The organism is Croceifilum oryzae, assembly GCF_030814315.1.
GTDB classification, from domain to species: domain Bacteria; phylum Bacillota; class Bacilli; order Thermoactinomycetales; family Thermoactinomycetaceae; genus Baia; species Baia oryzae.
In genome coordinates this window covers 1-57,671 of the sequence record NZ_JAUSUV010000013.1, presented here as the reverse complement: position 1 = coordinate 57,671, position 57,671 = coordinate 1, and the positions used below count along the sequence as shown (strand labels likewise).

Genomic DNA, 57,671 nt, shown 5'->3' with positions numbered 1-57,671 from the left:
GCTTAGTCATGGAGACCGTTCATTATCCTGACGAAGTTCGTGATGTAAGCATGGTTCCAGGCGTTCCAGATGCGATGGAGTTACCCGAAAAAGAGTTGCAGATGGCAAGGCAGCTGATTGAGAACCTAACGACTGATTTCAAACCTGAACAATATCACGACGAATATCGTCAAGCAATGCAAAATGCAATTGAGCAAAAAATTACAGGTCAAGAAGTAGTAGAAGCCCCTGCACGTCGTCCTGAAAAAGTAATCGATCTAATGGAAGCTCTACGAGCCAGTCTCGAAGCTACCTCTAATAAAGTAAAGGAAACACCCACAGAACCTTCTAAAAAGAAAATGACCAAGAAAAAAACAGATGCTCCCTCAAAAAAACCTACAAAAAAAATACAGAAAAACCAAGAAGCTTAATTTGCCAAAAAGCCCCAAAAGATGAATGGGGTTTTTTTATATATTAATTTAATTATTCTTTTTACAAAGAAATTTCTTATTGATCCAACTCACCATATTTTACTATTCTTAACTACTTGACGACTATATTATGATTCCTATACCATGACATTTAAATAGATTCAAATATATAAAATCATTGTTTCAATCCGTTTCGCCATTTTTATTTGAAATATTTATTAGCAATTACCATTTTCTGATTTATTTTATTCTTTCCTATATCTGGAATGCTGCTATAGGAAGTGAAGAGATAGGACGGTGACCAGCTAGGAGATAGTATTCCAAATCATATTTTGAAATAAAGGGGGCCTTCGGTTGTCTACAAGGGATATTTTAATTTCTACATATGGATTAACCAAAAAATTTGATTCTTTTACCGCAGTGAATGGGGTCGATTTAGATATTTATGAGGGTGAAGTCCTAGGATTGCTTGGACCCAATGGGGCAGGCAAAACTACGCTGATCTCCATGCTGACCACGATTTTGCCACCTGACGGGGGTTCAGCCACCGTATGCGGATATGATTTGACGAAAGAGAGTTCGAAGGTAAAGCAGATGGTAAGCCTTGTTCCCCAAGATCTTGCCCTTTATCTCACGCTCACAGCAGAAGAAAACCTCTCATTTTTCGCCAATTTATACGGTTTGAAAGGGAGAGAGAAGAGGTCTCGAATCAAAGAAGTATTAAAAATTGCTCAATTAGAAGATTGGGCTAATCGAAAAGTAGGGGCTTATTCTGGTGGGATGAAAAGGCGCTTAAATTTAGCAGTAGGCTTATTAAATCGCCCAAAAGTGTTGTTTTTAGATGAACCGACTGTAGGGGTAGACCCGCAATCACGGAATCACATATTCGATTCGATTCAGTACCTAGTAGAAGAGTTTCAGATGACAGTCATTTATACCACTCACTACATGGAGGAAGCTCAAGAGCTTTGTGATCGTGTGGCAATTTATGACAAAGGAAAGATATTGGATTTAGAGGAAACAGACACTTTGCTTCAAAAATACGGAGAAAAGCAATTGGTACTCGATTTTAAGTCGATTCCCGATTGGTTAGTTCAGCATATCTCCTCGTTGCCTTATGTTGATTCTCATCATGTGATCGATAACAAACTGACCATTCATTCTTCGAATCTGCTAGGAGTTACCGAAAATGTTTTGAGCTGGATTCGAACAAACCAGATACCAGTTGAATCTTTTAATGTTCATGAGTCTGATCTAGAGAGTGTATTTCTAAAGTTAACGGGCAAAAAACTACGTGATTAGAGAGCGGAGGGATTCACTTGAGTATGTGGCATATTGCAAAAAAGGACTTGCAAATATTGTTTCGTGATATTCCAGGACTGATTTACTTGTTTTTAACCCCTATCCTTGTGATTGCAGTTGCTAGTTTTGCTTTAGGGGGGGTATTTGGCAGTTCACCTACTAAAAAGTTTGAGATTCCAGTTGTCGTTGAAGACAGTGGACAAGCAGCTAAGGATATGGTGGAGGCATTAAAGAAAGTAGAAGCGTTAGATTTGAAGTTTATGTATGAAGAAAATGGAAAAGAACAGCAGATGACAAGGGATAAAGCCGATGAACTAGTCAGAGATAAGAAGGCTGCGATCATTATTCCAAAAGGATTTTCAGAAGCTGTAACTGGAGGAAAGGAAGCTACGATTCAGATTATCCAGAATCCAACGGATCAAGTGATTCCTGGAGTGATTAAAAATGTGGTATCCGAATATATATCTAAGCTTTCGACTGCGATCGTTGCAAATCAAGTTGGAACTCAAGCTGTACAAAGTTTCGCCAGTACGGTGGGTCAACAGCATAATCTGAAACTAGATCCCACACCAGAAATTTCAAAAATACAAGAGTATATTAAGCAATATACAGCGAAACCCCCTATCAAATATGAGACAAAAAATTTAGAAAGCAAGGGCTCTGCACCCACTACATTTGACTATAACGTACCTGGGTATGCCGTTATGTTCGTCTTATTAGGGGCTACTTCTGCCGCTTCAGTGTTGCTTGAAGAACGTGAGAATGGAACATTGCGCAAATTAAAAACATTACCAATTTCGAGTCATTCCATACTACTAGGGAAAATGCTGTCTAGCTTTATTACGGCAAGTATCCAATGTCTTGTGTTATTTGCAGTTGGCTATCTTGGATTCGGTATGAATCTGGGAGGAAGTATACTTGGGTTACTATTGATGATTGTAAGTACGGCATTTGCAGCAACAGGGTTATCGATGTTGTTAGCCGCATTCTGTAAAACACGCTCTCAAGCAAGTGGTGTTTCGATTTTGTTGGTTCTTGCGATGTCTGCCCTAGGTGGATCTTGGTGGCCACTCTATATCGAACCAGTTTGGATGCAAAAAATTGCTCACATTACCTTGACAGCTTGGTCTACGGGCGGTTTTAGTGATCTGTTGGTCTACGGCAAAGGATTAGTCGACATCCTTCTTCCAGCAGGTGTGTTACTCGGCATGGGGTTACTATTCCTCACCATTGCAATTCGACGTTTTCGTTTTGAGTAATCAGCAGGAGGTGGATGATGAGTCTCGCATTTCTATTTCCGGGCCAAGGTTCCCAACATGTGGGCATGGGCAAGGATTTCTATCGAAGGCATGAAGCTATTTTCTCGGATCTTTTTCATGAGGCAAATGATGTACTGGGATTTGATTTACAAAAGGTATGCTTTCAAGGTCCGTCTGAGGATTTAACAGCGACGGAAATGGCACAGCCTGCGATTTTAACCGTTAGTGTGGGAGTGTATCGTCTACTGGAGCAAGAAGGGCTTACTCCACTTGCCATGGCAGGACATAGCGTGGGGCAATTTTCAGCATTGGTAGCGTCTGGCGCTCTCACATTTGCAGATGCACTGCAAATGGTTCGCAAGCGTGGTGAGTGTATGGCATCTGTTAGGCAGTCGGGTAGCATGGTAGCGATTGTGACTTCGAAAAACGAATTGATGACTGAGGCACTTACTTGGATCGAAGAGCAAGAGATTGATATCGCCGCTTATAATGCGCCGAATCAAATTGTATTGTCTGGTGCTGTGGAGCAAATGAATGAGGCTTACACGGTGCTGGACGAGATTGAAGGGATTAAGGCAAAAAGGCTGTCTGTGAGCCAAGCGTTTCATTCGCGGTTAATGGCAGAGATGGAGCCGGAATTTATGGAGTTTATCACTCGGTTTTCCTTCCGGGCTCCTCGTGTCCCCATCGTCCTGAATTGTACTGCGAAGGAATCACAAGATGTGGATTCGATTTTAGAAGATGTCCGTGCACAGTGTACAAGCCCTGTTAGATGGACACAAACGATTCAGCGATTGGCAGAGATGAAGATTGAGCGATTTGTAGAAGTGGGATCGAGTAAAACGCTAACGGGATTGATGCGTTCGTTTGCAGAGGGGTATCAAGTATATTCGACCGAATCGCCGATGGCGTTAGCGAAGACATGGAAAAGAATGAGATAGGAGGGTGTGTTTCATGTTTGAAGGTACAGAAGTCGCATTGGTTACAGGTGGATCAAGAGGAATCGGAAAGGCGGTTGCGATTGATCTAGCAGCAAATGGAGTCACGGTTGTGCTTACGTTTTCAAGCAATCCACGAGGGGCAGAGCAGACGATCACCGAGATTCAAGAAGCAGGCGGGACAGCGCATGCGATACAAGTAGATATTTCGCAGGAGAAAGAAGTGAAGTCTCTATTTAAGGAGGTGAAAACGAGATTTGGTAGACTCGATATCCTAGTCAATAATGCAGGTATTACCAAAGATGGTTTTGTCGCTGTGATGAGCGAGGCGAAATGGGATGATGTGATTCGCGTAAATCTGGGTGGAGCTTTCCTATGTTCGCGAGAGGCGGTTAAGATCATGATGAAGCAGAAGTCTGGTGCCATTATCAATGTTTCTTCTACGAGCGGGGTAGCTGGTTCCAAAGGACAGACCAACTATGCAGCCTCTAAAGGTGGCATCATCTCTTTTACGAAAAGCTTAGCGATGGAAGTTGCGGAACATAACATCCGAGCGAATGTGGTTGCCCCAGGTTTTATTTCGACCGATATGACAAAGGGGATGGATCAAGCAATTCTATCGAAGATGATGGATTTGGTCCCACTAAAACGCATGGGGAAACCAGAAGAAGTGGCCCATTTAGTTACCTTTTTAAGCTCTCATAATGCCTCCTATATAACTGGAAAAGTGTTTACGATTGATGGTGGACTGATCAACGGATAAGAAAATAAATCATAACATAACACATGGAGAGAGGGACAACATTGCTTACATATCAAGAGACAAAAGAAAAAGCGGAAAAAAGACGCGAATTAACAGAACGAATTAAGGTCATCATTGTGGAACGGTTAAATCTCGACATGGACCCTAATTTAATCACAGATGACCAACCTCTTTTTGGTCGAGGGCTGGGGTTAGATTCGATCGATGCCTTGGAGCTATTTGTTGTCATTGAAGATGAATTTGGTGTAACGATTTATGATGATAATATGGAAGTATTTGGTTCTGTAAATAAATTAGCGGATTATATCTTAGAAAACATCGAGGAGTGAAAACAGCGATGACAGTGATGAATGCGGATGAAATTCGTAAATTACTGCCCCACCGCTGGCCTTTTCTCCTATTGGATCGCGTGATTGAGTTGAAACCGGGTGTAAGTGGTGTGGGGATCAAAAATGTGACGATTAGCGAGCCTTTTTTCGAGGGGCATTTCCCAAACGAGTCCATTATGCCAGGGGTGTTGATTGTAGAAGCACTTGCACAGATGACAGCAGTAGTCTATTGCACGGGTGCGCTTCAGACCATGCGTGAAGCTGAGCAAGAGGCAGCCGCAACGGCAGAGGCACAAGCAGTGGAGTCGACTGAAGAGGTGGATATCTCTTCTCGTGTTGGATACTTGGTTGCGATCCGAGACATGAAGTTTATGAAGCCAGTGGCACCAGGAGATCAGCTTCTTCTAAAAGTGAAGATAGGAAGATCGCTTGGGATTTTGTCAAAAGTAAATGTAGCTGCCTATGTTGGCAAGGAATGTGTAGTGGAAGGAACTCTAAGTGTATCTCAACGACCTTAACTTCGAGTTCATAAACATGGGGAGTGAGAGTGTTGGATCAAGATCAAGGGTGGGTTAAGATCCGGGATTGTAAACGGGAAGATGCTGAGCAGATTGCCTCTTTTTATAATCGCTTTGGTTATGGAACGGGACCTTCTGGATATCCGCTGAAGACGGACGATATTTTGCGACTGATGGATGAGCGAGAGATTGTCTCGTACTTGCTGGCGGAGTACGAAGGAAGCATCATTGGAACGATGTTGTTTAGCACATTATCAGGTCAGAAGATGCCTGATCCTAGAGCGGTATGGTCTGGCTACTTTATTATCCACCCTGAATTTCGGAATGGAGGAATACCAGGAAGATTTTTCTCGGAAACGATTTCGAGATTGACTGAAAAGGGGTACTGGTACATTGACACAGAGGTGGACCCAACGAATCGACTGGCAATGGCTTTATATAAGCGAGTGGGGATGTATAAAACGAGCCGATCTCATCTAGATTACGATGGCTATATTGATTTACGTTGTTATCTTCCCTATATACTCCAATACGTATTAAACGGCTATCAGTCGATGTTGCCAGAAGGAATCATGGAAAACGTGGGTTGGAAAAACTTAATTACTTCTGTTACACGTTCGAATGAGACGGATTCAGTGGTCAACCACGGGGTCGAGATGGTTCCTTACACGATTCAGTATGGAGAAATGGGTGTCACGTGTTGGATCGATATCCGGAGTCAAAAGGTAACAAGAATGGAGAGTCCGCAATTTCGTTTTGATAGCTACATTGTAGAAGGACAAACGTTAACGATTGGACAAAACATTCGAATCCGTTTCGAGTTTGAAAATCGGCAGGATTCCAATATCCTCGTTCAATTTCAGACTCACTTAGGAAATCAAGAAGTAGAGTATCAAAATGGGCAGAAGATCCAACTATTGGATGCGGGCGAATCGATTGAATGGGAAGAAACGATTACTCTACTCAGCCCCTTGCAAGGCGAGCTAAAGACGAGAGTCCAATTCGGTGAAGTTCAATTTGATTTCCATAGTGGTGTAGAAGTTCGCTCTAGAGTTGAGCTAAGTATGCCACCAAAGTCGTTGTTACGAGGAGAGAGTACCACCACTTATCTCCGCTTGAAAAGTCTTGTACCGGAACCCATTCGTGTTCATTTACAAGTGAAAGTGTCTGACGACAAACGATTACAAGCCATTTTGCCGGAAAAGGATACTTGGTTGATTGAATCCGAGGAAATCGTTGATATCCCCCTTTGGTTGCAAGGAACTCAGGCTGGGGTAGGGGAGCTGATTTGCGAGGTTTATTCAGAACAGAATAAGTGTATCCATACGGGGCATTTTCAAATTCCTGTTCATTCCAAGGATGGCATAGTTCGATATAAGAGAGATGGAAGGATCATATTAGAAAACCCTTCTATTTCGGTCCAAGTGGATTCGGATACAGGTGGCATATATGTATACGATCAAATCTCAGGCAAACAAGTGATTCAAGAGGCGTGGCCCGATCTCGGTTTCCCCTATACGAGCGCAGTAAAGCGTATGGCAAGTCGATCTCTGCAATTTAATGATGAATCGGAATCTACGATTGTGGTGAAGGAGATGAGGGGCAATGGGGCGACGTTGACTCGGAAAATCTCGATCTGTTCGGTTCGGATGGTCAAGATTGAAGATAGTACCAACTCTACTGACTCTATCAAGATTCACCCATGGTGTATGCTACGGGATGCTGTTATCCATATCCCATGTAAGGAAGGAATCCGAAAAGATACAGTGATCTATGAAGACTTCCCTTTTTTGATTCATGATTTTGAGTATGCACATGATCTACAATTACCGTCTGATCCCGAGGCGTACTCGATGTCGTGGAGCGCTTTTGAAAATAGCGAAGTAACGGTAGGGATGGTATGGAAAGGACAAGTTGAGTCTTTACTATATGGATTACGTTGGATGCCAGCGATTGTGTTTGCTAGCGGCGCTAGTGGGAAGAAGATGTTCCCATTCATTAGTAAGAAAAAGAAGTTAAAAAATATAAGAGAATCATATAAATCAAGCGAGCCTAGGGCTGTTCACTATTATGTTGTAGCCCGGAGTGGCGTAGAAGATATCAAACGGCATTGGCAGACGTTAGTGGACAGAGGGAAGTTTTCAGATCCTTTCACCCAACAGACAGAGTTCAGCTTGCCAATCAGACATACAGCTTCTATGGAAATGGGAGAAGTAAGTGTAGAAGAGCGCAATGAAGCTTCCAAGTTACTATATTTGATTGACAATCAAACCATCCAATTGAAACTAGCTCCTGAACATCAAGGTGCGATTACGAGTTTAAAGGTTCAGGGTAGGGAGCTACTTTTGCAAATGCAAGGCTCTGAGAGAAGAGGAGGACGTGATGGTCCGGCGCCACGCTCCGGCATTCTTCTGAAGCCGTTTGAGCAGCCGATTGATTTGGAAACCAATGCGCTTCTGGATGATCATCCGCCTATTTCGTTTCAAGCGAATCCCATTTCGGTCACAGAGAAGGATGGAATCACCTGGAAAGGGATTCGTTGTAGCAGTGAACATGTATCACTTGACTATTTACTCGTACCCAATGTCCCGTTGATCCGGTTGGACTTCCATGCTTCAAATCGTTCGAGAGCGTTTCAGGAGTCGTACTTTGCGATCCAATCACTTTGGAATGGATTTCAGGAAAAACGACGTGCGAAGACGATTCACTATTGGAATGCACTCGGCCATCAAGTTCTGACCGAAAAAGGAATCCGGCGAAAAGTATACGGGGAGCCACGAATGGTATTGGAGCTGGGGAGTGACCTGTTTGTAGCGTGTTGGATGCCTTCGTACCTAGGGCAGTTAGCGGCTTACGAGCTTCCGAAGAAAGGGTTTCAAGTGTCATTGATCCATCCAGTCAAAGTAGGAAGTGGGGAACAGAAACGATATTCTACCTACTTCGCCATCGGACATTCTGTAGAAGAGGTTTGTAACTATTTTAGAATGGGGGGCTAGTCGATGAATGTATTATTTATTGCACCCAGCTTATTTAGTATAGGAGAACTACACAATGCGATCTATTTAGCCAGACAACTAGAAAAACAAGATGTTCGAACCCACTTCTTAACTAGTCCGAACCATATCGATTATGTACGACAAGCGGGGATGTCAGCTACTGCATTACGAAAAGCTACGATGCAGACGGCTCCCGTACAAGCGTTGGTAGAGGAGTTTCAGCCAGATGCGATTGTGATTGCTGACTACCATAATCTTGATCTTGAATCTCCGCTCATCGATCTCGATTATGTGACTCAATTGGACATTCCTTGTGCCACAATCGATTCGCTTTCCTGGGCACCTAATTCGAGAATCTTACGAAATCGGTTGTTTGATGGAACGATCAATAAACGTCCGAATGCCAATATCAAAGGGGAAGTTCATCTGCGCGAAGTTCCCGAACAGATGAAGGTGATTCGGACATGTCCCATCAATGCCCCAAAAGATGTGGGAGAGCGAATCAAGGCAGTGACGTTATATAAGGAACCATTTTATATTACCGAAGATGTGAAACAGCAGATGAGACAGCGCTTTGGTTGTGATGATGACTCGGACAAATTAGTAATGGTGTCAAAGGCGGCATGGGCTAGCTTGCTGGTTAAGATGCGAATGTTAGAAAGCAAGCTACACATGCAGGCATCGTATAGCTATGAATACTTTATTCAAGAGCTAATTGGTCAATATTTGGGTGCTCGTTCGCTTCCGTCTAAAGTAGTGGTTGTGGGAATTGCGTCAGAGAAAGGCTTTCTCGAACGAGATCCACATTCGAAGCTGTCTTTTGTTTCATTACCATTTATGAATTTAGACGAATATGAAGATCTCCTGTTTTCTTGTGATTTATTTATTACAGATAACATCACCTCCTGCTCTATGGCGAAGGCATTGTTTGGATATGTACCTGTGCTCAGCCTGATTAATACGGAAGTGGTAAGCAGTCCAGAACGCGCTGTACCGTCTCTTCCACAATTGAGTAGTGAGCCGATTAAGGAGATTCTGGAGCGGTGGAATCGAGTATTACCACAAGGATTGTATCCATTTCTCACGTTTCCAAATGGCTGGATGGAGGAACTGGCTCCTTTGCTAGCAGAAAATCCATTTTTCGATGCAATTGATATCGCTGAGATGTTTTGTGTGGATCAAACAGGCGAGAAGATATGGAATATGCTCTACGATGGACAAACGAAGCAACATATTTTGGACAAGCAAGAACGATATATAGAGAAAATCATTCAGTTACCTGGTGCGATGGAAATGCTCTGTTTTATTATGGAACAAAAAGTAGAGACCTCATGGGGGAGATAAAATGAAAACAACACTGTTAACCCAAAACATTATGAACGATCATGCTTATCGAGTGGCAGATGGTTATGCCGTTGTTTCGGCCTATACCGATGTAAATGAGGAATACCGTGCACTTCGCAGTGGGGTTGGACTGATTGATTTGTCTGCTGTTGGAAAAATCAAGGTGACCGGAGAGCAGCACGTAGAGTTTATCAATGAATTAGTTACCAAAGAGATTGAGTTCCTTGATATAGAAAAGTCTTTATATACACTACTCCTTGACGATAATGGACAAGTGATCGACCTTGTTAATTTATACAAGCAAGAAGATGCAATTCTGATTGAAACGTCTGTAACAAAGCGCTCTCAGGTATTGGCGTGGTTAAACGAGCGCAAAGTGGACGAAGTAGAGATTGAAGATCTTAGTGAGATGTTAGCTATGATCGGACTTGAGGGACCTTATGCTTGGAAAGTGGGTCAACGCTTAATCGACTTTGAAATCTCCTCACTCCCGTTCCAAGCGTTTGTAGAAATTGATTGGAATGGACATCATGTATTTTTTGCCCGGACAGGTGTTACCGGAGAGTATGGATATAAAGTAATCGTCCGGATGGATGTTGCTCAACAGATGTGGGAAAGTTTACTCGGCTACGCTGATGAAGATGTGAAAGTGCAAGCAGTGGGGATGGATGCTCTCGAAATCGCGATGATGGAAGTGCGCCAGCCAAATATGGCGATTGAAGGGAATGACTTAACCTTATATGAAGCTTGTCTAGAGTGGTTGGTCAGCTTTGATAAAGAGGATTTTACAGGTTTTGATGCGATCAATTCGATGAGAGAACAAGGGGTAAAACAAAGGATTGTCGGCTTTGTTACCAATCAAGATCACGTACTCGATGCAGACGATGCGATTGTAGTCGAGGACACGAATGTCGGGAAAGTGTTGCAAATTTGCTATAGCCCAACTCTCGACCAAAAACTAGGACTTGCTGTGATTCAGGAAGAGTTTGCGGTTTCTGGGATTGATCTAGAAGGATTAAACCAGAACGGAGAACGGGTGCTGATTCAAACACAATCGTCCCCGTATACATTCCCGAAATCATGGTCAATCAAAATCATCTAAGGTGGTGAGTGGACATGTCAATCCAAAAAGCCCGCATCGCCGTAACAGGCGTAGGGATCATCTGTGCAAATGGCAATGATGTAGAAGAGTTTTGGGAGCATGTGGTTGCTGGTAAAAGTGGAATTAAACCGGTCACTTCCTTAGACTTGTCCCAAATCAATACGAAATTTGGAGGCGAAGTGAGTCATTTCAGACCGGAAGATCACTTTACCGACGAAGAACTAAAACAGATGGATCGAGCGGGACAGTTTGCGGTTTTAGCTGCCCGCGAGGCAGTTCAATTTGCCAAAATGAATCTATCTAAATTAGATCCCTATCGGGTTGGTATCGTTTTAGGAACCTCACTGGGTGGGATGCGTAGTGGAGAAATTTTTCACAAGCAATGGATTGAAAATGGATTAGATCAAACCGATGTAAGTCTGCTCTATAAATACCCTGTTCACACTCCGTGCGACAACATCGCCCATGCACTTGGCATCAAAGGACCGAAAAGTGTCATTTCCAATGCATGTGCAGCCGGAACTAATTCGATTGGGTATGCAACAGATATTATTCGCACAGGGAAAGCAGATGTGATGATTGCCGGGGGAGTGGATCCTCTAACATTCCTGTCGTTTAGTGGTTTTAATAGCTTACAAGCTTTGTCTAGTGAACCATGTGCACCTTATAGCCAAAGTCATGGTTTAAATATCGGGGAAGGAGCGGGAATCCTCATTTTAGAGAGAATGGAAGACGCTTGTGCACGGGGTGCTACGATTTTAGCTGAAGTTCTCGATTATGATCTCTCAGCTGATTCCTACCATCAGACGGCACCCGATCCGGGCGGCGCAGGTGCGATTCGCTCGATGAAAGGGGCATTGAACAAGGCTGGATTGACCGAACAGGATCTCTCTTATATCAATGGTCATGGAACAGGTACACCGACCAATGATGCTTCTGAGCCAAAGGCGCTACGGAGTATTATCAAAGAACAAGCCGTTCCCATCTCATCCACCAAATCCATGTTGGGTCATACACTAGGAGCTGCTGGGGCAGTCGAAGCCGTTACTTCTGTCTTAGCGATTCATCGTTCTTTTGTCCCTCCTACCGTCAACTTTGATGAAGAGAGCCAAAAATTTGATTTGGACTTTGTTCCCAATCAAGGACGCACAACAGAGCTAAATACTGTTCTCTCTAACTCATTTGCATTTGGTGGGAATAATGCAACCGCCCTTTTTGGCAAGCATGATGATCAAAAACCAACTCCAGCCCCTACTCCTCGGAAGAAAGTTTTGCTAACAGGTGTAGGTGTGTTAGCTGGTAATGTGGCCAACATGGAACAGTTTGATCAACTGGTAAAAGGTGAAGCGAGCGGAATTTCGGAAGTGAGCCGATTTGATACGAAGCCTTACGGCCAGTCAGAAGCTGGACAAATTCCTGATATTCCTTATAAAAAGATGATCAATCCAAGCATGTTACGAAGAATGGACGCACTAAGTAAGCAAGCAGTTGCGGTCACGAAAATGGCATTGGATGATGCCAAGTTCAAGATTACCCGTGATAATAGCGAGAAAGTAGGCGTGATTTTCGCGACGGGTACAGGTCCGACTGAGACGGTAGAGTCCTTTAACCGTGTAGTCATTCAAGAAGGAGCTAAGATGGCGAATGCTCAGCTCTTCCCGAATACGGTGATGAATGCTGCTGCAGGTCATATTGGATTGCATTTTAAAATTAAGGGTCCTACTTCCACGATTACGGCGGGTGGAGTCTCAGCGATTAGCGCTCTATATTATGCTTACTCCCTAATCCAACTAGGTGGATGTGATACGGTCATTGTCGTGACATCCGATGAGTTTAATGAGCCGTTACTTGCGGGTCATGGCCGGATTCCTAACTTCTTGAGCAAAACCAAGTCAAGACCATTTGCGAGTGATCGAGATGGAGTCGTGCTTGGAGAGGGAAGCGTGGCAATGATCGTGGAGAGTGAAGAAGCGGCAAAGGCTCGTAATGCGCGGATTCTCGCTGAATGTAAAGGGTTTGGCATGACATCCGATCATCATAAAATTGCAGGTTTAAATCCGGAGGGAACTGAGTGGACAAAGTCATTTGAGCTGGCTCTATCGGATGCTGGTTTAGCTACAGAAGATATCGGTTATATCTCTGCCGCAGCGAATGGTCATCATGTTTTTGATCCGATTGAAGCAAAAGCGATTCATCAAGTGTTCCAGGATAGAGTCCCTGTTAGTGCCCCGGGTTCCATCTTTGGAGAAACACATGGTACAGCAGGTTCAATTGGCTTGTTAACCGCTCTATCTGCGCTGGATGGTACGATTCCTTTTATACGGAATTTAGAAAATCCGATGTCAGATGTAAGTCTTGATTATGTAATCGGAGAGCCGCGTAAGGTGCAGACCGATCATGCGTTGATTAGTTCGTATGCGTATGGAGGGAATTATCATTCGTTGGTGTTGGGTCGTTATGAGTAGAGGGATGAGCTTGTCTCTTTAATGGATATGTTCACGAAGAACGACCGGGATAGGTCTTGATAATCAGCTGTTTATTAGGCCTATTGGGTGATCAGAGCTGGGAGAGTCTGTCCGACCACTGCTCAAATACCGATCCAGCAGGGAAGTGGAAGAGGGGCAATGTGTCTCATCACATAGCGATGTTAGTGAGCCTGCTTAGCGCAGCTATTCGAAGCTAGGGTGTTTTGTGGCAAATGTTTGAGCGTACTTTGCGAGTTTTTGCCACTTGCCCGAAGCGAAGAATGACGGAGCGGACTTGCTTTTTCACATCCTCGCAGGCTCACTATTTGAGCTGTGATCAGATACATGCCCCGGACCAGCTTCCATAACAGGCTCATCAACAGGCCCACTTTTCTCCTATGAGTTAATTAGCTGATACTGACGTCACTTGATCTAACACTATTCCTTAAACAAATGAGGTGTATATCATGAAAGGTGTGATTCTAGCAGGTGGAACCGGTTCACGGCTATATCCATTAACGAAAGTAACAAATAAGCATCTACTTCCCGTTGGAGAATACCCTATGATTTATCATCCGATCTATAAGTTACGTCAAGCTGGAATTCGAGATATATTGATCGTGACAGGTAGAGAGCATATGGGAGACGTGGTTAACCTCTTGGGAAGTGGAGTCGAGTTTGGAGTTTCGTTTACCTATAAGGTTCAGGATCAAGCAGGTGGGATTGCTCAGGCACTGGGGCTAGCGGAAGATTTTGTTGGCGATGATTTGGTGACGGTTCTTCTGGGGGATAACGTATTTTTAGATGATATCTCATCCTGTGTTCAAACGTTTCAGGATCAGGTCCAAGGTGCTAAAATTATGATTAAACGAGTAGATGACCCTAAGCGCTTTGGTGTACCAGAGATCGAAGGAGATCAAATTATATCCATTCAAGAGAAACCCGCCCATCCAAAAAGTTCCTACGCAGTAACTGGGATTTATCTATATGACCACCATGTCTTTGAGATTATCAAAACACTTCAACCATCAAAGCGTGGAGAACTTGAAATAACCGATGTAAATAATGCTTATATTAGCAGAAAACAACTAACCTACGACATACTAGATGGATGGTGGACGGATGCGGGAACCCTTCCCTCTCTAGCAGTTGCAAATAAGCTATCTAGCGAGATAGCTTATGATGATATAGAAGTGAAATAATGAATTTATTCAGCTGATTCGGTAGGATTTTCTCCATTCCAATAGCGAAGATAGGTTGTTTCATCTGTTGCTTCTTTTTTGATAACTTTCCCGTTTGCATCCTGTGTAATCTCATATTCCTGATAGGCTTCGACTTGATAGTCGCCTTTGTCTTGACGGCTTTGTAGTTCCGATGTGTATTCATTTTTTACTCCATTTTGAGTGGGGTATGCAGTAGCAGGGACTGACGGTGTATTTGGTATCCAGAGAAACATGGCGACTAGCATCAGATTAATTGCGATTGTGGTTACTAAGCAGGATTGCATGATGGTGGGGAGCCATTTCTTGTCCATAGTATCCTCCTTGTTTAGTCAGCAGTCAGTGGTCAGTTACTAGCTTTTACCTTCTATTTATGAGACAACTATCTTTTTAGAACTAACGAAAGAGGTTCCTCTATTTTTGTTGCTATTACGCAAACAAAAATAGAGGAACCTCTTATTATTTTCTATTATTAAGAGTGTAGTTTGAGATATTTTTTCAAGTAATTTGCTACACCATCATGATCATTGTGATCGGTAACATCATCTGCAACCTTTTTTAAGGCTTCGATAGCATTTCCCATGGCGACTCCCTTACCGACGTACTGGAGCATTTCCATATCGTTATCTTCGTCACCGAAAGCGATAATCCGCTCTGTAGGGATATCGTAATAACGAGCGATTCGTTCTACGCCAACGGCTTTGTCAACACCTTGTCGTAGGACTTCCATCACTTGAAAAGGTTCGTTCCATCTACGATGATGTACGATATGACTGTGACGATCGGTAAAGGTTTTTTGAATTTCATCCCAGTTATGATGGTCATGGAATTGTATGAGCATGCTAGTTGGATGGTCTTTTAGTAATTGAAGCAGATCACCTGTATGAATTTGCTTTGCATTTAAAGCGAAGAATTTATGATTTGGATCTTCGTTTCCTGCGATGGTGGAGTAGATATGATCTTCAATTTCTACGAGAATATTTGGCATATCGAGAGAGTAACAGGTCTCGATAATATGATGAGCTTGTTCTAATGGAATCGTAATATGATGTTTTTCAAAGGATGCATCATGTGGATGATGACTAAGTGCACCATTATAGTTTACGATTGGTGAGCGCAAGCCCAGCTCCTGATAATACTGGCTGCTCATCCGATAAGGGCGTCCTGTTGCAATGGCAACTTCATGTCCTTCTCTCATAGCTTGGTGTAGGACTTGTTTCGTGGTTTGGGATATTTTTTTATCTTTTGTTAGTAATGTTCCATCTAAATCTAGCACGATTAAATGTTTATTAGACATAAATAAAGCCTCCGTTTCACCATTCTTTCGACAATAAAAATATTATACACCATGCATAAAGCGAACGTGTGAAGATTACTTTATTTCTATTTTTAGGAATAGTAGGTTGATTATTAAGCTATCATTGAAGAAATGCGGAATTTCAGGTACAATAACTTAGTTGTAGATTGTTTTTTATCTAAGTAATTCAGGATGAAGAGTACTAATTTCATTTTAAATATAGATGAGTATATAGAAAATAAACGAGAATGTAGAGGTGGGAGCATGAGTAAAATGAAAAAAGACTTCTCTCAATACTTTCAAGCCCCTGACTTAAGAGAAGCGAAAAAGCGTGGGAAAGAAGAAGTACAAGTTTTGCAGTTTGAGACACTACCAGATGAGATGAAACAGATCGGTGTAGGTCATAAATATTTGATTCAAACGTTTGGCTGTCAAATGAACGTTCATGACAGCGAGACAATGGCAGGGATTTTTGAGATGATGGGGTATTTACCGACTACAGATGAACGTGATGCAGATATCATCTTGCTCAATACATGTGCCATTCGTGAAAATGCCGAGGATAAAGTGTTTGGAGAGTTAGGCCGGCTCAAACATCTCAAACTTGAGAAGCCTAATCTAATTCTAGGTGTATGTGGATGTATGTCCCAAGAAGAATCCGTCGTAAATCGCATCCTAAAAAGTTATCAAAATGTGGATTTGGTATTTGGAACTCATAACATTCACCGCCTACCTCATTTGGTGCACAATGCGCTCATGAGTAAGGAGATGGTAATCGAAGTTTGGTCAAAAGAGGGAGATGTAGTAGAGAATATGCCGAAAGTACGTGCAGATGGATTGCGTGCTTGGGTAAATATCATGTACGGTTGTGATAAATTCTGTACCTATTGTATCGTTCCTTACACTCGCGGAAAAGAGCGTAGTCGCCGCCCTGAAGATGTATTAGGCGAGATCCGAGAGTTAGCTCGTAAAGGCTATCAAGAAGTAACATTGCTCGGTCAAAATGTAAATGCCTATGGAAAAGATCTCGAGGATCTGAACTATCTCTTCGGCGATTTAATGGACGATGTACGTAAGATTGGCATTCCGCGAATTCGCTTTACGACGAGCCATCCACGCGACTTTGATGACCACTTAGTAGAAGTACTTGGCAAAGGTGGTAACTTGGTAGAACATATTCATCTTCCTGTTCAATCAGGCAGTAGTGAGGTCCTGAAATTAATGGCCCGCAAATATGATCGGGAACGTTATCTAGACTTAGTGCGTAAAATCAAAGAGGCAGTGCCAAATGTGGTTCTGACAACGGATATCATTGTCGGTTTCCCAGGTGAAACAGATGAGCAATTTGAAGAGACCATTTCGTTAGTCAAAGAAGTGGAATTTGATTCCGCCTTTACCTTTATCTACTCCCCTCGTGAAGGGACTCCAGCGGCTAAGATGCAGGACGATATCCCGATGGAAGTGAAAAAGGCACGACTTCAAAGACTAAATCAAACCTTAAATGAAATCGGTCGTCGTAAAAACGAAGAGTTACGTGGTCAAGTGGTAGAAGTATTAGTCGAGGGCGAAAGTAAGAAAAATGCAGATGTTCTCTCCGGCCGGACTCGTACGAATAAACTAGTAAACTTTGCTGGACCTAAAAGTTTAATTGGTAAGATGGTCATGGTTCGCATTGAAGACCCTAAGACTTGGTCGTTAACAGGTGTTTGGTTGGAAGATCAACCACAACAGAAAGCTCCGGTTGCTTAGATGGGATGGCAGGTGAAGGATGTAATGGAACATCCCGTGCTCGCGTTTGCAAAAAAACTTTCTGAACAAGTAGGTGCATCAGCGGAAGTTGAACGCTTCCGCCAAGCTGAGAAACAGGTTCAGGATAGTCCAAGGGTTAACCAGTTAATTGATGAAATTAAGAAGAAACAAAAAGAATTGGTTCACGCCAAACATTATCAAAAAAGCGAGTATGTTCGTCTGCTGGAAAAAGAATTGGAACAGCTCCAGTACGAATTTGATCACCTTCCGATTGTGAAGGAATACCAGCAATACCAAGTGGAGATAAACGATCTTCTGCAAACCATTCAACGTGTCGTTGCAGAAACGGTATCAGCAAAAATTCATGTTGAAGTTGGCGGAGAAGTCGCTAGAGGCTGTGGTTCCGGCGGCTCGTGTGGCTGCAAAAGCCGTTCAAAATGAAAAAACTTTGAGATCTGTTAACACCCTCATGCACCCTAGGCGTGCGCCCTGCATATACTCAAGTGAACGACCGTTTGAGGAGGGAATAAGGTGGCAAATACAGATCGATCAGTTGAATACCGTCAAATCATGTCGAGAGCGATTTGTGGGAAAGGACGGAAGTTTTGTCAAGTGAAACACTCCATCCACCCACCTGACCACATTCACCACATATTGGGAGCGTGGTTGATTAATCACAATTATGAAAGCTCTAAAGTAGGTGAAGCGGTCGAGGTACGTGGTACGTATGATGTGAATATTTGGTACTCCACCAAAGGAAATACCAAAACAGATGTAATGACAGAAACTGTACACTATGCAGAAAAGATTCCACTTACGTACTATGATCGCTACACACGCGAAGGGACTGTGAATGTAAGTACCCTTTGCACACAGACTCCCAATTGTGTAGCAGCAAAGCTTTCTCCCCATAAAGATTCCATTTCCATCAAAGTGGAAAAAGAGTTTGTTGTGGAGCTGATAGGGGAAACAAAAGTCACAGTAGCCGTCTTCCCACATGAGCTTGGTGATTGGGATGATAAAGACAAAGAAGACTTCATAAGCGAGATGGCTGAAGAAGACGAAGACGACACCTTTGATGACTTAGATCCAGACTTAGTCTTTGATGATTTGGAAGACTGATCCATAATAAAGCTGCTGGCAAGCGCTGCCAGTAGCTTTATTTTTATTAACTAATTAAGTGATTAATAGAATAATTTTTTCTATTAAAATATGACTATTACTTCTGAATATGGCATAATTAATTTTTAAATAACATAATTCAGGGAGTGTTGATATGCGAATTTCCTTTGATTATACAAAAAGGGACTATCTTCAATTTCCAAGATATCATTACCTGCATACATCTTCTGGGCTTCTTAACTTTGGTATAATGCTTACAGTTCCAATGATTCTCAGTTATTCAGCCTTACATTCAAATCAGAGTTTTTGGGAGATGGTGCTTCCTTTTTGTATAGTGACATTCTTTTACCTAGAAATATTTATTTTTAGAGGGCTTCGGCAAGCCACAAAGATGGGTTTTTTTGGATCTAGTTACGTGCAATTCACGGAAGAGGGTTTAGAAACATTATCTCCTTCATCAGGCTCGACTTTTTCTTGGGATCTCATTCATCGAATTGTAGATAGACCGCAAGTTTATTTAATTTATGTACAAAAGACGTGCGCGGTTATTGTCCCTAAGAGGGCTTTCTCTTCAGAAGTAGATCATCAGAAATGGAGAGAGCAGATTGTTTTGTTGAGTAAAAAGGAAATTCAATAAAAATAACCAAGACAGACTCCAGCCTGAATGGATTTGAATACCATGCAGGGGAGTCTGTTTTTTGTTCAGAGTGGAGATCAGAATAAGTGTCTTGGAGTACGCACTCGTGCTAACGCATTTGCATATAAATAACCAATGGATTTAGTGTTTACCGTATAAAAGGCATAAAAGGTAGCCATGGGTGGTGCGTAGAAAGGGGAAAGGTTATGGGAGCCGTTACCCTACCATTAGATGCAAAGGAATCTGAACAAGAAGAACTGCAAGGTCTTCGCGAACAACTTGTCAGTGTTGATCACAGGTTTGCGCCTTCCATCCTTTTGGAGACGACCGACGATCAGATCCATATATCTGGGGCGATACGTACGTCTTCAACGTTCTACACATTAAACAACGAAAAACAAGTAGAGAAACTAAAAAGTGCAAAACAACATAATGACATTCTTCAATTACATGGGATTCAGGTGGTAGGCAGTAGCCGGCAGTTTCTTCGTGAATATGTGTTTAGTATTTTTCAGACGAAAGTACTTAGTGTGTATCGATCTAAAGAGACGAGTGTTTGGTTAAGTCAGTCCAAGAAAAAGCAAAAAGTGAAGAAAAAAACATATGTAAGGGTTACAGATCCAGATAATGATCGGGAAATCAGACGAGTGCAGAAGATAGCAGTGAGGGCTTTATATGCAACGGGATTGGATTATGGCATGGTAACATGCGGAGTGGGTACTAGTAAAAAGATATCGATTGTTCAGGTTGATCCGAGTCCTAAGCTAAATGAAGATCTAGAGAGACTCTTTATTAAAGCTGTATCTGATTATCGCAAAAGGCTTAGGAAGTCGAGCACTTCAGTGAAAACGATTATGCTAGGTGCTGATCCTGAATTTATTATGGTTACTCCGAAAGGAAGTTTGATTGTCGCATCAAAATATTTTCCGATTCAAGGGAAAATAGGGTGTGATGCGGCATGGTTAGGAGATAATCGAAGTCATAAACCGATAGTGGAGCTCAGGCCAGATCCTACGACAGATCCTCTGCGATTAAGTGTTCGTGTCTATCAGTGTTTGTTACATGCTGCGAAGAAGGTACAGCATGTGCAGTGTAAGTGGTTAGCAGGAGCTCTCCCTTACCCGAAATACCCGATAGGTGGTCATGTTCACTTTAGTGGGATTGAGCCTAGTTTCCAATTGCTTCGGGCTTTAGATAATTACTTGGCTTTGCCGCTAGTAGTATGCGAAGATCCTAGAGGGAAAGACCGACGTCCTAAATATGGATTCCTCGGAGATTATCGCATGCAGGAACATGGTGGCTTTGAATATCGCACCCCGCCTAGTTGGTTAATAACCCCTACTCTGACTAAAGGTGTGCTGGTTTTGTCAAAAATAATTGCCGGTAATTTCGAACAGTTGATGTACAATCCGTTAAGTGATGCCGGTATTCAAAAGGCTTACTATGATGGAAATAAAGCAGTGCTAAAAGAATGGATTCCAGATCTATGGCAAGATATTAAGCGTTTAGATGATTATGAAGCATATCAAAATGTGGTTGATGAGTTTTTTTCATTCATCCAGCAAGGAAAGACGTGGGATGAGTCATTGGACCTACGGAAAGCTTGGAGACTCCCTCCGTATCATGCAAAGAAAAGGTAACATAAGGCATTGAAGGGAACCTATGGTACGTTATAGTTGTTCCCTTTTTCTATGCATGTTACAATAAGTAAGATATAGAATTGATAGAATAATAGCCGGAGGAAGAGAAATTTGGCTAAATATACTCCGATGATTGAACAATACCTTAAGATTAAGGCCCAAGCCCCCGATGCCTTTTTATTTTTTCGCTTAGGGGATTTCTATGAGTTATTTTTTGAAGATGCTCAATTAGCTGCAGAAGAACTAGAGATTACATTGACAGGGCGCGGTGGAGGAACAGAAGAGCGAATTCCGATGTGCGGAGTTCCGTATCATTCTGCTAGTACCTATATCGAACGCCTAATTGAAAAAGGTTATAAAGTCGCTATTTGTGAACAGGTAGAAGATCCATCTTCTGCAAAAGGGGTCGTTCGGAGAGAGATTATCCGTTTCGTCACCCCAGGAACTGTGATGGAAGAATCGATGCTGACGGATCAAGAAAATAACTTTCTTGTAACGGTTGTGCAGAGTCATTCTCTATATGGTTTATCGGCTGTGGACTTATCAACTGGTGAGATTCATCTTACTGAATTACAAGATTTGTCTTCGCTATTAGATGAAATCTTGTCATATCAGCCAAAAGAATTATTAGTTGAAGATGCTTTATTAGATCGAGAAGATATAGGGACGATGTTGCAAAAGCGATATCGTGTCATGGTTACACCGTTTTCTGTGGAAGAGTCGCAATTTGAGGATCTTCTGAAGAAGGTGGAGAGCCAGTTTCCTACTTTTCATCAAGAATGCTCAACTGTTGGCTTGAAAAAAGGATTAGTTACTCTATATGCTTATCTACAAAATACGCAGAAACGTTCCTTAGGCCATCTGCAAAGGCTTCATCGATACGATGCTAAGCAGTATATGATGTTGGATGAAGTGGCTCGTCGTAATTTGGAATTGACGATTACGATGGGAGAAGGGAAGAAGCGTGGTTCCCTCTTAGGATTATTAGATCAATCGGTTACGGCTATGGGAAGCAGGCTATTAAAAAAATGGTTGGACAAGCCGCTACTTCGGTTAGAAGAGATTCAGAACCGACAAGATGTCGTAGCTGCCTATCTGGAACATTTATTATTATTAGATGATGTTCGGGTTCAGTTAAAGAATGTATACGACTTGGAACGTTTAGCCGCCCGGATTTCATACGGATCTGCTACGGCTCGTGATTTGGTGGCGCTCCATCGTTCGTTGGCTGCGATCCCTGATTTAAAAGATTTGTTACGTCAGTTGCCGTCAAAACGGATTCACTCCCTTCTAGTAGAGATAGATGAGTGCGTAGATTTACAGACATACATATCAAAGGCGATTGTGGCAGAACCCCCTCTCTCTGTAAAAGAAGGAGGCATCATTCAGACCGGATATCACGAACAGCTGGATCAGTATCGCGATGTTCAAAAGAATGGAAAGCAGTGGATTGCTACTTTAGAGCAACAAGAGCGTAATCGAACAGGGATTAAGTCTCTCAAGATTGGTTATAACCGTATATTTGGTTACTATATCGAGATTTCTCGCTCGAATTTACGAAATCTTCCAGAAGGATTATATGAACGAAAACAAACTCTGGCCAACGCGGAACGGTTTATTACTCCTGAGCTAAAACAGAAAGAACAATTGATCCTCGACGCGTCTGAGAAGTCGATGGACTTGGAGTATGAGTTGTTTTGTGGGGTAAGAAATCATCTAGCTACACATGTAGGACGACTTCAGAAGCTGGCAGAGCAGGTGGCTGAATTAGATGTACTACATGCATTTGCGAAGGTTTCTGCTGAAGGACAGTATGTGCGTCCAGAGGTGCATGAAGGAGATGAAATGGTAGTCGTTGCAGGGCGACATCCAGTGGTTGAAGCACTTGCACGCGATGATCAGGAGTTTATCGCCAATGATGTAGAACTGAATCATCAATCTCGCGAATTGTATCTCATTACGGGACCGAATATGGCTGGGAAATCGACCTACATGAGACAAGTGGCTCTGATTACGATTTTAAGTCAGATTGGATGCTTTGTTCCCGCTCAGTCTGCACGGATTCCGTTAACAGACCGGATCTTTACGCGAATCGGAGCCGCAGATGATTTAGTAGGTGGGCGAAGTACATTTATGGTGGAGATGGCCGAGACGTGTCAAGCACTTCGAGAAGCGACATCCCGTAGTTTGATTCTACTAGATGAAGTAGGAAGAGGGACATCCACCTATGATGGCTTAGCTCTTGCGCATGCCATTGTCGAATATATTCATGATCATGTGGGAGCGAAGACTCTATTCTCCACTCACTATCATGAGCTAACACAACTAGACCAAAAGCTGGAACGTCTTGTAAATGTACATGCAAAATGTATTGAGAAAGACGGAAAAGTCGTGTTCCTACATCGCATTGTCTCAGGTGGAGCGGATCGAAGCTATGGAATTCACGTTGCTGAGTTAGCTGGACTGCCTACTACCGTAATCCAGCGTGCAAAAGTGATCTTAGAGCGACTTGAGGTTGGTAGTACGGAATCCGCTGTTGCTTGTGCCGTTTCAGCTCAAGCTAATGGTCCACATCTCTCAGAAGTTCATGAGGAACCAATGGTATATCAAACAGACGATCCAGATGGACAGCTAAGTTTGTTTGATTTTGGTGGAGCTAAAAAATCACAAGAGCAGGAAGTTGTTCATGAAGCGGAACGAGAAGTAGTAGATACTGAAAAACGATCAGAGCCTAGACTGTCTGTTGGTCGCTCTGTAGCAGAGGAAGAAGTATTATCTGCCGTATTACAGTTTGATCTAATGAATCAAACACCATTTGAAACGATGCAGTTTGTTTTAGAGTTAAAGAAAAAATTATTGAAATAGCTATTTTGGGGGCGGGAAGATGGTAGAAGCCAATCTCTCGTTCCTTTGTTTATAGAGAGGAGGATATGTTCATGGGGAAAATTCGTGTGCTAGATGAGCAGTTGGCGAATCAGATTGCCGCAGGAGAAGTAGTAGAACGCCCTGCTTCCATCGTGAAAGAGTTAGTGGAAAATGCGATTGATGCCAAGGCAGATAAAATTACGGTGCAATTGGAAGAGGGAGGTATCTCGTATATTCGTGTTTCTGATAACGGTTCGGGGATGGAGCGCGAAGATGCAGTCATCGCTTTTGAACGACATGCTACTAGTAAGATTCAGCGTGAGCGCGATTTATTTCAAATTCAGACATTGGGATTTCGCGGGGAAGCATTACCCAGTATTGCATCGGTGTCGAAAGTGGAGCTGAAGACAGCTGAAGATGCTTCCGAACTTGCGACTTTATTAACGATCGAAGGCGGACAGTTATTACGGACCGAAGATACTTCACGCTCCAGAGGAACGGACGTGGTGGTCCGTGACTTGTTTTATAATACTCCGGCTCGTTTGAAATACTTGAAGACCGTCAACACGGAAGTGAGTCAAGTAGCAGATGTTATGGGGAGGCTAGCTCTTTCTTGTCCAGATCTATCGTTTACGCTTATTCACAATGGAAAAGAGCTTTTCCGAACACCTGGAGATGGGAAATTACTTCATGTCATCCATGCCATCTATGGGAAACAGGTTGCTTCCCAGATGATGCAAGTAGGAGGAGAAGATGGTGATTTTCAATTAAGTGGGTTTATCTCGAAGCCTGAGTTGACCAGATCGAATCGTTCCTACCTCTCTATCATCTTAAATGGTCGCTATGTAAGGAGCATTCCGATTTCTCAATCTATCCTGCGGGCATACGGAACGCTCCTTCCAAATGGACGTTATCCCATTGGTGTGGTCCAAATCAAGATGGACCCCAAGTTAGTAGATGTAAATGTTCATCCGACCAAATTAGAAGTTCGTTTGAGCAAGGAACGTGAACTATGTCAATTAATCGAGCAGTCTGTCCAGGGCGCTTTTCATAAGCAACGACTCGTTCCACAGGCTACGGGTGTAGCAACGATAAAAAGTGTCGCATCGAAGCCCGAGCAATCGGAGTTATCTTTTACACCTGTTCGTTCCAATACAGATTGGCAGGTTCAAGAGAGGGCTTCTCTATGGAATGATCATCCACAGGCGCAAAAAGCCCCCACTTTTCCTCTATCTGACCAGAAAAAAGACATCGATTTTAGAGCAGAAGAGAAAAATAAGCTAGAGAGACCCATGATTCAGGAAACATTTTCGTCACTTCCATATGGCAATCAAATGTCGATTCCAGTAGAAGAAAAGGTAGAGCCAGGTTTGCGAGACATGGCGGTGGTAGATAAGCAAGCAGAGTCTCTAGAGATTACGACTGGAGATGAATCAACAGAGACGACTAACTCACGTTTTCCACTACTATTACCGCTGGCTCAAGTACATGGAACTTATATCGTTGCCCAATCGGATGATGGCTTTTATCTAGTAGATCAACACGCCGCCCATGAACGAGTTTATTATGAAATCTTTTATCGCAGAATGGGCGAAAAAAATAGTACACAACAAACGTTGTTAATTCCGTTAACCATTGAATGTACGATTTCAGAAGCGAAGACATTAGAAAATTATTTAGCAGAACTGCAAGATTGGGGCTTGGATTTGGAGCCATTTGGTGGAAATACGTTTATGATTCGGGCCTATCCAAGTTGGTTTCCAAAGGAAAATGAAGTGACTTTGATCCATGAGATCATTCATTACTTGAAGGATCATGGCAAGGTTGATGTGGCAGTGCTACGAGATGCCTCCGCGAAGATGATGTCGTGTAAGGCGGCGATTAAGGCGAATCGTCACCTCAGACACGAAGAGATGGAGTCTCTCTTTCATCAATTATCAGGATGTGAAAATCCGTTTACTTGTCCACATGGACGCCCGATTTTCGTTCATTTCACTACGTATGAGTTAGAAAAAATGTTTAAAAGGGTCATGTAATAACGAAGCCATAGTAATGTTTTAATCCCTTGATAAGCTGTGGTATTAAGGCTTTTCTGAGGATAATCAAAGTAAAATGAGTAATTGAAGCATGGTAGCTATTCATCCCCCATCATGATGGTGGGGGATGAATTATATGAAATGGAACCGATGAACACTAAGAACACATTTTGTTTCAAAGCGAGTGATGTAAAATATTATTTGTAAGCACTTCTTTTCACCCAGACGATGAACTAGTAGAAGAAGCGAAGCAGTTGGCGGGGGAGTTAGCTGTTCCGTATCAAGAACGACATCGCTTATCACTCCCTGGTTTATTTGACCAAGCAGATCGCGATGAAGTGATTTTAATCACGAAAAAAGGCTGGCGCTATGAGCGAAAAGACGGTCATTCTTTTCATTTTCATCCAAATACCTCAGCCCTTAGAATCAAAAACTTAGCTCGTGGCGAATCGGATTCATTGGTGAAATTTGCAGAGCTACAATCAGGGGATCACGTGCTCGACTGTACACTGGGCATGGCTTCTGATGCGATTGTGGCAAGTTATGCTGTTGGTGAATCAGGACGGGTGGTTGGCTTAGAGTCAGAGCCTGTTTTAGCACAGATGGTAAGACAGGGTCTGAAGACCATGATTACGAATCGAACCCGGTTAGATGCCGCGATGAGAAGAGTGGAAGTGATGGGACAAGATTATCGCGATACGCTTCCGAATATGAAAAATGATTCTTTTGACGTGGTTATCTTTGATCCGATGTTTCGTGAAACCATTAAAACCTCTTCTGCGATGCAAGTGTTAAAACCGCTTGCCAACCCTGTAGCACTTGATCAAGAATCGGTACAACACGCTGTTCGCGTTGCTAGGCGGTTGGTTATGCTAAAAGAGAGACCCGGCAGTGGAGAGTTCGAGCGATTAGGATTTACGATTGTAAAAGAGTCTTCGCAATTTGCTTGGGGAGTTATACGAAAATCTGATTCACCATAAGTTGTTTATATAGACAAGTTTGCTGTGCAAACAAAATTGGAAGAATAGAGGGCTCAACCATAGTCCTCTATTTTATTAAGGGGATTCAAAGTGGATATTACATGGAAAGAGCTTACTTCTGAGGATCAAATCTTCATTCAAAAAGCATTTGAGATTTATGATCAATCATTCCCCGATGAAGTGAGGGAGCCACACGATGTATTTTATCGGGGTCTATCAAGCCAAACATCTTCCTTTCCAGACTCCTATACCTTTCTAGTAGGATATCAAAATGAGAGTGAAATCTGTTCTCTTGCGACTGCCCATTATTTCTCCAACATAAATATGGGCTTTATTGTATATCTTGCAACGAATCCACACATAAGAAGCCATGGGATAGGGAGTATGACTCTAAAGAAAATAGAGGAGATTCTGATGGATGGTGCAAAAAGAGCAGGATATCATTCCTTAAAAGGAATTGTACTGGAGACAGAGAAAGAAGAATTTGCACATACAGAGCTTGAGAAACAGACTTGCGCTCGGAGAAATCGTTTTTTTGAAAAGAATCAATTTGTGAATCTGGTCAACGTCACCTATCTACAGCCGCCATTAAAACAAGGAGATCCATCTGTACCGCTACATTTATTTCTGAAACAAGGTAAGGAAATGATTCTCGGTTCTGAGATTGAAAGGTTGATCGAAGAAATATTTCAGAAAAAGTACCAAGTAATGAATCAGATACCTGTAAAAGTACTTGAAGAGTGTCAGAAGTTAATGAGAGTCGACTAGGACTTCAGTGGAAAGGGTGTGGTACGATGAAGCCTAATTTGTTGGTGATTGTGGGGCCAACTGCCGTAGGGAAAACATCTCTAAGTTTGGAATTAGCTGGGGAATTTCATGGAGAAATCATATCGGGAGACTCGATGCAAGTATACCGCTATATGAATATTGGGACAGCCAAAGCATCAAAGGAAGAGAGGGAGCTTGTTCCTCATCATCTCATTGATCGATACGATCCTGACTATCCTTTTTCAGTGCAGGAGTTTCAGAGGATTGCTCGAGAGTCGATTGCAGAAGTATCCGGGCGATCTCACCTTCCCATTCTAGTAGGTGGGACAGGCTTATATGTTGACTCGGTTACACATAACTATCTCATGCCAGATGTAAAAGAAAACCCTAGCTTGAGACAAGAGTTAAGAGAGTTAGCAGAAAAAGAAGGAAATGAAGCTCTACATAGACGTTTACAAGAAGTAGATCCAACATCGGCACAAAAATTACATCCAAACGATCAGAAACGGTTAATACGGGCTTTAGAGGTATATGATCAGACAGGTCAGTCGATCTCACAACTTAGTAAAAAGGGAGAGTCGCCTTATCGTTCTTTATGGATTGGTCTAACCATGCCAAGGGAATTACTGTACGAACGAATTAATCTGCGCGTTGATTTGATGATAGAGCAGGGGCTTGTAGAAGAGGTACAGTTGTTACGTCAAAAGGGATACCAAAGGACGGCTACTTCGATGCATGCGATCGGTTATAAGGAGATTTATCGGTATCTCGATGGAGAGTGGTCTTTAGATGCTGCTATTGAACAGATTAAAAAAGGATCTCGTAATTATGCGAAACGTCAACTCTCCTGGTTTAGGAGATCGAATGAGATTCTTTGGTATGATGTAACGAAAAAAGGAATCTTTGAAGAAATTAAAGAGCAAGTGGCAGGAAAGTTTCCGGAGTACAGAGAATAAATACCTTACTGATAACATAGGAGGTACTTACTTTGAAACAAGCCATTAATATTCAAGATACATTTTTGAATCAGATCCGAAAAGAATCGGTACCCGTAACCATCTATTTAATGAATGGATTTCAGTTAAGAGGTGTCATTAGAGGTTTTGATAACTTTACGATTGTGATCGATAGCGAAGGTAAACAACAAATGGTTTATAAGCATGCGATCTCTACGTTTACCCCAGCACGGCCCGTATCCCTTATGTCTCAAGAAGATAAAGAAGTAGAAGTCAAGTGAGAATTCATCACTTGGCTTTTTTCTATTATCACCAATAAATGGGCATATGCGTATATATAGACAGAACAAATAGCCCAGATGAGGTGAACTTCATGAGCAGGAGAGTCCTTGAGGTGCAAGATGAGAAACATCGAATCCAAATCGTGTTTGATCGAAAACAGAGCGCTGCTACCTGTTCCCTTCCTGCTTGGCAAGAGGAAACGCCTGTCGGTTTAAAGAAGTGTTTCGATCAATTGGATCAATTAGTAGGATTGACCCAAGTGAAGGCATTTGTAAAAGAAATATATGCATGGCTGGAAATCGGTAAGCGAAGGCAAGCCGCTGGTTTAAGTAGTGAACAGCAAGTTCTCCACATGGTCTTTACTGGGAATCCCGGAACAGGTAAGACAACGGTAGCTAGGATTATGAGCGGTTTGTTTCGGGAGATGGGCATGTTGTCAAAAGGTCATTTAGTGGAGGTAGAGCGAGCTGATTTAGTAGGAGAGTATATCGGACATACTGCTCAGAAGACCAGAGAGCATGTAAATAAAGCACTTGGTGGAATCTTATTTATTGATGAGGCGTATTCATTAGCTCGTGGTGGGGAAAAAGATTTTGGGAAAGAAGCGATTGATACCCTTGTAAAAGCAATGGAGGATCATAAGAATGATTTTATCTTGATTCTAGCAGGATATTCATGGGAAATGAGTAATTTCTTAAGCTCAAACCCTGGTTTACCTTCTCGTTTTCCTGTCCAGCTTGAGTTTTCTGATTTTCCAATTCAACAGCTACTTGAAATTGCTGAATGCATGACGAATGAGAGACAGTATCGTTTATCCGTTGCGGCGAAAGAGAAGTTACGAAGCCATGTGCAACGCGAAATGGAGCGTTTAGATCGTCCATTTGGAAATGCCCGTTATATACGCAATTCGATTGAGCAGGCCGTTCGCCAACATGCTGTTCGGTTGTTGCAAATGCCTTATGCAAATCGAAATGATTTAATGACCTTGCGTTCAGATGACTTTCAGTTAGACGAGGTTGAAAAGAAAACACCTATTCACTCATGGTATAATTAAACTTATTTTATTGTCTGTTGGAAGGATGGATACCAATCGAAGGAATCGTAGAGAGAGAACGAGCCATACTTGTGAGTTGCGGCTCTAAGTTGCATGAATGGGAGCTTCGTTCTTCTTTGGAAGAATTAGCAGGCCTAGCGGATACAGCTCATGCAGAGGTAATTGAACAAGTGATTCAGTTCCGTGATCGCAAGGATCGTGCGTGGTTGGTCGGAAAAGGAAAAGCAGAAGAAATCGCCCAGTTAGTAGAGGATCTAGAGGCCGACTTGGTCATTTTTGATCAAGAGCTAATTCCCTCCCAAATTAAGCATTTAGAAGAACTTATCGATGCGAAAGTCATTGATCGGACGCAGTTAATCCTCGATATATTTGCCGGGCGTGCGCAGACGAAAGAAGGTCGCCTTCAAGTTGAACTAGCTCAGCTCCAATATATGCTACCGAGACTGGTGGGAAAACGGAAAGAGCTATCTAGATTAGGGGGCGGCATTGGAACTCGAGGTCCGGGTGAGAAGAAGCTTGAAACCGATCGAAGACATATCAGACGTCAAATTGATATTTTGAAACATGACTTAGAAGAAGTACGCAAACATCGTCAGTTGCACCAAGCAAGGCGAAAGAAGCAAGCAGTGACACAGGTATCCCTCGTAGGTTATACAAATGCAGGAAAGTCTACGTTACTCAATCAGTTAACGGAGTCGAAGGTGTTAGCAGAGGATAAATTATTTGCTACCTTGGATCCAACATCGCGTAAACTAGATCTTTCTAGTGGGCAAGAGGTTCTGTTGACTGATACAGTTGGTTTTATCCGCAATCTTCCACACCAACTAGTAGCGTCTTTTCGGAGTACCCTTGAGCAGGTGACAGAAGCTGATTTATTACTACATGTGGTAGATGCGAGCCATCCTGAATCATCGGAACAAATGAAGGTAGTGGAAGAGGTGCTCGAAGAATTGGGTGCTGCCCATATTCCGACACTGATTGTTTTTAATAAAGTGGATCAAATGACGGATCGATCGATTCGAGAAGAATCGGAAGAGCTAGAAGGCAATCGAATTATGATTTCCGCGTTTAATCAGTCTGATTTAGAGAGGCTCAAAGCCAAAGTAGAAGAGATTCTCTATCAAAATGACTTTAAAGGAACGGTTTCATTCTCTGTTGAGAAGGGAGACTGGATTTCTGCGCTTTATCGTCATGCAGAAATCTTACATAGTGAGACAGAGGATTTGGAGATTTCCTTTCAATATCGTCTTCCAAGGAACAAATTGAACTCTCTTCCAAGGGATTTGCAAGAGAGATTACAATTGAGTAATAAGTAAGTAATAGGGTTTGTTTGTTGAGTAACCGATAGTAGGTTAGCCCGGGGCATGTATCTGCCCACAGCTCAAATAGTAAGCCCACGAGGATGTGGAAAAGCAAGTCCGCTTTGTCCTTCTTCGCTTCGGGCAAGTGGCAAAACTCGCAAAGAGCGCTCAAACATTGCCACAAAACGCCCTAGCTACGAAGGACTACGCTAGGCAGGCTTACTAACATCGCAGTAGTCAGATACATTGCCCCTAGTCTATCTCATCTCTATTATGGTGATCAATGGTGTTTTTGGTTCATAAACAGACTTCAAAGATAGTATAAATACACAAGAGAAATGGTGTAAATGATGAAGCTAAAGCATGCAACGTGGATTCAGGAATTACAGTCGAGTGTTGTGAAACAGATTCAACCTATAATCAATCAAATCGAAGAACGCGTCGATATGCATCAGTGGCGCGTTCTTGATGCGTTTCGTAAACATGCTGTGAGCGACTATCATCTCCATTCGTCTACAGGATATGGGTACGATGATGTAGGTAGGGAAGTGTTTGAACGAATTTTTGCTGACTTGTTTGGTGCTGAGATGGCGTTGGTCAGATCGAATATTATCTCGGGTACCCATGCGATTGCGAGCAGTTTATACGGAAATCTACGCCCGGGGGAAGAGTTGATTTATCTCACGGGAACTCCTTATGACACATTACATAAAGTGATTGGGAAAGAGGGGGATGGAACAGGCTCTTTGGCGGACTATGGGATTCGGTATCGAGAAATTCCTTTGCTTGAGGGTGGAGAAATCGATTGGGATGCATTTAGGCAATCTGTTAGTGAGCGTACGAAGGTAGTTGCGATTCAGCGCTCTCGTGGCTATGCGGATCGTCCTTCTTTTACTATCGCGAGGATTCAAGATATGATTACGCAAATTAGGGAGATAGCACCTCAAGCGGTCATTTTTGTGGACAACTGTTATGGAGAGTTTGTAGAGGAGATGGAGCCGACGCATGTAGGAGCTGATATTGTGGCGGGTTCGCTCATTAAAAATCCCGGTGGCGGCTTGGCGAAATCAGGTGGATATATGGTAGGGAAGAAGGAGTTCGTCGAAAAGGCAGCTTCACGCCTCGTTGCTCCGGGTATAGGGGTAGAAGGTGGAGCGACTTATGGTTATCAACGTGATTATTACCAAGGACTGTTTTTAGCGCCTCATGTAGTAGGAGAAGCATTAAAAGGTGTCGTATTTGCTTCAGCTATGTTAAAAGAAGTGGGCTTTCATACTACGCCTAGTTGGGACGAGCTACGAACGGATATTATTCAGCAAATTCGATTGGGAAGCGCTGATTTATTGATTGCTTTTTGCCAAGGAATCCAAAGTGCTAGTCCGGTGGATGCACACATCACTCCGATTCCGGCGGCGATGCCAGGCTATCAAGATCCTGTGATCATGGCAGCTGGAACATTTGTCCAAGGGGCGAGTATTGAATTATCTGCTGATGGACCGCTTCGTGAGCCTTATATCGCTTTTCTTCAAGGTGGGCTTACCTACTCACATGTAAAAATTGCAATCATGCAGGCATTGGATCGTATGAAAACAACGGGTTCACTCCCAGAGAAAATGGAATAAGGAGGATATATGTGGTAACGATAACGGTTGTATGGATTATTATCATTGCGTTGTTTGCTTTGGCTTTCTTAGGCTTGGTATTTCCGGTCTTGCCAGATGTCCCTTTGCTGATGGCTGGTTTTGCGATGTACCACTTTTTTGTGGATAATCAAGCACTAGGGCTATGGTTTTGGATCATTACCAGTATTGTGATGGTGTTAAGCTTTCTGGTCGACAATTTTGCTAGTGGGATTGCGGCTAAGCGAGCAGGTGGATCGAGTGGTTCGTTTTGGGCGGCGGCGCTTGGAGCAATTGTGTTCTCGCTCTTTCTAGGGCCACTTGGAGTCATAGTAGGTCCTTTCGTTTTTGTTTTTGTAGTGGAGTGGATTCGTACTCAAGATTTCAAAAAAGCTTTTTCCATCGGGATCAGTACATTGATTGGTTTTATCGGCGGCATGTTGGTGAAACTGATTATTTTAATTGCGTTGATCGTATGGTTTTTTGTCTTAATTTAAACGTGGTCGAGCATAAAAAGTTTTTATGTTAACTTTCCTTACATATCTTGACATGAATCCTAACACAGCATAAAATGAATGTAATTGAATCACCTAACTCCTTCTAGAGAAAGGAGGGCCGTCATCATGAATGATGAGATGCGGCGAAATATGCCTTTGTTTCCAATTGGAACCGTAACAAAATTGACTGATCTAACACCACGTCAAGTTCGTTACTATGAGCAACAAGGTTTAATTGAGCCTGAGCGGACAAATGGTAACCAACGCCTATTTTCTTTTAATGATGTAGAACGCTTATTTGAAATTAAATCGTTGATCGAAAAAGGAATTAATCTTGCAGGTGTCAAGGAAATGTTACAGAAAAACCATCAGATTCTAGAAGCACATAAAGAGGTGGAAAAAGCGCAAGCTGAGGTTGTGAAGGTGAAGCAAGAGTTGTCCGAACGAGAATTACGTCGACTACTAAAACGCGATCTCCTGCATCCGAAGCTAGGCCGTACTTCAGAAGTTTACGGTGAATTCTCGCGTTTTTTTCGCAACTAACGTAACTACTTGGAAGGGAGAATGATGGATATGGCACGATTTACGAGAGAGGATATTTTAAAACAAGCGGTTGAACTAAATGTTCAATATATCCGTCTTCAATTTACCGATTTACTTGGAACCATTAAGAACGTAGAGATTCCGCGCAGTCAGCTGGAAAAAGCTTTGGATAATAAAATGATGTTTGACGGATCTTCGATTGAGGGATTTGTTCGCATCGAAGAATCCGATATGTATCTGTATCCAGATCTTGATACATGGGTCGTGTATCCATGGGTTGCAGCAGGCGATTCAAAGGTGGGGGCTCTTACTTGTGATATCTACAACTCAGATGGCACCCCATTTGCAGGAGATCCTCGCGGGATTCTTAAAAAAGTGATGGCAGAAGCGAGAGAGCTTGGCTTTACTTCCTTTAACGTGGGACCAGAGCCAGAATTCTTCCTCTTTAAAACGGATGAGAAAGGGAAGCCCACTCTTGATCTAAATGACCAAGGTGGTTACTTTGACCTAGCGCCGCTTGATCTCGGAGAAAACTGCCGTCGTGATATCGTGCTCACTTTAGAGCAAATGGGCTTTGAGATCGAAGCTTCCCACCACGAAGTGGCTCCTGGACAGCATGAAATCGACTTCAAATATGCGGATGCAATCAAAGCAGCAGACCAAATCCAAACATTTAAATTGGTTGTAAAAAATGTAGCACGTAACTATGGCTTGCATGCAACCTTTATGCCGAAACCGCTATTTGGTGTCAATGGTTCTGGTATGCATTGTCATCAATCTCTCTTCCGTGGAAACGAAAATGCTTTCTATGATGAGAGTGATGAACTAGGTTTATCTGAAACAGCACTTCACTATCTAGCTGGGATCTTAAAGCATGCTCGTGCTTTTACAGCTGTAACCAACCCGCTAATCAATTCGTATAAGCGTTTGGTGCCTGGTTATGAAGCGCCTTGTTATGTAGCTTGGTCTCCGAAAAACCGTAGTCCGTTAGTTCGTGTACCTGCTTCTCGTGGTCTTAGTACCCGGATTGAGGTACGTTCTCCAGACCCAGCCGCAAACCCTTACCTAGCACTCGCTACGATGCTAGCTGCTGGGTTGGATGGGATTAAGAACAAGCTAGCTGCACCTCCACAAACAGACCGCAATATCTATGTGATGGATGAGCAAGAGCGTAGAGATGCAGGGATTGAAAGCTTACCAGCAAACCTATTCGAAGCGATTCAAGAGCTTCAAAACGATTCGGTTATCGCAGATGCACTCGGTGAACATGCACTTAGCCACTTTGTAGAAGCAAAAGAAATTGAATGGGATCTATTCCGCACTACCGTTCATGACTGGGAACGCGAGCAATACATGTCTCTCTATTAAGATAGATGTACAACGAAACCACTTACCCGTGCGTGAACTGCACCCCAATTGTTGGATACAAAAGCCAACAGTTGGAGGTGCTTTTTCTATGGCTAAGTGTATTCAGTAGAAATTAAATGGGAAGCTGTTCAAGCCTATCTCGACGGCGTCGAGTTGTATAAAGACATTGCTAAAAAATATCAACTTTTTGGGTTCACTTCACAGCGTAGGTGGTTTCGTTTTTTATGCAAATGCTATAGTAGCCAGTTTTTTTGCTATCTATTTATCTATGTTTTTTGTTACATTATAGGTAGATATATCTCATAGAATGAGGTGGGCTAATGGACTTTTATCAATTATCTGTTGTCTTATCGAATGGACAAGAAAAGTCATTTGAAGATTATCGTGGAAAAGCGGTTCTATTGGTAAATACGGCTAGTAAATGTGGTTTTACTTCTCAGTACAAAGGGCTTCAAGAATTGTATGAAACGTATCACTCACAAGGTCTAGAAGTAATAGGCTTTCCGTGCAACCAGTTTATGGGGCAAGAGCCTGGCTCAAATGAAGAAATTCAAGAGTTTTGTGAGATAAACTATGGAGTGAAGTTTCCAATTACTGATAAGATTGAGGTAAATGGCTCGGGTGCTCATCCGGTTTTTCAGTATTTGTGCCAGGAAGCAAGTGGGATTTTAGGTGGAGCGATTAAGTGGAATTTCACGAAGTTCTTGGTAGACCGGAGTGGGAATGTAGTAAAGCGTTTTGCTCCTACTACCAAACCAGAAGAATGTAAATCAGAGATCGAGAAGGTATTAAAATAAGCAACAAAAAACAGTTGACGATGAATCAACTGTTTTTTGTTTTATTGTTTTTGAGCTGGATTCGCATAAACAGGGATTGCATTACCCGGACTTACGTGTGAAACGGTGTCATTCCATACAGACTGCCATTTAGACGCGGATAGCCCAGGATAAGGTAAGTTAGTTGCTTCTTGCTTCGGTGTAGGGATAACGGCATATTGCTGTTTGCCATTTGCATTGTATTTATGAACAAAGGTAGGAAGATAGGAAAACTCTTTTAGTTTTACCTGATTGGTTTTGGGATCCTTCTCTAGATCAACATATACAATAATTCCCTCATCGGTATAACGGTCTTTTTGGTTAGAGACAAAGTTCCCCATTGAATAAATGATATATTTCTCTTTTCCATCCACATTCATTTTCTCCATCGGCTGGAGAACGTGAGGATGACTACCGAAGATGACATCCGCTCCTGCTTTAAATACTTTCTCAGCAATCGATTTTTGGCTCGGATTTGGGTTGCGTTGGTATTCGACACCCCAATGGAGGGAGACACAAACTAACTCTGCACCCTCTTTTTTCGCTTGAGCGATATCTTGAGCTATTCCTGTTCCATCTCCAATCAAATTAATCAGATAGGGCTTATCTTGTGGCACAGGTATCCCATTTGTCAGCTCTGTATACGCAAGAAAAGCCACTTTGATTCCGTTCTTCTCCACAATGAGTGGTTTCCGTTTCTCTGCGGAAGGAGAGGTGCCTGTCGTTTGGATTCCACGTTCATTTACGACTTTATGGGTTCGAATGGCTCCGTCTACCCCAGTATCCATAGCATGGTTATTAGATGTGCTGACTACATCAACCCCAGTGTCTTTCAATGCGTCGACGATCTGGTCAGGTGCATTAAACTGTGGGAAACCAGAGTAAGGCTTAGATGGCCCTGCTAATGTCATCTCAAAGTTTCCGATCGCAATATCTGCTTGGCTAACATAAGGTTTGACTTCTTTAAAAAACGAACGGAAGTCGTAGTTGTTTGCACCTATGGCTCCTGCTTTAATTTGTGGTGTATGCATCATGATATCACCAAATGCAGCGATCTGAAGCTTATTGGATGAATTCCCCTTTTGCTCCGTTTTACTTGGCACATCACTGTGGCTCTCGGGAGAGATTGCTGCTTTACCAAATGGGAAAAAGATAACGAATAGGATGACAGCTAAAATAGCCGTGACAATCGGTATAATTCGTTTCAAATGTTTTCCCTCCTTTGCATGTCCGACTTAAGTGTTTAAAAAGCAATATGTCTATTATAGTAGATTTTTTCCCTTCAATTTCTGTCTAAAATAAGAAAATGCTTTGATCGAATGCGTTGACGATGAAATTTTTAGTAGTTTATAATGGAAGGAAGCGTTTTGAGCAGATGGGGGTATTTATGTCAATGATAACAATACGTGAAGTCTCTGCATATGTAGGAAAAGAAGTTACCATTGGGGTATGGATGTATAATAAACGTTCCAGTGGTAAAATTCAATTCTTGCAATTGCGAGATGGGACAGGCACGATTCAAGGAGTTTTGGTACGAAATCAGGTAGCGCCCGAAATTTGGGACGAAGCGAAACTATTGACGATGGAAAGTTCACTTTATGTTACGGGCACGATTCGTCAGGATGATCGGGCTCCTTCGGGCTTTGAGCTAGACGTGACGAGTGTGAAGACCATACAAGTTGCCGAAGAATATCCGATTGCCAAAAAAGAGCATGGCACCGATTTCCTCATGGATCATCGTCATCTTTGGATCCGTTCTGCTCGTCAAGTAGCGATTCTTCGTGTTCGTGCCGAAATCATTCGGGCGATCCAAGTGTTTTTAGATCAAAATGGCTTTACATTAGTAGATCCACCGATCTTAACCCCTTCTTCTTGTGAAGGTACAACTGATTTGTTTCATACCAAATACTTTGATGAAGATGCTTACTTGTCACAAACTGGACAGCTATATGCAGAAGCGGCGGCGATGGCGCTCAATCGGGTGTATTCTTTCGGACCTACATTTCGCGCGGAGAAATCGAAGACGCGTCGTCATTTGATTGAATTCTGGATGATCGAGCCGGAAATGGCTTTTGTGGATCATGAACGGAGCTTAGAATATCAAGAGCAAATGCTAGAGTTTGTAGCTCAATCAGTCTTACAAAACTGTCCAACAGAATTACAAACACTTGAGCGAGATATTTCTAAATTAGAGAAGATTAAAGCTCCATTCCCACGGATTACATATGATGAGGCGATCGAGTTATTACATCGTGAGGGTTTTGAAGACATTCAGTGGGGTGAAGATTTTGGTTCACCTCATGAGACCAAAATTGCCGAAAGCTTTGATAAACCTGTATTTATTACGCATTATCCAACGGAGATTAAATCTTTCTACATGAAACCAGATCCAGAGAGACCTGAAGTGGTACTATGTGCGGATTTGATTGCTCCAGAAGGCTATGGAGAGATTATTGGCGGATCACAGCGGATTGACGATCCGGAGCTATTAGTTGAGCGGTATGAGGAGCATAGTTTGTCCAAAGAGACGTATGCTTGGTATCTAGATCTGCGTAAATATGGAAGTGTTCCTCATTCTGGATTTGGACTGGGACTCGAGAGAACCGTTGCTTGGATTTGTGGCTTAGATCATGTACGTGAAAGCATTCCGTTCCCTCGTATGTTAAACCGTCTTTATCCTTAATAAAGGGGAAAAGAAGCATCTACTAATCGAGTTTCGTGATGTAGATGCTTTTCCTTTTTTCAAGACTATTTTATTAAAGAATTCGTGGTATAGTTAAAGGATGAAGTAAGCGAGGTGGATGTTTCTTGGAACAATCTGGGTCTTTTCAGACAACATTAGTTAATTTTCTGTTACAAGGATCTGTGTCTGTACCCGTCATCCTTTTACAAGAGTATAAGCAGGTTGGTTTAACAGAGAAAGATGTTATGATTCTCATCCATCTAATCAATTTTCAAGAGAAGGAATGGAATCCACTCCCTTCGATTCAATTGCTCGAATCTCGTATGCATATGAGTTATGAAGAGATAAGCAATGCTCTTCATCATATGGTACAACATGGTTTTATTGAATTAGAAGATGTTACGGATGAAAATGGACTTCAATCTGAAAGATATTCGTTAACCCCACTCTACAGACAGCTAGCCGCTAATTATATTGGTCGACAAACACCTGACATAGACGAACAAACAAATGCGTACCAAGGCTTATTTCAATTATTTGAGAGAGAGTTTGGGAGAGCTTTATCGCCGTTTGAGTGTGAGACATTGTCACGGTGGATCGATGAAGATGGATATTCGGACGATTTAATAGAGGCAGCATTACGAGAAGCTGTTTTTTGCGGAAAAGTAAGCTTTCGTTATATTGATCGAATCCTATTGGAATGGGAGAGAAATCAAATTCAAACTTCGGAGCAAGCTTTTGAATATACAAGACGTTTTCGATCAAAAGGAGTTTTGTATAAGCAAATGAAGCCGACAGAGGTGGATGCAGGAAATTTCTCCTTTTATAATTGGGTAAGTCAAGAATAGACGCATGCTGATAGGTTATCAGCATGCGTCTATTTTTTGAGATAGGGGACAAATATACTTGTGACTTTCTCCACCTCGGGCATAATCTAATGGAAATAGGAGGGAGGTGGAGGTCTTGTCGCGAATAGGCATTCTCATTAGTCAGAGGATTTTTGCTGATTGCTTACGTCAGCGATCACCGTACGAGTCCTTCTTGACGTACCATCGATTTGCGAAAAGAGAAGGTCTTACACCCATCTTCTTTACCATTCATCACGTGCATTTTAAAAAACGCACTGTTACAGGATTTCAATATATAGAAGAGCAAAATACATTTAAGGAAATAACGGTTCCCATCCCTGCTATCATTCATAATCGGGTGAAGCCAGTGAATACAAAAAAACAAGTAGAGAAACTAATACGTACACCTGGGATAACCGTATTTAATCAAGATAATCGTTTGAATAAGTGGAAGATTTATCAGGAATTATCCCAATTTCCAGAGATCGTTCCCTATCTTCCTAAGACGGAGTTACTATCCGTAAATAATTGGCGAACATTTCAAGAGCAATATGGGGTTGTTTATGTAAAGCCTCTTGAAAAAAGTTTAGGAATCGATATTTGCCGTATCGATCAACAGGAAAGTAAATGGCGGATGATACATTCTACCGGAGTAATCGAAACATATCCGAACCCTGAACTGGAAATTCAGTTAGAAAGGAAAGCCGAAAATGATGAGTTCTTGATTCAACAAGCCATTGCGGTCCAAACAATCCATGATCAAGCAGTTGATTTTCGTATAGCAGTCCAAAAAGGGGACAACGGGGAATGGAGCGTCTCTGGTATGGTTGCTAGGCTTGGAGTGAAGCATGGAATTGCTACTAATTTAGCCGTTGGTGGGAAATCGAAGAAAATAGATGAGGTTTTATGCGATTTAAAGATAAAAGACATCCAAGAGATGAAAGAGAAAATCCAAAGTCTGGTTATCCTAGCGGCTCAAAAGCTTGAAACGACTAATCCCGGTTTAGCCGATTTGGGATTTGATATCGCCATTGATATAGATGAAAAAATATGGATTATTGAAGTAAATGGTCGAGATCTTCGTATTACGTTTCATCAAGCGCAAGATTTTGATTCATGGCATCAAACCATACAAAAACCAATGCAATATGCAGGGTATCTTGTAAAGAAAATGATACAGCAACAGCAAGAGAATCCAAAAGTTTGTCTGGTTACTCCTGGGAATTTACCAGTCGACAAAGCAGGGAATGGCTCGGTAGAAATTTGTTCCCGCCAAATTACCAACCATCTAAGTACTCTATTGCCTGTGACATTGATTGGGGTTGATGTTAATCATTCTAATCAGATTCCGGCTCGTCAAATGAATTTTTCTGCTGGCCGGAAGTACTACCGAAAACAAGTAACGAAGTATCTGCTTCAGAATCCAAACCAGATTATCCAATTTGAAAATCGCCCTATCTGGATGATGAATCCCCCTATCCAACAACTACAAGGGAAAAAGGTTCTTTTTCTTCATTCAGAAACCTATATTAAGCCCCCTTACATCAATCCGAAAGAAAGAGGTAAGATTTTAAAGAAATACGATCTAATCTTGGTAAATAGTCAGTTCCTTCGATCCCGAGTGATTGCTATGGAGGATAGCCTTTCTGATCGTTGCCATGTAGTACCTTTAGGCGTAAATTTGAATCTATTTCCTTCCATTCATGAGCCGGATTGTCAACAAAATCGCATTTTGGAACGCCAAAAAAGAAATCTCGGAGGAAGACCTGTCCTGCTTTTTGTAGGACGAATCATTCCGCAGAAAGGTCTTCATCATCTATTGGAAGCATTTGTAGAAGTAGTGAAGCAAGAGCCCAATGCGAAATTATTGATTGCAGGTAGTAGTTATTATGGCAAAGAGATTGAAACAGAATATCTCAAAAAATGTAAACAGATCGTGAAGTCGTGTGTAACACAAGTCGAATGGTTAGGTTATGTGCCAAATGATCAACTTCCCTCCATATATCAATTAGCGGATTTTCTGATCACACCATCGGTAGGAAATGAGGCTTTTGGTCTGGTGAATCTGGAAGCGATGGCGACTGGATTACCTATTTTAAGCACCTCTGTAGGAGGAATCGGTGAAGTAGTCCAAGATGGGATCAACGGAAAACTTTTATCTCCAGATATTTTGAGTAAACGGATCGAGAAGGTATTATTACATTGGCTAAAGAATCCACAGCTACTAAAAGAAATGGGGCAGCAATCGCGTAAAATCGTAGAAGAAAAGTTTAGTTGGAAGAGAGTTGCTGAGGATTTAAAAAGCCACTATCAGATGCTGATGAGAGGAGAGTAATAGATCTGGAGGAATTGGAATTCCTCCAGATCTAGACTAGTTTGTTATACAAACTAAAGCTAAAACATAGGAGAACTCATTCACAAACTACATATGTAAGAGGGAGTTATGACGATTGTGGAAAGGATATTTTGTTCAATCATTCACATATTCTCGAAAGTGTCACAAAGGAGCTTTTTGTAATGTGTCCAATATGTGATAAGATGTGTTTGGTAGTAATTTAGGGCAAGGTATGGGAGGAGGACTTCCAATGTCTTTTCAAGATTTTATGCAGTTATTTTTGTACGCTGCAAACTGGAATTTGCAATTAAACCTATTATTTATTGGACTTGCTGTTGTGTATTTACTCGTTACAGGACCGTACCGGCATAAATTTCCTGGTAAGGAGCCGGTTGCTGTTTCCCAGAAACTCTATTTTATGTTTGCGATTTTGATCGCCAATTTAGCGGTTAGTAGTCCGCTGGATCTTTTGGCACATGAATTATTTAGTATGCACATGCTTCAGATGTCGCTTTTATTTATCGTGCTTCCGCCGTTCTTATGGCTTGGTATTCCAGATTGGATGATTCGTCCAGTAATTGAATTAAGGGGAATACGTCCAGTGTTTCGCTTTTTAACAGGACCCATCGTAATCCTTTTTCTATTCAATGGCGCGATTTCTTTATACCATGTACCGATCATTTTTGACGCTATCATGGAGAGTCATTTTCTACACTATGTTTCCCACACGATTTTACTTATTTTGGCCTTGTGTATGTGGTGGCCGGTTGTTTGTCCGGTCCCAGAGTGGGATAAAACAAAGCCGTTGTTAAAGCTGGTATTTATCTTTGCAAATGGTTTCCTACTTACACCTGCCTGTGCTTTGATTATGTTTGGGGATCATGTGCTATTTGAAACGTATCGTCAAATGTCTCAACTTGCACCTATTCTCACACCACTAAACGATCAACAGCTAGGTGGAGTGATCATGAAGATCGTGCAAGAGCTTGTTTATATCTCAGCAATTGGGATTGTGTTTAAAAGATGGATGAGAGAGCAAAAGAAAGAAGATGAACGTGATCTGGCAGAACTTATGTCTAGAAAGCCAGTTACGGAAGAGTAATGAACATAGGAGAGTGTTTACGCATGAAGAAGGGTTGGATTGTTGTTTTAATATGTAGTTTTATATTGCTAACCGCTTGCTCAGGTCAAACAAAGTCAACTACGGATGCCCCTCCTACGGTAGATGCTGGGTCGCCAGAAGCGACTTATCAAAAAAATTGTATGAATTGCCATGGGATGAATTTGCAAGGTGCAATTGGTCCTGATCTTACGAAGGTGGGTAGTAAGCTGAGTAAAGAGGATATTCATAAGGTCTTGGAAAACGGTAAAGGCCGGATGCCTGCACAAAAAAGCTATATCAAAGCAGAAGACTTAGAGAAATTATCGACGTGGCTCTCAGAAAAGAAATAATGAAATTAAAGAAAAACAGCTCTATATGGGAAGAGCTGTTTTTCTTTTGGCTTTAAATGCTATGTGAATGTAATAAAAAATTCATATGCTTGTTATAAAGGGATTGAATGAAACCATTCAAAGTATTATAATTCATACGATTAACTTAAAAAATTTAAGTAGGTGGCTATCATGTGCTATTTCCCTTTAGATCGGGAGCGGTTAGGTAGATTGATCCGTTCTTGTAGAAAAGAACGTTCTTTACGTCTAAAAGACCTACAGGACGAAAACATTTCAAGTGCCACGATTAGTTCTGTTGAACGTGGGATGAAAAATATTTCTTTTGAGAAAATTACATACTTATGCGGTAAATTGGATCTGGATGTGGATCAGTTCTCGATGTTTGTGGAAGTGGAAGAAAAACGGGAGATGAAATTACGAAATCAACTCAATTTTATTGAGCATTCGATGGATCTATTTGGTCCAGACCAAGGACTCGAGCAATTACGTAGTTTTAAAATCGATCGAAAGAGCAGATGGTTGGCTCAATATACATATCTGAAGGGTAGATGCTATTTTCTTAAACAAAATTGGGAAAAAGCAAAAAGGCAACTACAAAGTACGTTAGATTTATTGGAAGCGGGAACAGAGCTTGAATCTACAAACATAAAGGCAGCTTGTCAATATCTCTTTGCTAAGATTGCGATGGAAGAACAAGGCGATATCATACTTGCACAGAACTGGATTGATCTAGGAAGCCAGTCGTTTGTTCCAGGAGGAGATCGTGGGGAGATTTGCTATGACTTATTGTTATTAAAGGCAAAGATCTATACGGGTCAGGAAGATTGGGAGAAGGCACTCGGGATTGTGAATGAGCTGTGGGAATCTCTCGATCAGATCACAAATCCATACGTAAAGGTGGATTTATACCGTCTAAAGGCATTTTTCTGGTGTAAACAGGGCTATCTAGCTGAAGCTACTTCTGCTGTCTTCCAAGGGCTTGAATTAGCTAAGATGTGCATGTGGCGTGAGGGTTCAGTCGACCTACTGCATGTGCTGTCAAAGATCTACATCGAAGAAGGCGATTTTGAATCAGCAGAAAAAGTCTTGTTACAAGCTGCGACACATAAAGAGAAGAACTCACATGAATATCGGATGGTTCAAACTTATCTATCTTTGGGGAACTTATATAATTATCAAGAAAGATGGAGTGAAGCAGAAGGCTGGCTCCGAGATGCTGTTCGAAAAGCGAAGAACCATACGAATAAAATATATTATGTGATGGCTTTAGAGGCACTTGGAGATTGTGAAAAAGGGAAAGGGGAAGATGGTGAAGCTCTACGGACCTATCAATCTGCATTGGAACAAGCGGAGAGACACCGATTTGTCCATCAATCCAAAACTTCCTTGATGAAAGCGATCCAATGTCAAGAGGTACTCAAACAGGAATTAACGTTCCGCGATTTGGAGCGTCTATACAGAATTGTGGTGCAAGAAAAGAACGAATTATTGACTACTGTATAATCAAACAAAAGAAAGACCCAAAGGACAACCCTTTGGGTCTTTCTTTTGTACTAGTTTGGTACTGGGTGAATATTCTATATATATCATACTCGTTTGAGGAGGGTCTAGATATGAAAGGTGTTATTTTAGCAGGTGGAACAGGTTCGCGTCTTTATCCATTGACAAAAGTGACAAACAAGCATTTATTGCCAGTGGGAAATACTCCTATGATTTATCATCCCATCAAAAAGTTGATAGAAGCAGGGATTAGAGAGATATGTATTGTGACGGGTGTAGAGCATATGGGAGAAGTCGTTCGGCTCTTAGGGAGCGGGGAAGAATTTGAAGCCGAGTTTACGTATCGCGTACAGGATCAGCCAGGAGGAATCGCCCAAGCGCTATATTTGGCGAGACATTTTACTGGTGATGATTTAATGGTAGTATTGTTAGGAGACAATGTCTTTGCAGATTCAATAAAACCATATGTGGAGGATTATATGGCCCAAGGGAGTGGTGCGAAAATTCTATTAAAGGAAGTTGAACACCCTCAACGATTTGGAGTGGCTGAGTTAGATGGAAATCGTGTTCGATCGATTGAAGAGAAACCGCAAAATCCCAAGAGCTCTTATTGTGTTACAGGAGTTTATATGTATGATTCGAAAGTTTATCAATACATTGAGCAACTAGAACCTTCAAAGCGGGGTGAATATGAGATTACGGATATAAACAATAAATATATTGAACAAGATATTTGTTCCTACAACATCCTCTCAGATTGGTGGACCGATGCAGGTACATTTGAATCACTGATAAGAGCCAATCAATTTTCATCACAGACGAAATAGACAAATGAAAATATCAGCACGAAAGGGGATTCAATTTTGGCAACCATTTTAGTGACGGGTGGAGCTGGGTTTATAGGAAGTCATTATATACAGTTTATGCTGGAGAATACCGATCACACGGTAATCAATGTTGATAGCCTAGCCTATTCCGCCAATCGATTTAACAATATAGATGTGGAGCTACATCCTCAATATCAATTTGTACAGGTTGATCTTGTTGACCCGTTGCAAGTAGCCGAATTATTTGATCGTTTTGATTTTACAGATGTAGTTCATTTTGCAGCTGAGTCACATGTAGATCGAAGTATTCATTTAGGTGCTGAGCCTTTCCTCATGACTAATATTATAGGAACGCATCGTTTATTAGAAGAAGTTCGACGGCGAGGAATTGAGAGATTTATTCAAATTTCTACGGATGAAGTATATGGTGATTTTCCTTATGGGAGTGCGGATGAAAAGACGAATCTTTCTCCTGGAAATCCTTATGCGGCAAGTAAGTCAGGCGCTGATTTATTATGTATGTCGTATGCGAATACGTATCATTTACCTATTATCATTACACGTTGTACCAATAACTACGGTCCGAAACAACATCCGGAGAAGTTGATCCCTAAGATGATCCAATCTTTGCGAGCGGGTAAGCCCATTACCCTGTACGGGGATGGATCCATGCAAAGAGATTGGATTTATGTACAGGATCATTGTACAGGGGTAGAAGCTGTACGAACGAAGGGGAATGTAGGAGAAATCTATCATATTGGTTCTGGGAAGCCGATTTCCAACCTCGAAGTAGCAAAAATGGTGTGTGATTTTATGGGTGCTTCTCATTCACTTATTGAATTTATAGATGATCGTCCTGGTCATGATACAAGATATTGTTTAGATAACACCAAAATAAGTCAAGAGTTAGGCTGGAATCCTACAATGACGTGGGAGGATGGGATTACTACAACCATGGATTGGTATCAATCTCAGACCGTTTGGTGGTCAGGAGTGAAATACTAAAGAGGTGAGTAGGGATAGAACGTGAAGATACTTGTAAATGGAGCAAATGGACAGTTAGGGCAATCGATTATTCAAGATTGGTCTGGTTTAGAGGAGATATCCGTAAAAGGATTTAGCCGCTTGGAGTGGGACATTGCAAATACTGAACAAACGATTCATATTATGAACGAAGAAAAGCCTGATGTAGTTATCCATTGTGCTGCCTATACAAAGGTAGATGAAGCTGAGGGAACGGGCGGGTATTCCTCTTATCAAGTAAATGTAGAGGGAGCTCGTAATGTAGCCTCAGCTTGTCAAAGAGTGGGAGCGAGGATGGTTTATGTCAGTACGGATTATGTATTCGATGGGAATCAATCGTCTGGATACACGGAGTCAGCACCCACCAATCCACTAAATTGGTACGGACAAACAAAACGATTAGGTGAGCTTTGGACTTTGGCATTATGTAAAAATAGTGTAGTCGTTCGCACTTCTTGGCTATATGGCATAGATGGAGCTAATTTTGTCTGGACTATGTTAAATCTAGCAAAGAAGCAGAATATGCTGTATGTAGTAGATGATCAATATGGATCGCCCACCTACACGAGAGATTTGGGAGATGGATTATATCGACTCGTTCATACTCCACAAGTAAAAGGGATTGTCCACATGAGTAATGTAGGTGGTTGTACGTGGTATCATTTTGCCAAAAAGATATTTTCGTTTGCCGATTTGGAGATGCAGGTGGTTCCTGTGGAGACAAAGGAATTTATCAGACCAGCCCAGAGACCCATTAATTCAAATTTAATTCATAGTCGATCCGGAGAAGGGATTGACTATCTACCGCATTGGACAAAAGGGTTAGCGAGATTCTTTTTAGATGGAAGGGAGAGAGGACTTCTTGATTGAGGGAGTAGTCTATAAAAAATGTGTAAAGCATTGTGATGATCGTGGTTATTTTACAGAGTTAGTGAGAGATGATGAGGAGCTTCTAGAGCACTTTGGACAAATGTCAGCCTCTTTGACATATCCAGGGGTAATTAAAGCATTTCACTATCATAAAAAGCAAGATGATATCTGGTACTTCCCTGCGGGCAATGCACAGGTTGTTTTATACGACTTACGAGAGGACTCTAGTACATACCGCCAAACGGATGTGTATTATTTAGGAGAGTTAAATCCGGGTGTGCTCTTGATTCCAAAAGGGATCGCGCATGGTTATCGTGTCTTGGGAAATGAACCTGCTGTAATCGTTTATCTTACAACAAAATCGTACCAACCAAGCGATCCAGATGAATACCGGATTCCTTATAATGACAAGGAAATCAATTTTAACTGGGAAACACAATTTAAATAAAGAAGGAGGAAGGGCGAATGATTTCATCAGGGAAGCGTCGATTTTGGATTGCAACCCATGAAGAGTGGATTCGCCCTTCTTTAAAAAGCGAATTTTTTTCTTTTATGGGCGATATTTTTAAAAACTCAAATTGCAAATTAGTTTGCTGTACAAACAAAAGACTAAAGCAAAACCAAAACATACAATACATACCACTGGCTCAGAGTGGACGATTATGGAAAGAAGCTCATGTCATCCTTACGTTTGCTCCTCCATCTACCAGTATGAAGGAAATTCATTGTAAGTCATTATTGCAGGGTGTTCCCGTGATTACAGATGATGAGGGAGATCACAGTTATTATATTAATCACTTGTATACAGGCTATATTGTTGATTTAAAAAAATGGCGGCAGAATTTACTCTCAGCTGTAGATATGATGGTAAAAGAGCCATCTGCATGGTTAACCATGCGAGCAAATGCGAAGAGAATGGGGAAGATCTACTGGGGGAAATGTGATGGGGAGGATTGAAGATTATTCTGTAAGTATCATTATTCCAGTAAAAGACGAGTGGGCTTTAACTCGAGAATGTGTCGTGAGGATTCTACAACATACGAATTGTAGACAGATACAAATGATTTTAATAAACAATGGCTCACAAGAAAAACCACCGCCATTTCTACTCAAACATCCTTTGATTACTTGGATTCATAACCAATGGAATCGTGGCTTTGCCAGTGCTATGAACCAAGGTTTACGGGTTTCGACAGGGGATTATTTGGTATGTTTAAACAATGATACTCGTCCGGGTCCGCAGTGGTTAGCGCAATTGATTCACGCTTTACAAGAGTATCCGCAATGTGGCATGGTTGGTCCTGTTTCAAACAGGGTCATCCCTGAACAGAAAATACAGGTTCCTTCCTTCCAGTCAAAAGTGGAAATGGATGTCTTTACAAAAGAGTACAATCATATTGATCCATCAAAGTGGAGAAAAAGTGATCGCTTATCCGGTTTTTGTCTGGTGTTTCCACGTTCTATCTATGAAGAGATCGGGGAAATGGATGAACGATATGGTTTGGGTACTTATGAAGATGATGATTACTCCTATCGTGTGAGAAAGGCTGGGTACCATTGTGTGGTTGCGGGTGATACGTATCTTCATCACTACGGGAGTCAAAGTTTTCAACGGAGACCGTATCAAGAATTTAAAAAGCTATTAAAGCAAAACAGGGACTATTTTATTCGAAAATGGGGTATTTCTCCGCCTGGAGAGAGAGAAGGGGAGTAGAAGGCGGTGCAAATTGTCTATTTGCGATCAGGCATTAAAAAACCATTTACCTTCATTGATCAGATGATTATCCGTGCTTGCAAAAAATTAGGACATAACGTGATTACGTGGGGCCCCGGAGATGAGTTTGATCAAAATTGGGATCGAATGAAAGATCGGATCAGTCCTCATCTTATTTTGGCCATGCATGGAGAAAGATTAACACTTAGTAATCGACAGCTTTTAAAATCGATCAACCTTCCGAAAGCAATCTGGTTCACCGATGATCCATATGCGATCGATAAAGCAAAACCCGTAGCACTATTTTTTGATTACATCTTTACAAATGAATCGCAGGCAGTTCCTATTTATCAGGCTCAGTGGCCCTCAGTAGTTGTCCGTCATCTTCCTCTAGCCGTATCCCCTGATACATATCAACCTCGAAAACAAATCCCGAAAAAATATCTCTCAGATTTAGTAATGGTCGGATGTGGGTTTGAAAACCGGATTCGATTTTTAAAGGCATCGGATGAATCGTTACGCCTTGTGAGAACGAAATTAGTAGGTCCTGGTTGGACGCCATTCTCCGAAAAGAGAGAGGTTCAAATCCATCCGCATTGGGTATCAGGACTGGAGGCTAATTACTACTATTGTGGTGCGAAGATGGTATTAAATTTGCATCGCTCCCATGACGATCCCCATTTAAAGCAAAACAGTCAACAGATTAAGGCGCATACTCCCAATAATCGATTATTTGAGATTGCTGCTTGTCAATCGTTTCAATTAATTGACGATCGCCCAGATCTCTCTTCTTTATACGAGATTGGAAAAGAAATCATTTCTTTTTCAGGAGTGGAAGATTTTCTAGAGAAAAGTAAGTTTTACCTACCTCGTATCCGATTACGCGAACAAATTGCTCAGGCTGCTTATATACGGACACAAAAGGAACACAGTTATGAAGAGCGGATACAAAAAATACTTTCTACTTGCATGTAAGTCCTTCCTACATCCTGCCTTCAAATAGGCGGGGATGTGCACAGTAAACGGACGAACAGTAGGCAGAAGCATACTCCAAGCCTCCTTTTTACACATATAGTAAACACATGGAGGGGAGTTCTGATGACGAAGGAAGGGTTTACACTATGGTTTACAGGCCTATCTGGTGCAGGAAAAACAACAATTGCTAAGTTAGTTGAATTCCTATTACAAGATAAGATGAAGGTTCGGGTGCAGCTATTAGACGGAGATTTATTACGAGAGGTACTTAATCAAGATTTAGGATTTAGTAGAGAAGATCGGATGAAACAGATAAAGTGCGCTGTGTTTATGACACGACTTTTAAATCAAAATGGCGTTCATGTGCTTGCTTCGTTTATTACCCCTTATGAGGAGATGAGGGAGTATTGTTGTTCTCATATTCCGAATTACCATGAAGTTTTCGTGAACTGTTCTTTAGAAGAGTGTATCCAACGCGATGTAAAAGGTCTGTATAAAAAGGCCATAGCCGGGCAGATCAATCAGTTTACAGGAATTAGTGATCCGTTTGAAATTCCCTTAGAACCAGATTTAATTCTAGATACCGTAACGGAATTGCCAGAAGAGAGTGCAGAGAAAGTTCTTTCATATATAGTGGATCAACAACTCATTTAGAAAGGAGGAGATAAAGTTGAAACGACCAAAAGTAGCGTTGATTGGTCTTGATTGTGCGGAACCGAGCTTGGTATTTGATCGTTGGATCAATGATTTACCTAATATCAAGCGGATTATGGAAAGTGGAGTGTTTGCCCCCCTGCGTAGTTGTGATCCACCTATAACGGTTCCTGCATGGGCGTGTATGATGACGGGAAAGGATCCAGGGCAATTAGGTTTCTACGGATTTCGAAATCGAGCAGGGTATGACTACCTCGATGTGGGTCTAGTGGATAGTAGCCAGCTAAATGAACCAACTGTCTGGGATCAATTAGGAAAATACGGCTACAAATCTATTATAATGGGAGTTCCGCCAACCTACCCACCGAAACCAATGAAAGGCTGTCTCGTTAGTTGTTTCTTAACTCCAGACCAGTCTGCACCACATACCTATCCTCCTGAATTACAAGAAGAAATCAAAGAAAATGTAGGAGATTATCAATTTGATGTAAAGCATTTTCGTACACATCTAGTAGAGGAATTAACGGATGATATCTATCAAATGACTGAGACGAGATTTAAGACAGCAAAATATTTATTAGAACATAAAGAATGGGATTTCTTTGCTATGGTTGAGATGGGAATTGATCGGATGCATCATGCATTCTGGCATTACATGGATGAGACACATGTCCTACACAAACCATCCCCTTACCACGATGTCATATTTCGATATTATCAATATGTAGACCAACAAATAGGGGATTTATTGGAGCAATTTCCAGAAGGGACCCATGTGTTTATCGTCTCAGATCATGGTGCGAAGAAGATGGATGGTGGATTCTGCTTAAATGAATGGCTCATAAAAGAAGGTTATCTCACCTTAAAGGGCCCTGTTACCGAGCCGACTCCATTGACACCTGATCTAGTAAACTGGGATAAGACGAAAGCATGGGGATACGGAGGATATTATGGGCGGTTATGTCTTAATATCAAAGGGCGAGAACCTGAGGGAATTGTCCCTTTTAAACATGCTGAGAAGCTTCGAAATGAAATCATTCAAAAGATTAAGAAGGTACGAAATGAACATGGGGTCCTCATGAACAACAAAGTTTTTAAACCCCAGAAGCGTTATACAACAGTAAAAAATATTCCGCCTGATTTATTGATCTATTTTGGAGATTTATATTGGAGATCGGTTGGAACGGTGGGGAATGGAACTCTTTTTGTCAAAGAAAATGATACCGGTCCAGATGGCGCTAATCACGATTATAATGGTATCTTTATTCAGGGAATCAAGGATAAAGATACTCGTAAATTTCAACGGGCAGATCGCTTGCATATCACGGATGTAGCTCCTACTATTTTAAATATATTTCAGATTCCGCCCATGAAAGGTATTTTAGGCAAAGCCAAGGTATGGTAAATGGGTAGGAGCAACTTTTTCCAAACGAGTTGCTCCTATTAGTAATAGTTTATATAATTTGATAAAAAGGAGTACGATATGCTATTAAAATTCATTCAATGTCACGTGAAAATAAGTAATAAAGATGCATTCTCAAAGGCCCAGCAAAAATGGAAAGAGATAAGGAAATCCAGAGGGTTTAAGGGACAGATCGGGGGGTGGGGGGATCGTGATCACCAGCAAGCAACGATCTTGTCTCTATGGGATACAGAAGAAAACTACCAGGCTTTCATGAAAGAAAAGCATGGTCCTATCTACGATAAAACCAAACAAAAAGATATTTTTCAATCTATGGAAGTACAAACATTTCAAGTGATAAAGCATTCCATGAATACAGATATTGATAAAATCTGGAAGGAAGCAAGTGTTGTACAAGCTATTTTGTGTAAGGTTGTCCCTGAACAAGCCCATCGATTTATCGAAACACAGGAAAAGATGATTGTACCGAATGTATCAAGTTTCGAAGGTGTTTTAGGAATGTGTCTGGGGCGTAAAGATCATACGTTTCTGGTTGTAAGCTTCTGGGATCGCATGGTGAATCATGAAAATTATATGTTACATGCGTTTCAACATTTTCGTGAGCAAACCGAATCAGAGTCAGAGCAATATCTAACCCATGCGAAGGGATCTCTCCTACATATAGAGAAAAAATGGATTGTAAATCCAAAGAAATATATTCGTAAGCTACGCAATTTAAATATATATAGCTCTCTAGATATTAAGAAAAACAAGTAGCCTTGCAAGGTTGAAAGGCTACTTGTTTTTCTTAATATCCTAGCTCGCTTAACCGCTTCTTCACTTTTTCCTCTTCCGCTACCGTTAGCCGGTTCATTTTTACTTTAACCCCTTTAGTAAGAGGATCAGGTCTTCTATATTTTCGAAGCATCTGGGAAACCCATCTTTTCATCTGTTGTTGGAGTCGCTGTGCTACTTGTGGATGTTGAGCGATTAGATTCTTTTTTTCGTGTGGGTCTTGAATCAAGTTGTAAAGTTCAAACTTGGGATTTCCATAAACATCACGCTCTAGGGATTGGATGAGTTTCCATTGTTGATTCCGAATGGAGCGTTTGCACTGCCAGTTTGCTTCACAAGAAACGACAAATGGACGATGATTTTGCTTGTTTGCTAGTGAGAATGATAGTAGGGATGTCCCGTCGATTGGATTCATCTCTTTGGGAATGGGTATCCCAGCCAGCTCCATGATGGTAGGTACAATGTCAGCATGTTGAACGAGTTGCTTCATACGTTTCTGGTTAGGTAGCTTTTGTGGGTAAGTGATCATAAGAGGAACATGAAGCGTGGATTCGTAAAGTCCGTGATGATCAAAGAAAATTTTATGTTCCCCTAAGCTTTCACCGTGATCAGAAGTTAAGATGATCATGGTATCTTCATAGATGCCAAGTTGCTTGATTTCTTCTACTAACTCTCCAATATAGTGGTCAACCTGCTTAACGGTTCCATCATAATCTTGTTGGATTTGGGTGATGCTCTTCTGATCTTGGTTGTATTTAGATATAAAACTCCAAAGAGGCTCACGTAGGCAGGATTTTAATGGTGGTTCATTTGCCTGGGCCCGAACGGGTGACTGCTCAGAGGACCAATTTGCAAACTCCCCCTCTGGTTGATAGGGATAGTGTGGATCCCAATAATGGAGGAATAAAAAGAAGTCGGGTTCTTGTGCGTGTTTCTTTAACCAAGGAATCGCATTTTGGTTAATTTCTTTTGCACTGAGGTTAAGATGGGTGGGTCGATTTTCAGAGGGATCTAAGTATGTGTCAAATCCCTTTTTAAACCATGGGTTCGACTTCCCAGTAATTCGATAATTACAATCAACAGCAGCTGTTTTGTAGCCTTTTCTCTTCAGGAGAACAGGAAGTGAGATCAAGTGTTGTGGAATTTTGATTGGTTTCATGTTTACGATGCCGTGTTGATGTGGATTTTTTCCCGTTAGTAGCGTTACAAAGCTACTTTGGGTTACATTTTACAGGTGACTGTCAGAGGCATGAAAAAACAATCTTTTCAATTGGTATTAGAGCTTTGGATATACGATTAAGGTAAAGTCGTCAAGCTTCTGATGTAGCTCTTTTTCATAGGTGCAGTAATCAATCACGCTCTTTAACAGCATATTTTTCTTCTTAGGGTCATCTAATAGGGGGTATTGGTGTAAAACATGCTCTACACTAGGAATGATCTGTACTTTCGCTTCTAGCCTTTTATTTTCTGTCTCTAGTTCTCGAATAGCCATTGTAAGTAGCACTTGGGTATCTGCTATACGATTAGCAATATGAGTCGATCTTTCTAAATAGGTATTCTCATCATAAACGCCACGTTCTAGAAAGTCGTGTAATGTTCCTTTCTGCTCCTCTAGCCTTTTTATCTCTTGCTGTAGGTTATTGATACTTGTTTTAAGTAATTTACCTTTCGAATCATCATCTTTCTTTATGAAGTCGTGTTCAGAAAAACGTAACGTATACTTATCTAACCACTGCTGCAATGAATCTAATAACCGTTGCTCAACAATTTCAAAAATACTGGATCTACATTTACAAGAAATTTCTCGACAACATATTCGATCTCTCGATTTTTGTAGTCGCTTCACCATAGAATAATTACATTTTTTACACCTTATTAAACCTGCAAGGGGATTTGTTATGTTTTTATTGCTATAGGGGACATGAGATCTTTTTTTAAGTATTTCTTGTGCTTTTTCGTACAGATCTTTTGAAATGATCGATTCATGCAGACCTTCCACATCGATCCATTTGTCCTTGGGTTGCAAGGAGAATGCGTATTTTTTTTCTGGGTTACCTGTTTTTTTCCTAATTTGCTTTTTCCATTGTATTCGCCCTGTGTACACGGCATTTTTAAGTATGACTAGAACACATGTTGGATTCCAACTTTTTCCTGTATAGCTACGATACCCTAAATTGTTTAACTTGTGAGCAATTTTCCTGGTTCCTAATCTATTTTCTGGGATATCGCTGGTATACCAATCAAAGATCATTTTTACTACTAATGACTGTTCAGGATCTGGAACTAGGGTTCGGTGCTTCTTGTCCTTCACAATCTGATAACCGTAAGGAGGATGTGTGCCTAGATAATTGCCTTCCATGACTGCTCTCTTTATCCCGCTTTGCATACGTCTAGAAATGATTTTTAATTCCTTACGAGCCATAAAGGCTTCGAATTCACTATATTCTTCATCAAATTCATCTTGTAAATCGTAGGTTTTTCGGGGGGTGATAATTTTTGTTCCGGAGTTCTGGAACGTTTCTAAAATCAATCCTTGTTCTCTCATATTGCCGCGACCAAGACGATCCATATCCATAACAAGTACTGCATCGTAGAATTTATTTTCAACTTCTTTTAGGAGTTCCATCATTTCTGGGCGGTGTAGTAGGCTTTCTCCAGAAACTACTTCTTGTCTAACTTTAATAATATTTAGATTTTGGTCTTTAGCGAGTTTAAAAAGTGCTCTTTTATGTTTCGCTAATGTTTCTTCTTCTCCTCGATTTTCCGCTTCTACATCTGCTCTGGACTTACGAAGATACATCGCAACTCGTTTCATGATAACCCCTTTCTTTGTAGTTATTTATATTAATGATAAATAAAATTATATGCTTGTCATTATGACAAAGTAAGGATATAGCACTCAAATTTTATACAGATGTTGTATTTAGAGATATATCTTTGCGGTAGAGATGGTGGATGGGTACATCATGAATGATATTTTTTAAAATGGAAATCTATTCATATGTTAAAGCTTCTCTTCATAAAAATAATTTGTGTAAATCTGTTTTATATCAGCAGTTCCTAAACGGTCAAGCATTTTACAAGATAAGAGTGTGTTATGAGAGTGTTACCGCGGGGCAGGTTAAAAAAGAGTAGATCGCCGCGCCAAGTAGTGTTGCTACGTGCAATACATAAAATATGGCGTTAAACACGAAGCGATTACTTTGCTTGGACGGACGATCGATGCGTGAATGGATCGAGGACTTAGAAGCAAAAAGCATTTACAGTGTAGCTCAAACTGGTTTTTATACTCTGATGGAAAGAAAGGAGAAGAGTATAGCATGTCTCAATCCAATATACCAAATATTACCCCTAATATTTCGATTACTCGAGAAGATGCAATCAATTTACTATTGTCTTCCATTGCATTAGAAGAGCTAGGTCTTAGTCATATTATTAATGCGGAAGGCGAAAAACTTCAATATGTTCTAGGGACCCTCCCCGGAGTGTCAACAACCCTTCAACCTTCGATTACTGACTTACTTACGATTAATGCGAGTGTACGTGACACGATCAATGTGATAGGGAAAAAAGAATGGATTTTAAATGAGAAGTTAGAAAACGTGTTAGGCACAGATGCCACGAGGGGACCAACGGGAGCGCCTGGACCCACTGGGATCACAGGTCCATCAGGAGGGCCTCCTGGACCAACAGGAGCCACTGGAATTGGAGCCACCGGACCCATTGGAGCTACTGGAGCTATAGGGCTCATTGGACCCACTGGAGCTACAGGAGCCACCGGAATTGGAGCTACTGGCCCTACAGGAGCCACCGGACCTACTGGAGCGCCTGGACCTACAGGAGCCACCGGACCTACAGGGCCTACCGGAATTGGAGCTACTGGCCCTACAGGAGCCACCGGACCTACTGGAGCTACCGGACCTACTGGACCGACCGGACCGACAGGGTCCACAGGAATTGGAGCTACTGGGCCGACAGGGTCCACCGGATCTACAGGAGCCACCGGACCTACTGGAGCTACCGGACCTACTGGACCAACAGGATCCTTGGCTACAGGTGCCTTTTTATTCCAAGTCCAAGGAAATAGCGGAACGAGTGGAAGTGTTCCTCTGGGTTTTGGGGACACACTAAACTTTATATCCGATACATTGAACATTAACGTAACCCCCGGTTCCGCCAACGTGAGACTAGAAATTCCGAATGGATTAACTGGATCTACTGGAGACACGGGATCAACCGGATCTACTGGAGCCACGGGATCAACCGGATCGATCGGGGCTGTGGGAGCCACAGGAGCCACGGGAGCAGACGGAGCTACTGGATCGACAGGAGCTGACGGAGTCACGGGAGCTACTGGATCGACAGGAGCTGACGGAGTCACGGGAGCTACTGGATCGACAGGAGCTGACGGAGTCACG

The 57,671-nt window shown here is 41.8% G+C and carries 52 protein-coding genes and 1 pseudogene (1 of these 53 running past the window's edge); 48 read left to right on the top strand and 5 right to left on the bottom strand.

What is annotated here, in order from left to right; genetic code table 11:
* The 12 genes from ku to J2Z48_RS13450 form a co-directional block, all read left to right on the top strand.
* On the top strand, positions 1-410 hold the 3' end of the coding sequence (ku, locus tag J2Z48_RS13505) for a non-homologous end joining protein Ku (protein ID WP_307254388.1). 460 nt of this gene lie to the left of the window's left edge; 410 of the gene's 870 nt are visible here — the last part of the coding sequence; its start codon lies off the left edge, out of view; its stop codon occupies positions 408-410.
* 354 nt (positions 411-764) lie between these two features.
* Positions 765-1,712: an ABC transporter ATP-binding protein gene (locus tag J2Z48_RS13500; protein WP_307254344.1), complete on the top strand. Its 948-nt coding sequence runs from the start codon at positions 765-767 to the stop codon at positions 1,710-1,712.
* Between the two features lie 23 nt (positions 1,713-1,735).
* Positions 1,736-2,971, top strand: coding sequence for an ABC transporter permease (locus J2Z48_RS13495; protein ID WP_307254386.1), 1,236 nt, complete (start codon positions 1,736-1,738; stop codon positions 2,969-2,971).
* Positions 2,972-2,988: 17 nt separating this feature from the next.
* Entirely contained in the window at positions 2,989-3,912 is a 924-nt protein-coding gene (gene fabD / locus J2Z48_RS13490; RefSeq protein ID WP_307254342.1) for an ACP S-malonyltransferase, read from the top strand.
* A 13-nt stretch (positions 3,913-3,925) separates the two neighbouring features.
* Positions 3,926-4,672, top strand: coding sequence for a 3-oxoacyl-[acyl-carrier-protein] reductase (gene fabG, locus J2Z48_RS13485; protein ID WP_307254340.1), 747 nt, complete (start codon positions 3,926-3,928; stop codon positions 4,670-4,672).
* A gap of 41 nt (positions 4,673-4,713) precedes the next feature.
* The gene (locus J2Z48_RS13480) at positions 4,714-5,001 is read left to right on the top strand and encodes a phosphopantetheine-binding protein (RefSeq protein ID WP_307254337.1); all 288 of its coding nucleotides are present in this window, start codon (positions 4,714-4,716) and stop codon (positions 4,999-5,001) included.
* 8 nt (positions 5,002-5,009) lie between these two features.
* Positions 5,010-5,519 (top strand): 3-hydroxyacyl-ACP dehydratase FabZ, encoded by a 510-nt coding sequence (fabZ, locus tag J2Z48_RS13475; RefSeq protein WP_307254335.1) that lies wholly within the window; start codon positions 5,010-5,012, stop codon positions 5,517-5,519.
* Positions 5,520-5,551: 32 nt separating this feature from the next.
* A complete protein-coding gene (locus J2Z48_RS13470) occupies positions 5,552-8,515 on the top strand; it encodes a GNAT family N-acetyltransferase (RefSeq protein ID WP_307254334.1) in 2,964 nt (987 codons plus the stop codon).
* 3 nt (positions 8,516-8,518) lie between these two features.
* Positions 8,519-9,859: a DUF6365 family protein gene (locus J2Z48_RS13465; protein ID WP_307254333.1), complete on the top strand. Its 1,341-nt coding sequence runs from the start codon at positions 8,519-8,521 to the stop codon at positions 9,857-9,859.
* A gap of 1 nt (position 9,860) precedes the next feature.
* Positions 9,861-10,961, top strand: coding sequence for an aminomethyl transferase family protein (locus J2Z48_RS13460; RefSeq protein ID WP_307254332.1), 1,101 nt, complete (start codon positions 9,861-9,863; stop codon positions 10,959-10,961).
* A gap of 14 nt (positions 10,962-10,975) precedes the next feature.
* Positions 10,976-13,426 carry a beta-ketoacyl-[acyl-carrier-protein] synthase family protein gene (locus J2Z48_RS13455; RefSeq protein WP_307254330.1) on the top strand — a complete coding sequence of 817 codons (2,451 nt, stop codon included), beginning with the start codon at positions 10,976-10,978 and terminating at the stop codon, positions 13,424-13,426.
* A 467-nt stretch (positions 13,427-13,893) separates the two neighbouring features.
* Positions 13,894-14,628, top strand: a complete 735-nt coding sequence (locus tag J2Z48_RS13450; RefSeq protein ID WP_307254328.1) for a sugar phosphate nucleotidyltransferase — start codon at positions 13,894-13,896, stop codon at positions 14,626-14,628.
* 5 nt (positions 14,629-14,633) lie between these two features.
* Here the strand turns inward: J2Z48_RS13450 and J2Z48_RS13445 are convergent, their stop codons facing one another.
* The gene (locus J2Z48_RS13445) at positions 14,634-14,960 is read right to left on the bottom strand and encodes a hypothetical protein (RefSeq protein ID WP_307254326.1); all 327 of its coding nucleotides are present in this window, start codon (positions 14,958-14,960) and stop codon (positions 14,634-14,636) included.
* A gap of 158 nt (positions 14,961-15,118) precedes the next feature.
* Positions 15,119-15,943 (bottom strand): HAD family hydrolase, encoded by an 825-nt coding sequence (locus J2Z48_RS13440; protein WP_307254324.1) that lies wholly within the window; start codon positions 15,941-15,943, stop codon positions 15,119-15,121.
* 264 nt (positions 15,944-16,207) lie between these two features.
* Here J2Z48_RS13440 and miaB point away from each other — a divergent pair, with 264 nt between their 5' ends.
* From miaB to J2Z48_RS13345, 19 genes are all read left to right on the top strand, one after another.
* Positions 16,208-17,692, top strand: coding sequence for a tRNA (N6-isopentenyl adenosine(37)-C2)-methylthiotransferase MiaB (miaB, locus tag J2Z48_RS13435; RefSeq protein WP_307254320.1), 1,485 nt, complete (start codon positions 16,208-16,210; stop codon positions 17,690-17,692).
* A gap of 36 nt (positions 17,693-17,728) precedes the next feature.
* Positions 17,729-18,133 (top strand): YlbF/YmcA family competence regulator, encoded by a 405-nt coding sequence (locus J2Z48_RS13430; RefSeq protein WP_307254318.1) that lies wholly within the window; start codon positions 17,729-17,731, stop codon positions 18,131-18,133.
* Between the two features lie 90 nt (positions 18,134-18,223).
* The gene (gene cotE, locus J2Z48_RS13425) at positions 18,224-18,814 is read left to right on the top strand and encodes an outer spore coat protein CotE (protein WP_307254316.1); all 591 of its coding nucleotides are present in this window, start codon (positions 18,224-18,226) and stop codon (positions 18,812-18,814) included.
* Between the two features lie 415 nt (positions 18,815-19,229).
* The gene (locus tag J2Z48_RS13420; RefSeq protein WP_307254315.1) at positions 19,230-19,451 is read left to right on the top strand and encodes a YcxB family protein; all 222 of its coding nucleotides are present in this window, start codon (positions 19,230-19,232) and stop codon (positions 19,449-19,451) included.
* 206 nt (positions 19,452-19,657) lie between these two features.
* Positions 19,658-21,091, top strand: a complete 1,434-nt coding sequence (locus tag J2Z48_RS13415; RefSeq protein WP_307254312.1) for a putative amidoligase domain-containing protein — start codon at positions 19,658-19,660, stop codon at positions 21,089-21,091.
* Positions 21,092-21,202: 111 nt separating this feature from the next.
* Complete coding sequence (mutS, locus tag J2Z48_RS13410) at positions 21,203-23,956, top strand: DNA mismatch repair protein MutS (RefSeq protein WP_307254311.1); 2,754 nt, start codon at positions 21,203-21,205, stop codon at positions 23,954-23,956.
* A 71-nt stretch (positions 23,957-24,027) separates the two neighbouring features.
* On the top strand, positions 24,028-25,992 hold the full coding sequence (mutL, locus tag J2Z48_RS13405) for a DNA mismatch repair endonuclease MutL (RefSeq protein WP_307254310.1): 1,965 nt from the start codon (positions 24,028-24,030) through the stop codon (positions 25,990-25,992).
* A gap of 254 nt (positions 25,993-26,246) precedes the next feature.
* Positions 26,247-26,972, top strand: a complete 726-nt coding sequence (locus J2Z48_RS13400) for a class I SAM-dependent methyltransferase (protein WP_307254308.1) — start codon at positions 26,247-26,249, stop codon at positions 26,970-26,972.
* A 90-nt stretch (positions 26,973-27,062) separates the two neighbouring features.
* Positions 27,063-27,740 (top strand): GNAT family N-acetyltransferase, encoded by a 678-nt coding sequence (locus J2Z48_RS13395; RefSeq protein ID WP_307254307.1) that lies wholly within the window; start codon positions 27,063-27,065, stop codon positions 27,738-27,740.
* A gap of 26 nt (positions 27,741-27,766) precedes the next feature.
* The gene (gene miaA / locus J2Z48_RS13390; RefSeq protein WP_307254305.1) at positions 27,767-28,696 is read left to right on the top strand and encodes a tRNA (adenosine(37)-N6)-dimethylallyltransferase MiaA; all 930 of its coding nucleotides are present in this window, start codon (positions 27,767-27,769) and stop codon (positions 28,694-28,696) included.
* Positions 28,697-28,728: 32 nt separating this feature from the next.
* On the top strand, positions 28,729-28,977 hold the full coding sequence (gene hfq, locus J2Z48_RS13385; protein WP_072329815.1) for an RNA chaperone Hfq: 249 nt from the start codon (positions 28,729-28,731) through the stop codon (positions 28,975-28,977).
* 92 nt (positions 28,978-29,069) lie between these two features.
* On the top strand, positions 29,070-30,032 hold the full coding sequence (locus tag J2Z48_RS13380) for an AAA family ATPase (protein ID WP_307254301.1): 963 nt from the start codon (positions 29,070-29,072) through the stop codon (positions 30,030-30,032).
* Positions 30,033-30,103: 71 nt separating this feature from the next.
* Positions 30,104-31,348 carry a GTPase HflX gene (gene hflX, locus J2Z48_RS13375; RefSeq protein ID WP_307254299.1) on the top strand — a complete coding sequence of 415 codons (1,245 nt, stop codon included), beginning with the start codon at positions 30,104-30,106 and terminating at the stop codon, positions 31,346-31,348.
* Positions 31,349-31,436: 88 nt separating this feature from the next.
* Complete coding sequence (locus J2Z48_RS13370) at positions 31,437-31,559, top strand: hypothetical protein (protein WP_307254297.1); 123 nt, start codon at positions 31,437-31,439, stop codon at positions 31,557-31,559.
* Between the two features lie 121 nt (positions 31,560-31,680).
* Complete coding sequence (locus J2Z48_RS13365; protein WP_307254296.1) at positions 31,681-32,955, top strand: methionine gamma-lyase family protein; 1,275 nt, start codon at positions 31,681-31,683, stop codon at positions 32,953-32,955.
* An 11-nt stretch (positions 32,956-32,966) separates the two neighbouring features.
* Entirely contained in the window at positions 32,967-33,449 is a 483-nt protein-coding gene (locus tag J2Z48_RS13360; protein WP_307254295.1) for a DUF456 domain-containing protein, read from the top strand.
* A 126-nt stretch (positions 33,450-33,575) separates the two neighbouring features.
* Entirely contained in the window at positions 33,576-33,992 is a 417-nt protein-coding gene (locus J2Z48_RS13355; RefSeq protein WP_307254293.1) for a MerR family transcriptional regulator, read from the top strand.
* Positions 33,993-34,022: 30 nt separating this feature from the next.
* A complete protein-coding gene (gene glnA / locus J2Z48_RS13350) occupies positions 34,023-35,360 on the top strand; it encodes a type I glutamate--ammonia ligase (RefSeq protein WP_370872933.1) in 1,338 nt (445 codons plus the stop codon).
* A gap of 320 nt (positions 35,361-35,680) precedes the next feature.
* Positions 35,681-36,157: a glutathione peroxidase gene (locus tag J2Z48_RS13345; RefSeq protein WP_307254291.1), complete on the top strand. Its 477-nt coding sequence runs from the start codon at positions 35,681-35,683 to the stop codon at positions 36,155-36,157.
* 41 nt (positions 36,158-36,198) lie between these two features.
* Here J2Z48_RS13345 and J2Z48_RS13340 read toward each other — a convergent pair whose 3' ends face one another.
* Positions 36,199-37,383, bottom strand: a complete 1,185-nt coding sequence (locus J2Z48_RS13340; protein WP_307254289.1) for a CapA family protein — start codon at positions 37,381-37,383, stop codon at positions 36,199-36,201.
* A gap of 179 nt (positions 37,384-37,562) precedes the next feature.
* On the opposite strand from J2Z48_RS13340, the gene asnS reads away from it, so the two are divergent.
* The 16 genes from asnS to J2Z48_RS13260 all read left to right on the top strand — a co-directional run bounded on the left by asnS (position 37,563) and on the right by J2Z48_RS13260 (position 53,235).
* Positions 37,563-38,858 (top strand): asparagine--tRNA ligase, encoded by a 1,296-nt coding sequence (gene asnS, locus J2Z48_RS13335; RefSeq protein WP_307254287.1) that lies wholly within the window; start codon positions 37,563-37,565, stop codon positions 38,856-38,858.
* Between the two features lie 125 nt (positions 38,859-38,983).
* Positions 38,984-39,706: a DnaD domain protein gene (locus J2Z48_RS13330; RefSeq protein ID WP_307254286.1), complete on the top strand. Its 723-nt coding sequence runs from the start codon at positions 38,984-38,986 to the stop codon at positions 39,704-39,706.
* Between the two features lie 115 nt (positions 39,707-39,821).
* The gene (locus tag J2Z48_RS13325; RefSeq protein ID WP_307254284.1) at positions 39,822-42,041 is read left to right on the top strand and encodes a YheC/YheD family protein; all 2,220 of its coding nucleotides are present in this window, start codon (positions 39,822-39,824) and stop codon (positions 42,039-42,041) included.
* 250 nt (positions 42,042-42,291) lie between these two features.
* Positions 42,292-43,143, top strand: a complete 852-nt coding sequence (locus J2Z48_RS13320; protein WP_307254283.1) for a cytochrome c oxidase assembly protein — start codon at positions 42,292-42,294, stop codon at positions 43,141-43,143.
* Positions 43,144-43,166: 23 nt separating this feature from the next.
* Positions 43,167-43,493: a c-type cytochrome gene (locus J2Z48_RS13315; protein ID WP_307254281.1), complete on the top strand. Its 327-nt coding sequence runs from the start codon at positions 43,167-43,169 to the stop codon at positions 43,491-43,493.
* Positions 43,494-43,664: 171 nt separating this feature from the next.
* Complete coding sequence (locus tag J2Z48_RS13310) at positions 43,665-44,996, top strand: helix-turn-helix domain-containing protein (RefSeq protein ID WP_307254278.1); 1,332 nt, start codon at positions 43,665-43,667, stop codon at positions 44,994-44,996.
* Between the two features lie 110 nt (positions 44,997-45,106).
* A complete protein-coding gene (locus J2Z48_RS13305; RefSeq protein WP_307254276.1) occupies positions 45,107-45,820 on the top strand; it encodes a sugar phosphate nucleotidyltransferase in 714 nt (237 codons plus the stop codon).
* A 36-nt stretch (positions 45,821-45,856) separates the two neighbouring features.
* Positions 45,857-46,825 (top strand): dTDP-glucose 4,6-dehydratase, encoded by a 969-nt coding sequence (rfbB, locus tag J2Z48_RS13300; RefSeq protein ID WP_307254274.1) that lies wholly within the window; start codon positions 45,857-45,859, stop codon positions 46,823-46,825.
* 21 nt (positions 46,826-46,846) lie between these two features.
* Positions 46,847-47,713, top strand: coding sequence for a dTDP-4-dehydrorhamnose reductase (rfbD, locus tag J2Z48_RS13295; RefSeq protein WP_307254271.1), 867 nt, complete (start codon positions 46,847-46,849; stop codon positions 47,711-47,713).
* Positions 47,706-48,161: a dTDP-4-dehydrorhamnose 3,5-epimerase family protein gene (locus J2Z48_RS13290; protein WP_307254268.1), complete on the top strand. Its 456-nt coding sequence runs from the start codon at positions 47,706-47,708 to the stop codon at positions 48,159-48,161. The genes rfbD and J2Z48_RS13290 overlap by 8 nt, the downstream gene beginning before the upstream one ends.
* 17 nt (positions 48,162-48,178) lie before the next feature.
* Complete coding sequence (locus J2Z48_RS13285) at positions 48,179-48,670, top strand: hypothetical protein (RefSeq protein ID WP_307254265.1); 492 nt, start codon at positions 48,179-48,181, stop codon at positions 48,668-48,670.
* Positions 48,657-49,427, top strand: coding sequence for a glycosyltransferase family 2 protein (locus J2Z48_RS13280; protein WP_307254263.1), 771 nt, complete (start codon positions 48,657-48,659; stop codon positions 49,425-49,427). The genes J2Z48_RS13285 and J2Z48_RS13280 overlap by 14 nt, the downstream gene beginning before the upstream one ends.
* 6 nt (positions 49,428-49,433) lie before the next feature.
* Positions 49,434-50,402: a CgeB family protein gene (locus J2Z48_RS13275; RefSeq protein ID WP_307254262.1), complete on the top strand. Its 969-nt coding sequence runs from the start codon at positions 49,434-49,436 to the stop codon at positions 50,400-50,402.
* Positions 50,403-50,438: 36 nt separating this feature from the next.
* Positions 50,439-51,056, top strand: a complete 618-nt coding sequence (gene cysC, locus J2Z48_RS13270) for an adenylyl-sulfate kinase (RefSeq protein ID WP_307254260.1) — start codon at positions 50,439-50,441, stop codon at positions 51,054-51,056.
* Positions 51,057-51,072: 16 nt separating this feature from the next.
* On the top strand, positions 51,073-52,461 hold the full coding sequence (locus tag J2Z48_RS13265; RefSeq protein ID WP_307254258.1) for an alkaline phosphatase family protein: 1,389 nt from the start codon (positions 51,073-51,075) through the stop codon (positions 52,459-52,461).
* Between the two features lie 78 nt (positions 52,462-52,539).
* Positions 52,540-53,235: a DUF4937 domain-containing protein gene (locus J2Z48_RS13260; RefSeq protein WP_307254256.1), complete on the top strand. Its 696-nt coding sequence runs from the start codon at positions 52,540-52,542 to the stop codon at positions 53,233-53,235.
* A gap of 31 nt (positions 53,236-53,266) precedes the next feature.
* On the opposite strand, the pseudogene J2Z48_RS13255 reads toward J2Z48_RS13260, so the two are convergent.
* Positions 53,267-54,466: pseudogene (locus J2Z48_RS13255) on the bottom strand (sulfatase family protein); the annotation flags it as partial.
* A gap of 63 nt (positions 54,467-54,529) precedes the next feature.
* Complete coding sequence (locus J2Z48_RS13250) at positions 54,530-56,068, bottom strand: recombinase family protein (protein ID WP_307254254.1); 1,539 nt, start codon at positions 56,066-56,068, stop codon at positions 54,530-54,532.
* A gap of 505 nt (positions 56,069-56,573) precedes the next feature.
* On the opposite strand from J2Z48_RS13250, the gene J2Z48_RS13245 reads away from it, so the two are divergent.
* Positions 56,574-57,671 (top strand): alpha-helical endospore appendage domain-containing protein (locus J2Z48_RS13245; RefSeq protein ID WP_503128552.1); only part of this gene is annotated, 1,098 nt, incomplete at its 3' end.

Bases quoted from the DNA above. Each gene is read 5' to 3' on its own strand.
- J2Z48_RS13495 (WP_307254386.1), top strand. From the start codon at position 1,736: ATGTGGCATATTGCAAAAAAGGACTTGCAAATATTGTTTCGTGATATT.
- fabD (WP_307254342.1), top strand. From the start codon at position 2,989: ATGAGTCTCGCATTTCTATTTCCGGGCCAAGGTTCCCAACATGTGGGC.
- fabG (WP_307254340.1), top strand. From the start codon at position 3,926: ATGTTTGAAGGTACAGAAGTCGCATTGGTTACAGGTGGATCAAGAGGA.
- fabZ (WP_307254335.1), top strand. From the start codon at position 5,010: ATGACAGTGATGAATGCGGATGAAATTCGTAAATTACTGCCCCACCGC.
- J2Z48_RS13465 (WP_307254333.1), top strand. From the start codon at position 8,519: ATGAATGTATTATTTATTGCACCCAGCTTATTTAGTATAGGAGAACTA.
- J2Z48_RS13460 (WP_307254332.1), top strand. From the start codon at position 9,861: ATGAAAACAACACTGTTAACCCAAAACATTATGAACGATCATGCTTAT.
- J2Z48_RS13455 (WP_307254330.1), top strand. From the start codon at position 10,976: ATGTCAATCCAAAAAGCCCGCATCGCCGTAACAGGCGTAGGGATCATC.
- J2Z48_RS13450 (WP_307254328.1), top strand. From the start codon at position 13,894: ATGAAAGGTGTGATTCTAGCAGGTGGAACCGGTTCACGGCTATATCCA.
- J2Z48_RS13445 (WP_307254326.1), bottom strand. From the start codon at position 14,960: ATGGACAAGAAATGGCTCCCCACCATCATGCAATCCTGCTTAGTAACC.
- J2Z48_RS13440 (WP_307254324.1), bottom strand. From the start codon at position 15,943: ATGTCTAATAAACATTTAATCGTGCTAGATTTAGATGGAACATTACTA.
- miaB (WP_307254320.1), top strand. From the start codon at position 16,208: ATGAGTAAAATGAAAAAAGACTTCTCTCAATACTTTCAAGCCCCTGAC.
- J2Z48_RS13415 (WP_307254312.1), top strand. From the start codon at position 19,658: ATGGGAGCCGTTACCCTACCATTAGATGCAAAGGAATCTGAACAAGAA.
- mutL (WP_307254310.1), top strand. From the start codon at position 24,028: ATGGGGAAAATTCGTGTGCTAGATGAGCAGTTGGCGAATCAGATTGCC.
- miaA (WP_307254305.1), top strand. From the start codon at position 27,767: ATGAAGCCTAATTTGTTGGTGATTGTGGGGCCAACTGCCGTAGGGAAA.
- J2Z48_RS13380 (WP_307254301.1), top strand. From the start codon at position 29,070: ATGAGCAGGAGAGTCCTTGAGGTGCAAGATGAGAAACATCGAATCCAA.
- J2Z48_RS13365 (WP_307254296.1), top strand. From the start codon at position 31,681: ATGATGAAGCTAAAGCATGCAACGTGGATTCAGGAATTACAGTCGAGT.
- J2Z48_RS13355 (WP_307254293.1), top strand. From the start codon at position 33,576: ATGAATGATGAGATGCGGCGAAATATGCCTTTGTTTCCAATTGGAACC.
- glnA (WP_370872933.1), top strand. From the start codon at position 34,023: ATGGCACGATTTACGAGAGAGGATATTTTAAAACAAGCGGTTGAACTA.
- J2Z48_RS13345 (WP_307254291.1), top strand. From the start codon at position 35,681: ATGGACTTTTATCAATTATCTGTTGTCTTATCGAATGGACAAGAAAAG.
- asnS (WP_307254287.1), top strand. From the start codon at position 37,563: ATGTCAATGATAACAATACGTGAAGTCTCTGCATATGTAGGAAAAGAA.
- J2Z48_RS13320 (WP_307254283.1), top strand. From the start codon at position 42,292: ATGTCTTTTCAAGATTTTATGCAGTTATTTTTGTACGCTGCAAACTGG.
- J2Z48_RS13315 (WP_307254281.1), top strand. From the start codon at position 43,167: ATGAAGAAGGGTTGGATTGTTGTTTTAATATGTAGTTTTATATTGCTA.
- J2Z48_RS13310 (WP_307254278.1), top strand. From the start codon at position 43,665: ATGTGCTATTTCCCTTTAGATCGGGAGCGGTTAGGTAGATTGATCCGT.
- J2Z48_RS13305 (WP_307254276.1), top strand. From the start codon at position 45,107: ATGAAAGGTGTTATTTTAGCAGGTGGAACAGGTTCGCGTCTTTATCCA.
- J2Z48_RS13285 (WP_307254265.1), top strand. From the start codon at position 48,179: ATGATTTCATCAGGGAAGCGTCGATTTTGGATTGCAACCCATGAAGAG.
- J2Z48_RS13280 (WP_307254263.1), top strand. From the start codon at position 48,657: ATGGGGAGGATTGAAGATTATTCTGTAAGTATCATTATTCCAGTAAAA.
- J2Z48_RS13260 (WP_307254256.1), top strand. From the start codon at position 52,540: ATGCTATTAAAATTCATTCAATGTCACGTGAAAATAAGTAATAAAGAT.
- J2Z48_RS13250 (WP_307254254.1), bottom strand. From the start codon at position 56,068: ATGAAACGAGTTGCGATGTATCTTCGTAAGTCCAGAGCAGATGTAGAA.